This window comes from Pseudoalteromonas sp. L23 (assembly GCF_021728455.1).
Taxonomy (GTDB): domain Bacteria; phylum Pseudomonadota; class Gammaproteobacteria; order Enterobacterales; family Alteromonadaceae; genus Pseudoalteromonas.
In genome coordinates this window covers 1-57,671 of the sequence record NZ_JAKKCW010000017.1, presented here as the reverse complement: position 1 = coordinate 57,671, position 57,671 = coordinate 1, and the positions used below count along the sequence as shown (strand labels likewise).

The following is a 57,671-nucleotide window of genomic DNA, read 5'->3' as shown; positions in this document are numbered from 1 at the left end:
ATTTTCAAGTAATGCCAGTAAAAATAAAGACTTAACCTTTAACCTTGATATGATGGTACGTCCTGAAAGTTACGATTTTGCAGGACTTGAATCGGTGCCACCGCTTTGGCGAGCCGGCAAACCGGCAAGAAGCATCGGGCAAATGAAATTACTGAAAAAATTTGACGGTGAACTTGAAAATGACGTCGCGTGGCTGTTGCTGACTGAGCTTGAAAAGGGCTACTTTCCCACTTTTTATTATAAAGATTGGCACAACGACGTAGATAAAATCTCAGTTTCTTTGTCGTCAGTGAACTTTAAACAGGCATATTGGGCGTTCTTACAATGTCGCGATAACTTGTTGCCATACAGCTTTGAAGACATCGCTTTTACGGTGATGAATTACAAGAAAAATTCCAGCGAACTGACAAAGTCGTCACGCAAACGCTTGGATATGATCGGCGAATATCTTAAAAATGACTCGAAAATTGAGCAAATTTATATTTCGGCCTATAGCGATAGTTATGGCGGCCGTGATACCAACCTGAGGTTGTCAAAGAAACGTGCCGAGGCGATTAAATCATATATGGCGAGCTTAGGGGTTGAAGAGAATAAGATTATGACTGACGGCTTTGGCGAAAAACGCCATATTGATACCAACGACAATGCTATTGGTCGCGGTAAGAACCGTCGAGTCGTGATCCAAATTTCAAGACCTTGATGTTGGGGTTTTGGTTTTGTAGTGGGTTGTTGGTTAGTTGGGTTGTCGGCTTAAAAGCCGACCTACAAGCCGAGACACGGTGCTGATATCGGTTTTATTCTAATACCGTACTACATGACGCTTTTAATGCATTGGCATGGCTTAGCTGATTGTGATAGGTGATGGTAATGGGCTGTGCGGTGTTTATCTCATAAGCCAGTGCTAAATCTAATTCTACGCTTTTACTTTGCCCAGCATTTAGGGTCATAAATTCATTGGCTGTCGGCGCGAGTCGTTTCGCCATGGGTCCTTGATAATTAAGCGACTTACCATTTTGTGTTACCTCTAAAAATTGGCTCCACCAGCCTTCAAAAGGGGTATGCCAAATTAGAAACTTTTCATCATTATGGCCTGCGTTGGTAAAAGTGAAATTAATGGGGTAGGTCATACCTGAGTCGGAACCCTTACTCACACTGCATTGAATGTTACTTTGTGCATTCATCGTTGCCTCTGATTTTGTAGTTGGGGCGGTGTCGTTGCAAGCTTGGAGCAGCATAGCAGCGGTGATCATCATTAGGGGTTTCAACATACTGTTTTTGAGCCTGTTGCCACGCTCATTCCTTTTTTATTTTCAACGTAAATACTTTGCACTATGCTGAGTATTACAGTCGAATAACGAATCGCATACTCTCATGACCAAAAATAATAACAAAGAGTTCAATTCTTTTGCATCGTTTTACCCTTATTATCTCGCGGAGCACAAAAACAAAACCTGTCGTCGCTTGCATTTTATTGGCTCAACCTTAGTGCTCTTGGTTTTGCTCTTTGCTCTTTGCGCTGGTTTTTGCATATTGGTCTTTACTATGGTTGTTGCCAATCGCGGGTTATGGTTTTGCTTGGGTGGGGCATTTCTTTTTTGAAAAAAATAAGCCTGCGACATTTCAATATCCACTGTATAGCTTGATGGGTGACTGGGTCATGTACAAGGACATTATCCGTGGTAAAGTACCTTGGTAAAGGAGACTCAGTAGATAATAAAAATGAATGTAAAACAAAGTGTTATTGCTATGAGCTGTGCCGTTTTACTGGCTGGTTGCCAAAGTGTGTCAGCCACTGGCACACGCACGCTAGCAACTTTTAGTGTAGATAATACTCAGTGCTACGACCGCAAGGCGCAATCTAGTTATTTTGCCGTTGATTCTCATCACCATTTTCAGCCATTTCGGGGAGATGCGGTCCCGTTTGATAAGCTCGTTACTTGGGCAGAGCGTGTGGGGGTGGTGTTTATCAATGTTTATGGCATTGGTCAAACCTACGAGCGAAAGTCCGATTGCTTTGGTGAGCGTGGGTGCTACAGCCAGTTGATTTCACCCAGCATTCAAAATGACTTTAAAAATGCGAGCAATTATCTTAAATATGGCGCAGATAACGTGCATATAACCTTGTCTATGACCTTTGCTGACTTACACAAACCAGAGACTATTTTGCCAAAAATGGCACTACTTGAAGGCGAGTTTGGTGACTTATTTCGTTGGATGGGAGAAGTGAATTTAGTTAAAGCAGCGCATTTTGGTAATGGGCATCAAGCGGTAGAAAAAGAGACTATCGCCAAGTGGCAGCCATTTATGGCTGTGCTAAAAGAAAAGCGTATTCCGCTTGCTCTGCACGCTGACTTAGGCGATAACAACACGCCACTTAAATACTTACCTTTGCTTGAGGAAGTGCTAAAGCGCTACCCAGAAAACGATATTATTTGGATGCACATGGGAGTATCAAAAGAGCTAAGCCAAATTGATCCGGAGCTACACATAAACACCATGGAGCGGTTATTCTCCCAATATAAAAACCTAAAGGCCGATCTGTCATGGCGGATTTTGTACGACTATTATTTTGGTGACCCGAAAATTCAGGGGCAGTATGTTGAATTTATTAATGCCCATGCTGAGCGTTTTTTGCCAGGCAGTGACTTCGTCGCTAGTAAAAATAAACGCTTTTTCGATTATTTAGAAGAAGTCGATATCAATAGCCGAATTCTCGCCGAACTTGATGACAATGCTTTTCGCCAGATCGCCTTAGGTCAAAACTACTTTTCGCTATTAGATTTACCTTATCGCGCGCCAGAGATTTGTATTATACCAATTGTATTAAGTAAATGAGCTATTTTGAAGCGGGGAAATAGCTTTAGTAGCAAGGCAAAAATTTTGCTATTTAGTTGTTCTAAATGAGAAATTTTTAACGAAGCTAATATGATATTTCACTCTTCAAATTGATTGGAGAATTAATTCAATTGGTATTACAGCGTCTCCTTGAGCATGGATAGCACATCGTTTACGTCTAGCTTCATCACTTTGTCGGTGTTTGCGAGCAATTGATCCGCGAGGTCTTTTTTATGGTGATGGAGCTCGACAATTTGCTCTTCAATCGTGCCTTTGGCAATTAAGCGATAAATAGTAACGGGGCGTGTTTGTCCCATTCTATGTGCGCGGTCTGACGCTTGCTCTTCAACCGCAGGATTCCACCAAGGATCCATGTGAATAACATAATCTGCAGCGGTAAGGTTCAAACCAGAGCCTCCGGCTTTGAGGCTAATTAAAAATACCTCGCCTTCACCTTTTTGAAAGGCATTCACGGCCTTCTGACGTGCTTTGCTTGGGGTGCTGCCATCTAAATATTGAAACCTGATCCCGCGTTTTTCCAAGCGAGCTTTGATAAGTTGCAAATGGCCTACAAACTGACTGAATATAAGTGCCTTGTGATTGTTCTCTTGCAGCTCGGTCAGAAGCTCATCCAATGCCGCTAATTTCGAGCTGGTTATCTGACTTTCTGCCATTAACAGTTTTGGATGACAACAGGCTTGGCGCAAGCGGGTTAGCGCTGCCAGCATTTTAAAGCGTTGTTCATTGGCACTGTCTTGCTGTGTTGACTGTGAAATTTCGTCAATGGCATTTTGGCGCAGCGCTTCGTAAAAGGTTTGTTCTTCTTGGCTCAATTGAATTGGTACATTGATCTCAGTGCGTGGTGGCAATTCAGTTAATACCTGATGCTTCATACGGCGCAGAATAAAAGGCTGGATCAGGTGTTTTAGGCCTTTACGGGCACGGTGTGCTGCGAGCTTATCTTCATTGGCGTTTTCAATGGGAGCGGAAAACTTTTCGCTAAAGCGTTTGAGGTTACCGAGCAACCCTGGGTTTACAAAACGAAAGAGTGACCAAAGCTCGGTGAGGTTATTTTCTATTGGGGTCCCTGTGGTGATCAGCTTAAATTTGCCTTTGAGCGCGCACGCGGCTTGAGTACGTTTTGCTAAAGGATTTTTTAGCGCTTGGGCTTCATCGGCGACAATGGTTTCAAAAGCGATAGGCTTTAAGATATCAACTTCGCGCTGTAGTAGACCATAACTTAATATCACACAATCCAGTGGTTGCAAGTTGCTCAGCATCTCAGCTCTAGCATCAGAATGTGGATAGTCAGAAAAGAGTTTCACCGACAAGGTTGGAGCGAACTTTTGGATTTCTTGTTGCCAGTTGAAGCAGACCGATGTTGGCGCGATGACAAGCGTCGGGCCGACATTGGCACGGGCCAATATCATCGCCAGCGCTTGGATGGTTTTACCCAATCCCATATCATCGGCAAGGCATGCACCTGCACCCCAATGGGCAAGTCGCATTGCCCAGTCAAATCCCGCCTGCTGGTAGTCGCGCAGCTCGGCTTGTAATGTTGAAGGAAGCGTTGGAGTCAATGCGACGGCTTGCTGCATTTTTTCGTTTTGTTCTTCCCAAGCCGGCAAGGTTTTCATCCGCATTCCTGTGGTGGCTTCAGCAATTAAAGGCGCGGCTAACGGGTGAAACTTTCCGCCCTCGGTCGCGTTATTGAGCTGGTCAAGTTGCGCTTTTAAGTCACTTGAAAGCGCGAGTACTTGCTCACCGTCCAGCGCAATAAAGCGGCCATTGCTGGTGGCAACCATTTTTAGAAGCTGTTTAAGTTCGATAACTTGGTCATTACTTACTTGTAGCTCGCCGGTCATGTCGAACCATTCATTTTTCTTGCTCATGGCAAGTTGCAAATGTTGGCTTTCGAGCTTGCTACTGAGCTTAACCTTTTTGCCTTTAGGCCATCTGAGCTTGAGTGCCATAGGGCAAGGCTCTTGATTAATCACCAGCTCAAGTTCTTGCAGCACCTCTAGCGCTTCATCCATTTCGGCTAAACTTAAGCGATTATCCGTCATCTCCAAAAATAGCGGACAGTGCGTATCTAACTCATCCAATCTTTGCTGCTCAAGTAACAAGTTTCGGGTGGTGGATAAGCGCTTACCATCAATTTCGGCGCTGACAGTAGCAATACCGTATCCTGGATGAAAAATCGGCCCTTTTTCGCCAAAGGGCATGACCACACAGTGAAAATCGAGGCCTTGATGATAAGGTTGAATGTTAATAACAAGCGCCGATTGCGCCTCGATACTATCCAGCCCAGTATCTATATCAGCTAAATCAGACTGTACATTAAGATAAGGTGCGATGGCTTTAATACTCGATAGCACCTTTTGTTTTGCACTGGTAGGCACGGTTAATCCAGACTCGCCAATAATCTCAGCGACCTGTATATGTGACTGGTTAAACACAATAAACTCGTAGTGATGCTCAGCTTGCTGAGTAAATGAGTAGGTTTGCGGTTGACCAAAATAGCTGGGTAAATTAGGAATAGAGAGTAGCAGATCGTCGCCATGTTGACGGATGTGTAACTCGGGAGATTTCTCGGCAATGGTAATGGCTTGTTTTAAGTCTTCTTCATGGTATAGGTTGGTGGCGCCGACTGCGGCTTTTAACGCTGGAATTCCAGCAAGGGTGTAGTCCGCACGACCATTGTAGCCATAACCTGACTGTGGTGCGATGGCGTCGATCAGCTTTTTATCAGATTGGCTGATATAACTAAATTGCTCAGGGTGTTGTTTCAGTTGTTTGCAGGAAATTGGCTTACCTTTTCCCCAGCCTGTTTTACCCCGCTTTTGCTCGCGTGCTAAAAACTCAATATCAAAGCGACCTTGCCTAATTTGCCAAATCAGGCGAAATTGTTCGTCAACTTCTTGGCTGGTATTTGCGTTCGGGTTGAGCGCAATAAGCTTGTCCAGTGCCAGATCCCACGCCGTCTTTTTGGCAACAAGGTGACTAACATTAAGCTCGGGATTAAACGCAAGCGGATATTGCTCACCGTGCATTGCCAGCATCAACTGCTTTGCAAGCCCAGCAAAAAGAGGTAAAGAGAGGCGCTCAAAAATTGCGATGCAGTCGTCGAGACTGGCAAGCGCTTTGGCATCTAAGCTCTGATTACACCAGAAGTGTGCAAAGCAGTCGAGCAAGCGACCTAAGGAATAGTCAAAAACATGAGATTTCTTCAGACTTGAATAATTTAAATGGGCGCTGCTGTAGGTACTGTTTTGCGACAAGCTCTCTGCGCAGTATAACAGCACGTTATTGGCAAAGAAGTTATTATAAGGCGCTTTGCTGTCTTGGCTTTCAAACTCAAGCTGTTGAGAGAGGGTGTCAAATAATGCGGCATCATGGCTATTGGCTTGCTGCAATAACGCCAACTTATGAAACAAACCCAGTGTTCTACCTAGGTACTGCTTTTTACGTTTGGTGATTTTGTCTTTGGCTTTTAATGCTTGTTCAAAACAAACGATAATATCGTCGTGTTGTTGTAAAAAAGCAATGCTTGCCATAATTTGTGCACTATAAGCGGTTTGGATATTGGCTACCAACGCCTGAGCCTTATCCAATTGCAGGGTATAGATTTGATACTCTGCTAATAAACAGGTCAGTAGCGGGTTTTGTGTCTTTGCTTGAACCTGTGTGAGTATTTCAAGTGCATAACTGATGCTGTGACCACCTTGTAGTAAGGTATAGAGCAAAGTTGCAAAAGCTTGATATTGCAAGTCATCAGCAAGCGCCGAAAATCCTTCAACTGAAAAAGGATAAAAATACAGTGGTAATAGCACTTGATTGGTCTTATGACACACCGCCTGTGGGTCTTTCGCCAGTTCTAAATGATTGCGGGCTTTTGGTAGTTGGTTGATAAATAAAAAGTCTCGAATGAGTCGCTGTTCATCGGCAAATTGGCGTTCCCATTCATAAGCATTCAATACAGGGATAAACTCTTCAGCAGCGTTAAGGATTGCTAAAAACTGGCCGTCAGCCATGACTCGATGGCTTAAACTGGTCGCGAGTTTTAGATTTATTTGCACTCCATCTTCGTTAAAAGTCACTAACCCGTCTGAGCGCCACTTCATAATTTGGCTATGACTTACACCTTGTTCAAAGTCATTTTCGGGGATGATATCTTTTGCCACGAGTGCTTGAACTAGGCGTTTGAGTTTGATTGCTGAAACTGGTTTATAGACGACCGCCAGCACACTCAACAGCGTTTGCTCGTGCACAGGTAGGTTATGCACTTGATTGATTAGCGCTGTGATTTCTTTGTTAATTGCTGGTGGAAAGTCAAAATTCATCGTTTGGTTATAGTATTCAATTTAAGACACTGAAAACTACCATAATATAGGTTGAACTGCCATGAGGATAAGCTCAGTCAAAGTTCATTTTTCGGTTATGGTGATTCATTCAATACACTGAAAACTAGTACTATATTTAGTCTGAACTGCCATGAGGATAAGCAACAAGAAAGAAAGGGAGGTGAGGGAGGCGATGCCTCCCTTTTGGTTAGCCTAGCATGTTATACAGTAATGCAGAAACCGCCAGCAAGCCGACGAATAGTACAAAGTAAGTGCCAATGTGGCTTTTGTATTTTTGTAGTGCCGGTACTTTAAACACGGCAATGGTTGGCATGATAAACAAGATCATCGCAATAATCGGGCCTGAGATAGCCCCCATCATATCCAAAATACTTGGGTTTAATACGGCGCACACCCAAATAGCAACAAACATAAATACCACGCCTAGCTTGTCAGCAAGCTTGTAGCTCATACTCGTTTGCTTGGTTGCAAGGCCGTTAAAGCTTTCGCGTGCACCAAGGAAGTGGCCTAGGAAAGACGAAGTAATCGCGATAAATGCCACAAGAGGGCCAAGCATTTCAATAAATGGATTGTTATACACGTTAGCTAAATAGGATAAAACAGAGACGTTCGCCGATTTTGCTTCTTCCATTTGCTCTGGTGTTAGAGAGAATACGCAGGAGAACACGAATAGCAAAACAAACACTATCAACATAATGGAGGTCGTACGAAGGATCGCTTCTGATTTTTGAACTGCCTCACTTTTGTAGTGACGACGCTGCACGTTAGCAAAGCTAGATATAGCGGCTGCATGGCTAAATGAAAATACTACGATAGGAACGGATAGCCAAAGCAACTCGGTTAAGCTCGCAACGTCAGGCGTGCTTATCACTGGCATTTGCCAGTTAGGCACTAAATAGAGTGACAAAAACAGTAATACCCCAACCAGCGGGTAAACCAAAATAGCAAAAGCACGCAGTAGCAGCTTTTCGCCGCCTAGCATAATGGCAATCATCCCGGCAACGAGCAAACCGGAGAGTAAAATACGAGATGGCGATTCAAAGCCAAGTTGATTGACAATAAAGCTGTCGACGGTATTGGTTAGGCCAACACCATAGATAAGCAAAATAGGAAAAATAGAGAAAAAGTAAAGTAAGGAAATTAAACGGCCAGCACCTGCGCCAAAGTGCTCTTCTACTACATCCGTAAAATCGGCATTTTTTTGCTTTGATGAAAGGACGAACCGGGCCAATCCTCGGTGTGCTAAATAGGTCATAGGGAAGGCAAGCACTGTCATGATAACGAGTGGCCAAAAACCACCAATACCTATGTTAATTGGCAAGAATAAGATACCTGCGCCGACCGCAGTGCCAAATAAACTTAATACCCAATGTGTGTCGTGTTGGGTCCAGCGCCCGTCGCTGATGGTATTCATCTCCATCATCGCTTCAGAGGAATTACTCATATACTTGTTGTCCTGGATTTAGAATTATAATCGGGCGCATCATATAAAAAATGACGAAGTGTTGCATGTATAAACCGTCTACTCCGAGGAGTTATGCGGTGAAATACGTTTGTTTGACTAAAACTTGCTCAAGGTATGGTGGGTTCTTAACCGGTTATTGTAAATCTAAGTCTGCAAATGTTCTTAATTGTTACCACTGGCAATGAATTGCTAGCCGACTTATAAATAAATTTTTATTCTAGTTTGCAAAGAGAATTAAAATAACCAAGTGGAAAAGTATGTTCAAGCTAAACTCTCTATTGCTCGCTTCAACTTTGTTGGGAAGCTTCGCTGCTAATGCAACGATTGTCGAATTTCAAACTTCTCATGGTAGCTTTCAGGTCAATTTATTTGATGAAAGTACGCCTAAAACCGTGGAAAACTTTTTGAAATACGTAGATAACGGGCGTTATTCTGATACGGTAATTCACCGCGTTATTCCAGATTTTGTTGTGCAAGGTGGTGGCTTCAAATATGAAGGAGACGTGCCTCTTGATGCCATCGCTACTTACGATGCTGTAAAAAATGAACCTAAATGGTCTAACGTAAAAGGCACTATTGCAATGGCAAAGGTAGCAAATAGACCTGATAGTGCGACAAGCCAATGGTTCTTTAACTTGGTAGACAACAGTAAAAATTTGGACGTTGACAATGGTGGCTTCACGGTCTTTGGTCAGGTGACTGACAGTGGCATGGATATAATAGAAGCGATAGCTAAAATTCCTCGTTGTGGTAATGTGCCATTAGTTAACTTCACTGATGAACAGTGTAAAGATAGCAATAGTGAGCCGGGTGCAGCTAACTTTGTAACCATAAACGCAATTACTGTACTAGATGATGATCCCAAATCAGCTCAAGGCTTAAGCCCAAAAGCAAATACCTTGATTGATCAAGTGCCTGATAAGCCTTCAACTGACTCTGATTCATCTGGCGGTTCAATGTTTGCCGGCCTTATGTTGCTAGCAGGTATTGTCGGATTTAGACGTAGATTTCATAGGTAACCAAGTTACTTTGGTTGCAGATGCTAACGATAGCATCACAGTCCCTAGTTAACCTGATCTCAGGTTAATAACTTGGAAGCGCACTTCGGTGCGCTTATTTCTTTATTATTAAGTTATTCGTCTTCGCCAAACAGTGCAATCGCTTTTGTCGTCAAACTATACTGGTCACGGCCATCCACTTGGATAAGCCCTTCATTGAGGTGAGTAGTCACAACGTCTTCGAGTAGTTGTTGATCTACGTATGGGAGTGAAAAAGTGTGGTGATTGATATCGCACGATTCTGGAAAGCTTGCTTTCAGCTTAGACAGCAACATTATCGAATACATATTCTGTAAACGTTCCATAGCCGACCCTTTTATTATTCCAATTTTTGCGAGAACAATCCTAACAGTAAAATTGCGGGTTTGTCTATTTTTTGTGCTGGTTTATGAGGGGCAAAGATCCGCTGTGCTTGAGAAAATAAAAAGGGCCAATTTGGCCCTTCACAGTCTAATCTTATACGGCTTCAGCCGCTTTCTTCGCGAGGTATTCGTCGTACGTACCATGGAAGTCGGTGATCTTACCGTCTTTAATTTCCCAAATACGCGTTGCGAGTGATGAGACAAATTGGCGGTCGTGCGATACGAAGAATAACGTACCTTCGTATTGTTCAAGTGCCAAGTTGAGAGACTCGATTGATTCCATATCCATGTGGTTCGTTGGTTCGTCCATTAGTAGGATATTTGGCTTATGCATCATGATTTTACCAAATAGCATACGGCCTTGTTCACCACCTGAGATCACCTTAACTGACTTTTTGATGTCGTTTTGAGAGAACAGCATACGGCCAAGGAAGCCGCGTACGACTTGCTCGTCATCGCCTGGCTGTTGCCACTGTTCCATCCATTGGAAAAGATCCAGATCTTTTTCAAATTCGTCAGCATGGTCTTGCGCATAGTAACCAATATTGGCGTTTTCTGACCATTTATACTCACCTGCTTGCGGCGCTTTACGGCCTGCTAAGGTGTTGAGTAGTGTCGTTTTACCGGCACCATTTTCACCGATGATGGCAACTTTCTCGCCGACTTCAACAAGGCCATTTAGGTCAGAGAATAGGGTGTCGTCATAACCTTGTGATAGTGAGATAAGCTCAAGTGCGTTACGGAATAGCGGCTTTTCCTGCTCAAAGCGAATAAATGGATTTTGACGACTTGATGCTTTAACTTCTTCCAGTTGGATCTTGTCAATTTGCTTAGCACGAGATGTCGCTTGCTTCGCTTTTGAGGCGTTTGCAGAGAAGCGCGAAACGAACTGCTGTAGCTCAGCGATTTGCGCCTTTTTCTTAGCATTGTCTGACAACAGGCGCTCGCGAGCTTGCGTCGCAGCAAACATGTATTCATCATAATTACCTGAGTAAATACGCAGATCGCCATAGTCGATATCCGCCATGTGTGTACACACTGAGTTTAAGAAGTGGCGGTCGTGCGAGATGATGATCATAGTACAATCACGCTGATTCAATACGTCTTCCAACCACTTGATAGTATAGATATCCAAGTTGTTGGTTGGTTCGTCTAAGAGCATGATATCTGGCTCTGCAAATAATACCTGTGCAAGTAGTACACGCAATTTCCAGCCAGGAGCAACTTCTGACATCAAGCCATAATGTTGCTCGGTTGGAATACCCACACCGAGGAGTAATTCACCCGCTTTTGCTTCTGCGGAATAGCCATCCATTTCAGCAAATTGCGTTTCAAGGTCGGCAACACGCATGCCGTCTTCTTCGCTCATTTCTGGTAATGAGTAAATGCGATCGCGCTCTTGCTTGATTTCCCACAGCTCTTTATGACCCATGATCACTGTGTCTACAACCGTATATTGCTCGTAGGCAAATTGATCCTGATTTAGCTTAGCGATGCGCTCGTTTGGATCGTAGTTTACGTTACCTGCACTTGGCTCTAGCTCTTTGCTTAGGATTTTCATAAAGGTGGATTTACCGCAGCCGTTAGCGCCTATTAGGCCATAGCGGTTGCCGTCACCAAACTTAACGGAAATATTCTCAAACAGTGGTTTTGCACCAAACTGCATAGTGATGTTGTTACACGAAAGCATAAATTTGACTCATTACTGACAATTGCGGCGATCCTATCATTTATGGGTGACAAATGATGTAAAAAGTTTGGCTAACTCACACATTACTTTTGCAGCTGATATAGCAAAGACCTAGGCGTTGAAAACTTATCGCCATAAGATGTTTTGTTTACGATTTTATTAAATTTTATTTACCAATTGGGTGGTTGAATGTTAGCCTGTTTTAATGCGAAAGGATGGTATAAAAAACTAACTCTGGTGAACAAGGATGAAAATAGTTGAAGAAAAACATAATTGGTTGATTGACCAACAAATCGATGAGCTGGAAGTCTTACCACCCCATACCACAACCGCTCATTTACCGTCAGAAATTAGAACGCAACTAAAGCCTCATGCCAGTGATTGGATAGTATTGCAACAAAGACATAATTGGCGCCATGTTAAGCGTGACGAATTTACTCGTGTTTTTATAAAGATCAAAAAGGGCTTACAAAGTGTAAGGTCTGGCAGTGCTGCCGGTTCTAGAGAGCAGCTAATCATCGTTAAACGCAAGTCTTATTTCAAAGCAGAGATTAGAAACAATGCCTTTACAAGCAGTGGTGGGGTTGATCCTAATCAGCCCATTGGCGCAAGCCAATTAGACCCGTTAACACCGGTTGAACAGGTATTGGCCTCGATTAACGTCGATAAATCACCTGAGGTGGCTGAAAAGCGCATATTGGTGTCGCTGGAAGGGGAGTTGGCGGTGAGTTTTGTGATCCTAGGTGCTAATACTCCCACATTGTCCAGAGCTTCTGAAGGGACAACACAAACGCCTTTGATATTCGGCAAGTTGAGTGAAGATGGTCGCTATAGTCTAAAAGCAAAAATCTTGGGTGTGCCGGAGCAGGTGCTTTTTAACAATGTGCCCTATGCAGACCTACTTGATATAGAAAAAGTAAAAGCACTTAAGATTGGCGCTGAGGGTGGAGTGCAGCTGATTAAACACAGAGTGTCAGGTGAGGGTAATGTACACCTATATTTTATTAGCGAGCCACCGAGTATCGGGATCTTCTTTGATGGTACAGGCAACAACAAGTACAACGATATTTTGGACCCATTTGATGATAAAGAGCCGACGAATATCGCTAAGCTCCATGAGTTGTATGAAATGGATGATAAATTTCATTTTAAACATTATGTCGAAGGCGTAGGCACTAAGGCAGGAGAAGATAATAGTACAATTGATTTAGCCGTTGCCTACTCATTTGATGAAAGGTTGATAGAAGTCATAGATGTAATCGAGACGTTCATTAAGAGTAAAAGCTCAATTAGTCTTTGTAGCACGGTATTACTTGATTGCTTTGGCTTTAGTCGAGGCGCTGCGGCAGCAAGAGCACTTACTAATTTAGTCAATAAAATGAGGGAGAACCAGGATGCTAGACTAGCCGATAAAGAAGTGGTATTTCGCTTTGTTGGGATTTTCGATACCGTCGCGTCTATTGGAGGGGATGGAGATAATGATCATGGTGAGCTGTATGCGAAAGATGAGTTAGACGATGCGGTTAGACTCGATCTTAATCAAGCCAGTGCAGGGGCTGTATATCACTTAACGGCTTGGGATGAGCGGCGTGATAAATTCCCACTAAGCTCATTAAAAAATAAGGATGGTAGTTTGTTTGCTAACCATAAGGAAGTCTACTTGCCAGGTGTTCATTCTGATATTGGAGGCGGGTATGCCCCTATCAGTATTGATATTGAGTATCCTTTAAAGCGCATTCGTGGTATTCCCGGAAATCCAGAGCATGAAGCAAAAGTGCAACAAGCGAAATTAGCAATTGAACATAAATATCAGTGGCCTGGCATTAATGTGGATATGGTCTACCGCTTTAAAAGGCTAAGGTATGGTGCTAGTCGCTCGGGAAGAGATAAGGATTTTTACACCACATACCGGCCTGTTTGGAGACGTAAAATAGATAATACCCTTGCCCATTATGGACTGCACCAAATGTATAACGAGGCGATTCAACATGGCGTTCCGCTAAAAGAAATGGCGCGTCTTCAAAGTATCTACCCTTATGAACTTAGCAACAAGGTCGCAACTTTGGTACCTAAAGCTCTTAAAGCTGGGCCAGCAAGCCAAGCTTGGCAGAAACTATACGAGCATTATATCCATATTAGTTCTAGGTATTCGGGATTTACAGATAAATTGGCTCACGGTGAGGAAACAAAAGCAAAGTACGTGACTGAAAATGGACAAAGGGAAATGTTTTACAATAATGCAAAAGCGCTACCGCAGGTACAAATTTGGAAAGCATTTAAAAATGGAAATAAATCAATTTGGAGAAAAGGATGAACAATAAGTTCTATACCGTTTTATTGGCAGCAATACTGCTTTGCAGTTGCTCTTCAAGTACAGAATTGGATAAGTTGCGGATTGGTGTATCTTCTTACGAAAATAGTGACCTTATGGTTAGATTAGTGTTTGATGATAAGTTTTCTCCACCAGCAGGCTCAATAGGTTGTTGTTGGGGTAATGCTAATGCAAATAGTACGTTTTGGGGAGCTGAAATCCCGCATAAAGTGAAAGCGCAGTGGTGGGATTATAAACAAGGAAGGCATTACAACGCTGAGTTCAGTGTACAACGTGATAAAGCATACAAAATCGCAAAAAACCTGCCTAGTATTACCTTCCGCACGGGAGAGGTAAAGGAAGATCTTGTCCCTCAGATTATCTTTGGTTTTGGTGAAAAGGGTGAAGTAAAAATGTGGATTTCTAATGCACCGTTTGATGGCGTCGAAGGACGAATTTTAGAAGAAATTGGTTCGGCACAAGCGACTTGGGAACCCTTTGAATTAACCGATGAAATGTTTAATTAGATAAGTGCCCACAATCCAAAGTTAATATCTAAAACAAATGAGACTAGGGATGTTCGAATTGGAGAAAAGGATGTTCAATAAGCTCTCTACTGTTTTACTGGCATTAATACTGCTTTGCAGTTGCTCTTCACATACCGAGCTAGCACAGTTGGATATAGGTATTTCAGCTTATGAAAATAGTGACTTGATGGTCAAAATAGTGTTTGATGATAAATTTTCTCCACCTGCAGGAGCGATAGGCTGTTGTTGGGGAAATGCTCAGAAAAAAGGATCGTTTTGGGGTGCTGAAATCCCACATAAAGTGGATGTTGAATGGCGAGACTACAAGCAAGCAAAACTCTACAGAGCTTCATTCAAAGTTCAGCGGAAGAAAGCCTACCATATAATTGACGAATTGACTCCTGTTACATTTGCATCAGGACGTGTTGATGATGATGTGAATCCATTCATCATTTTTGGGTTTGGTGAAAAGGGTGAAGTAAAAATGTGGATTTCTAATGCACCGTTTGATGGCGTGGAAGGACGCATTTTAGAAGAAATTGGTTCGGCACAAGCGACTTGGGAACCCTTTGAATTAACCGATGAAATGTTTCGCTAAAAAAGTGAAAACTAGGCGTTTTATCTTGGTACTTTCTGCATGGTTGTTTACATCGGTTTATCGAATTCCACCGAAATAAATTGCTATTTGGCGCTATCTTGGGTCACATTACTGACCGCAATTAAAATAATATAACATTTAGGATTGGAATATGCGTGTTAAAGCTATCTCCGCGGCCATGGTGTTGGCCTTTTCTCAGTACGTTGCTGCCGATGAAGGCATGTGGCAACCACATCAACTACCTGAACTTGAATCTATTTTAAAGTCTAAAGGACTAGAGATTGATGCTAAGTCAATTTCAAAACTCACTGAGTTCCCGATGAATGCGGTGATTAGCTTAGGTGGCTGTACGGCGTCATTTGTCTCTCCTAAAGGTCTGGTTGTGACAAACCATCACTGTGCATACGGCTCTATTCAATACAATTCAACAACAGATAACAATATTCTTGAGAATGGCTTTTTAGCAAAACAGCCAAGTGAAGACTTGCCGGCGGCACCGGGCTCACGCGTTTATGTGACAAAAGAAGTGTCGAACGTAACGGATAAAGTTAATGCTGGGACGGACTCACTGACCGGTAAAGCACGTTTTGATGCCATTGACAGTAAGCGCAAACAGCTTGTTGCCGAGTGTGAGCAAGATGAAAGCTATCGCTGTAATGTTTATACCTTTCATGGTGGATTGGAATATTACCTCATTAAATCGCTAGAGATAAAAGACGTCCGTCTGGCATACACGCCAGCGATGGGCGTGGGCAAATATGGCGGCGATATAGATAACTGGATGTGGCCTCGTCACACTGGCGACTTTGCTTTTTACCGTGCATATGTGGGTAAAGATGGTAAACCCGCTGAGTTTTCTAAAGATAACGTACCCTACAACCCAGAGTCATTCTTGAGTGTGAGTGCAAAAGGCGTGCAAGAGGGCGACTTTGTAATGGTGACGGGTTATCCGGGTCGTACCAACCGTTATCGCATTGCTTCTGAAGTAGATTATGTGTTTAACACGGTTTACCCCATGGTACGTAAACATAACTCAAAGTATGTGGCACTAATTGAAGAAAATGCACCAGAAGGGTCGCAAGCTCGTATCGCCTATGAAAGCACCATTGCAGGTTACAACAACTACATCAAAAACTTTGGCTCTATGATTGAAAGCTTCAAAAAAGGCAGTATGTATAGCCGCAAGCAGCAATTTGAGCGCGATCTTAGCACTTGGATCAATGCCGATGCAGACCGTAAAGCAAAGTATGGCGCCGTGCTAAACGAATTGAGCGAGTTGGTTGCTCAATCTCAAGCTCATTATGAGCGTGATATGATGGTTGGCTATATCCACCGTTCGCAAATGATGTCTACTGCGCGTAAGCTTTATCGCTTGGCGGTTGAAAAACAAAAGCCTGATGCTGAGCGTGAGAGTGGTTATCAAGAACGTGATATGCCAAAAATCAAAGCGGGGCTTCAGCGTATGACGCGCCGCTATGATGAAACAGTTGATAAAGCGATTATGCTTTACTTCATGGAGCTTTATGCAGCCTTGCCAAAAGAAGCGCGTTTAACTGAAGTCGATAAGCAGCTTCAACTCGAAAGCGGCTTCAATAAAGCAAAACACCAAGCGCTGCTAGATGAGATGTATGCTAACTCTAAGCTTGCTGATGAAAAAGCCCGTCTTTGGATGTTAGATTTAGAGCTTGAGCAGTTAAATCAAAGCTCTGATCCATTCATTAAATATGCAAAAGCGATTTTTGCAGTGATGAAGCAAATCGAAGATGAAGAAAAAGAATTGACTGGTAAGCAGCAATCTGCACGTCCAGCTTTGATGGAAGCCATTATTGCTTACAACAAGTCGCAAAATAAGCCAGTTTACGCAGATGCTAATAGCACACTCCGTGTCACATACGGTACGGTAGGTGGCTACTCACCGCAAGATGGCTTAGTGGCAACGCCATTTACTTCGCTTGAAGGGTTACTGGCTAAAAATACCGATGTTGAACCATTTAACGCGCCGAAAAAGCAACAGCAGTTGATCCGCGAAAAAGTATATGGTCAATATACAGGTGGCATGAATACCGTACCGGTGAATTTCCTTTCTAACGTGGATACCACAGGTGGTAACTCAGGTTCGCCTACCTTAAACGGGAAAGCGGAGTTAGTAGGTTTACTGTTTGACGGTGTATATGAAAGCATTATTGGTGACTGGGATTACGATAAAAACCTAAACCGCTCAATTCATGTTGATTCGCGTTACATGTTATGGGTAATGGACAAGGTTGATAATGCACAAAACCTGTTAGATGAAATGAAGATAGTAAAGTAGGTCGACCTTTAGGTCGACAATCCCCCCAACGTTTAAAGGGCAGTCTTTGGGTTTAAAGGGTACCCTTTAGGTTTAAACGTTAGTCGGCCTAAAGGCCGACTAACGGGTGATATCAATTTTTCGAAAATTAATGCCGGCCATGAGGCCGACATTATTATGTTACTTTGCCATTAACTGGCGGATATACTTCACCGGAGCACTACCAAAGCTTAAGAACTCTTCGTGGAATGTCTTTAAGTCAAATTCCTTTCCAAGCTTTTGTTTTTGCGTTTCACGGAAGTCGTAAATTTCGCGATAACCAGAGTAATAGCTGGTTAATTGTACTTGGCTCAAGGTTGCACGGCGCCATTTACCTTCGGCTTCTGCACGCTCTTGGAAAGCCCCATTCATCAGCAGATCTAAGCCTTCTTCTTTGCTTATTCCTTTTACTTGGATACCGTAATCTAGGATAGTGTTACAGATCACACGTAGATTCCACTTGTAGTACATTAACCACATTTCAGGCTCAAAGTTACCATAGCCTTCTTCTAGCATCATGCGCTCAGTGTATACTGCCCATCCTTCAATCATCGCGCCATTGCTTAAGATACTCTTCACCAAAGACGGAGATTCGTTAGAGTAAACCAACTGAGTGTAATGGCCTGGCACGGCTTCATGAATATTTAGGATCTGCAGGATCCAATGGTTGTATTCACGTAGATACGATTCAGCTTGCTCGTCGCTCATTGAGTCCAGCGGAGACACGTTATAATAGGTGTTCTCCTTTTTGTCGTATGGGCCCGGAGCACTGATTGAAGCGCCAGCAAAGCCGCGCATATATTCAGGCGTTTCGCGAACAACTAGCGGCTTTTCAGGGTCTAGCGTGATGAGATCCTTTTCCATCACAAACTTTTCAAGCTCTGGAATTTGCGCCTTGATTTCGCTCACAAAGTTTTCACGCTTTACGTGTTTGACTGAAAGGTGCTTGATAAGCGTGGCAATCGCATCAATGTCAGATTTTGGGCGTGGCTTGTCAGCAAAATACGTTGGCCAGAGTTGATCAACAATCTTAACCATTTCATTAGTAACACGGGCTTTGTCGGCCATTGCCTTTTCATACATTTGCTTGGCGGTGTAGCCAGACTGAATATCAAAGGCAAATTTTTCTTCGTACAGCTTCTCACCAATTCTAAATGAGCGCGCATTACCGTTTTCGCTTAACTCTTTTTCAAGGTTGCTAAGGTAAGATACATATCCATTGATGGCAGATTTCGCGGCAGCGAAGCGCTGCTTGAATAGGGCTTTTTCCTCGGCTGTTAATAATGAAGTCGCGAGTTTATCAAGCAACTCGTCGTTTAATACACTAAATGCGCCTTGGTTTTGTGCAATCGCAAGCTGAGTATATTCGAGCGTTGGATTGTTAATATTGTTTTGTGCTGCTTCATAATACGCTGGCACATATTGAAGACGTGCTAAAACGAGCTTGAGCTTTTCGTCATCCGTTTTAAAGCGGCTATTGAGTATCGTCGCAAAGCCATAAGAAACATTGTAGTTTGACGGATTCCACTGCCAGCTTTTGAAGGTTTCAATATGCCAGATATCGCGTTTTAGGCGATTTTCAATCAAGTGATAATCGATTTTTTGACTATTGCTTAAGTTAGCAAGGTCGAACTGTTGTAACTTAGCCAGTTGCGCCTGAGAGAAGGCAACACTTGCATCACGAGTCGCTTGGGTTGGTACAGTGATAATATCGTCGTACTTGCCAAAGCCTGCCCAGAGCGACGCTTCTGGGTACTGTTTCCATAAGTCATTGATAAACTGCTGAGAAAAGTCAGCGAATTGTGCATTTGTTGCTACTGTTTGCTGTGAAGCTGAAGGCGTCGTCTCGACAGACGAAGGAGAAAGTGAGCAGCCAGTCAGGCCCATTGCCATGGCTAGCGCCATGCACAAGGCAGTCTTTTTCATTATTGTGTCCTATTTAATGGTTTTCGCTATCATAACAAGATTTTGCTTTATTTGCTTTGTCTGGCTCATCCAACCACACCGCACCGTTAGCCTCTTTGGCAACGATGTCATCGGGGTTGTAGATAGGGCATGATTTCATCGACAAACAGCCACAGCCAATGCAACCATCGACATAGTCTCTTAAACGTTGCATGTAAGCGATTTTTTCGTCCAGCTTTGCTTGCCAGGCTGTAGAAAGTTTGGCCCAGTCCGCTTTAGTTGGTGTTCTTGAGTCGGGCAGAGTATCAAGGGTTTCTTTTATCTCCCCTAGGGTTATCCCCATTTTTTGGCCAGCTTTAATAATGGCAATTCGACGCAACACATCCTTTTTATAACGGCGTTGATTACCGTTATTACGCCAACTACGAATAAGCCCTTTGTTCTCATAGAAATGCAGAGCAGACACCGCAACGTCAGCTCTTTGGGCAACCTTACCGACACTGAGGTTGGGCTCGTCTCTTAATAATTTTTCAGTTTTCATAAATTAGTACTTTACCTTAACTTAAGGTGAGGTTTTAAGGTAGCACCCAATTTATTATTAGTGCAACTGGAATTGAAGATTATGAAAACAGTCGTTATTTACTCAAGCTCAAACCCCAATGGAAATACCTACCAATCTGCAAAGGCACTAGCAGAAGAAAAAAGAGCTGAGCTCATCTATTTAGACCGTTATAAAATTGGTGAGTATTGCTACAAACACTCTCACAGTGATGATGACTTTGTTAACCTTTTTAGATGGGTACTTGGTTTTGAGCACATCATTTTTGCATCCCCCGTTTATTGGTATGCAGTGACACCCAGAATGAAGGCATTTATCGACAGAATAACCGACTTTATGGACATAGAAGCGTTAAAGCCGGAGCTTAGAACGCTACGTGAAAAGCAGTTTTCGATTTTATCAACCTCATGCCAAGAGAAAGCACCGGCACCATTTACTGAGATGCTGGTGGGAACCTTTGAATATTTGGGTATGAAATTACAAGAGCAGCGTCATGTTCATTACCCTTATGCTGATTAATCGCTGTGGATTTTGTTGGGTGGGGTTGTGTGGCGATGGCTTTTAAAGATCGCTGCGTAAAGCAGCTCCTACTCCGAAGTAAAACCAGTCTGGTAGGAGACGGTTTACCCGCCGAGCAGTTTGTGACTGGCGCGCTAACCCCCCCTTGCTGCCCGACATTTCTCAGCGGAAGTACGCACTTCCGCCTATGCGAATAGGTGCAAGGTCACACCTTGAATTCATTGACCATTTGCGAGAGTCGTTGTGACATTTCGCTTAATTGCTGGCTCGACGCTTTGGTGTGTTCAGCGCCAAGGGCGGTTTGGTTTGCCACTGTTGCGATACCACTGATGTTGTCAGTCATGTCATTAAGATCTTCGGATTGCTTTTCACTCCAAGTGGCGATATTAACGTTAATATCATGCACGGTTGCGATGGAGAGGTTGATTTGCTCTAGTGCGTGCTTACATTCTTGGCTCACTTTGAGGCTTTGTTCGGATGCTGCACGGCAGCTCTCCATTTCTTCAACGGTTGTGGCGACGCCATTGTGCAGTTTATCAATGATCGCTTGAATGTCATCGGTAGATTGTTGCGTACGCTGGGCCAGTGTTCTTACCTCATCGGCCACCACGGCAAAACCACGACCTTGTTCTCCTGCTCTCGCAGCCTCTATGGCCGCATTCAATGCTAATAAGTTAGTTTGATCTGCCACTTTTTTAATAACATCAAGTACTGCACCAATCTCGGTTGATGAGCGTTGTAGTTCGAGCACAGCTTGTTGCGCTGAGTCGACGCTACGAGAGGCATGCGCTATGACAGCCACATTTTCGTCTACATGCGTCAGCCCTTGGGTCGTCAGTGTGGTTGTCTCTGTCACTTTATCAAGCGCACGCTTTGACTCATTATTGACAGCTTGTGCCACTTGATTAAGCGATTGCATGCGGTTTTGCAGCGATTCTGTTTCACTGTTTTGTTGTCCAATACCAGCTTGGATCTGCTCGGTAATACAGGATAATTCCTCTGCTTGGGAAGCCAAAGAATGGGTGTTTTCGTTGATATCATGCAGTACATCACGAAAATGCGAGTTCATTTTATTAAATGCGATAGCCATTTGGGCAAGCTCGTCTTTTCCGTGGCTTTTCAGTGCAATGGTGAGGTCTTTTTGCGCTGAAATAAGTCCCATAGTGCGGGTGAGCTTATCCAGTGGCTTGGTAATATTTTTGCTGATCAAGCTAGAGAGAAAAATAAGTAATATCGTATAGCCGAGCGTTTCAGCAGTCATCAACATGAGGCGGTCATAAAATTGCTCTTCAACGTCTTGAAGGTAAATGCCTGTTCCAATTGCCCAGTTATAGTGCCCTAAGTTAGCAATATAAGAGAGCTTGCCCTCAAGCTCCTTTGTCCCCGGTTTTGGCCATTGATATTGGGCAAAGCCTTGTTGATTTTGATTCGCAATGACGACGAACTGGCTGAATGCTTCGCGAATAAAGCGTTCATGATGGTGAGTCATTGAGGTGCCATTGAGCAGTGGCTTAATGGGGTGTGTTACCATATTCCCATCTAGGTCAAATAAGAAGAAGTAACCTGCATCACCATAGCGTGCGGCATCAATGAGCTTTTTTATTTTTTCTTGTCTTTGTTGTGGGGTGAGCGAGGCCTCGGTGGCAACCATATTAAGTTGTGCAATTGTGGTTTCCATTAAGTTTTTTGCATTAATACGTCTTTCTTGCGTTAAGCTGTCTCGTAAAACGAGTGCTGATGAGAGTTGCACAAGGGTAATGATCACGACAGACAAAAGCAGACTGAGTCTGAGTTTATTGGGCACTTTCATCAAACCTAAGAGTTTATTCAGCTGCTTCATGAGTTCCTCTAGTAACAAAGAATTAGTTAAAATGACAGCGATGTCAGTTGGCGAGGATCATACTTAGAACGAACCAAAAATAAATAGTATGAATGAAAGATGAATGAGGCGTTAAGCCGTGCAGACGGCTATCTAATTGATAGTTAATTAAAATGTTAATATTCACGTTTTGTAAATGATTGTGAATGAGAACTATTTCTAATAAGTGTGTTTAAGTATTTTGTCTTAGGGAAGGGAGAAAGTTAGAGGTAGATTAAGAAAATTTGATATAGATCATTGCAGATATCGCTTGAATCGAATAGCGACTTTGTTATACTCGCTGCGAATTTTCAGTTTAGACTGAAAGTTCTGAACTAATCAATTCTATCAAGATAAAAACATCAGGATAATCTGTGCCACTGTTAAGCTATGCTCGACAAACTGCTACTACTAACGACACAACCTATCAAGGTTGTGCGATGACGCGTGCGCAGTTATTCGGTCGTATTTTCAGTGTGCTAAGCGCATTGATGATGTTTAACGCGGCATTATTATTCACTGGCATGCTAGGTGATGTAGCTGAATTAGAAGCACTTTTTGCAGATAATTCACTACCTGACTCTGTTTTGGTGATGCTCGGAGAGTTTTGGGCTCAGCCTATCTTGTCATTACAATTATTGATAGGTCTTTATTGGTTAGTTTTCCATACTATTTTGCCTACACGCGCTGGCGTTGTCCTGCGTAAAACGGCATTCGCCTCTACTGAGGCTATTCAACCTCAACCGGTGCCTAGCGCACATGGTTGTCGTGCTCCTCCTTTTTGATACCGCTGTCTGTTTGCGTAATCGCAATATTTGAGTCCAGGGCGTTTGATTTACGCGATTTGGATCAGCAGTCAGCAATTCAGTTTCAATTACATTAATCGGCTACTTACAGTCCTTTTAGGGAGAATTGTAAGCTTAGCAAATGTGATTGTCCGTTTACTGTATCGATTATTTGGTAAATGGTTAGTGACTGGTATCAAAGGAGCATTTCCCTTCACTAATGCATTTTCCCTGATGGATACAGTGCAATTCGAGCTTGTGCAGCATAGCTTGCACAAATAGATACTCAGCGTGCTTGAAGTTCGAGCCGCAGCTTATCGTTGAAGGGTAATCAATTGAATAAACGTAGTGTTGTGAATTATGCGTTCGCTTCATTGGGGCTTATGCTCACCGGCTGTAGTGGTGGCATTTTAGATCCCAAGGGGCAAATTGGCATGGATGAGAAGGCCTTGATCATCATTGCCACTGTACTGATGTTACTCGTTGTAGTACCAGTTATTATTCTTACCTTATATTTTGCGTGGAAGTACCGAGACGGTCGTGACCACGAGATCTATGCACCTAAATGGGCTCACTCTAACAAAATAGAAGCCGTGGTTTGGACCATTCCGATTGTGATTATTATTGTACTTGGGGTTATCACTTGGCGCTCTACACAATCACTTGATCCGTACAAGCCGTTGGAAGGTAAGGGTGAACACCTCACTGTTCAGGTGGTATCGCTAAACTGGAAGTGGTTATTTATCTATCCTGAGCAAGGCATTGCTACAGTGAATGAGTTGGTGTTTCCAGCGAATGTACCAGTGGAGTACAAAATCACTTCCGAAAGCACCATGAACTCTTTTTTCATTCCACAGCTTGGTAGCCAAATCTACTCGATGGCTGGGATGGAAACACAGCTTCACCTGATTGCCAACGAGCCGGGGACGTTCAAAGGCTTTTCTGCTAATTACAGTGGAGCGGGCTTTACGGGTATGAAGTTCGATGCCATTGCGACCAAAGATCAAGCAAGTTTTGATAACTGGGTTGCCGATGTCAAAGCAAACGGCGACGCTTTAACCGCAGGTCGTTATGCGAAGCTGGCTGAGCCTTCGGAATATCACCCCGTTGAATATTTTGGTTCGGTAGAGCAGGGCTTATTCCACACCATAGTTATGAAATACATGCAGGGCCATGGCGAAATGAGTTATTACGCCAAGCCAGAGCATGCTGCGCATCCACATCACGGCAAGGCTGAGGAGTAATTATGTCGTTGTTTGGTAAATTATCCATAGAGGCAATCCCTTATCACGAACCCATCATTATGGTGACGTTAGCTGTGGTGGCGGTTGTTGGTCTAATTGTGGCGGCAATGGTCACAAAACACAAAAAATGGGGCGTGCTGTGGCACGATTGGATTACTTCAATCGATCATAAACGCCTAGGCGTGATGTACATTATCTTGGCATTAATTATGTTAATGCGTGGTTTTGCCGACGCCATCATGATGCGTACACAGTTGGCGATGGCCACAAGCGGCGCTGCCGGTTACTTACCTCCTGAGCACTATGACCAGATCTTCACTGCACACGGGGTGATCATGATCATCTTTATGGCGATGCCATTTATGATTGGTTTGATGAATATCATCTTGCCACTGCAAATTGGTGCTAGAGATGTTGCTTTTCCGTTTTTGAATAACCTCAGTTTTTGGTTGACGGCGGGCGGGGCAATTCTGATCAACTTGTCCTTGGCATTTGGTGAGTTTGCAAAAACCGGTTGGGTGGCGTATCCGCCATTGTCGGAGTTGTCGTTTAGTCCCGGCGTCGGGGTGGATTACTATATTTGGGCACTGCAAATATCCGGGCTTGGGACATTGCTCACTGCCGTGAATTTCTTGGTAACCGTATTTAAGATGCGTGCACCTGGCATGACGCTAATGAAAATGCCTATTTTTACTTGGACTTGTACTTGGGCAAATATCCTAGTTGCTGCGTCTTTCCCAATTCTTACTGCGGTGCTGGCGATGCTAACGCTTGACCGTTATATGGATTTCCACTTCTTCACCAATGAAGCCGGTGGTAATGCCATGATGTATATCAATCTGTTCTGGGCATGGGGTCACCCTGAAGTTTATATTTTGATTTTGCCTGCGTTTGGGATTTTCTCAGAAATTATTTCAACCTTTACAGGCAAACGCCTGTTTGGCTATAAGTCGATGGTGTATGCCAGCGGTGCGATTTCTATTTTGGGCTTCATTGTTTGGCTACATCACTTCTTTACTATGGGTTCAAGCGCCAATGTTAATGCTTTCTTTGGGGTCATGACGATGGTCATTGCGGTCCCGACGGGGGTAAAACTCTTTAACTGGTTATTTACCATGTATCGCGGTCGTTTGCGGATCACGGTGCCGGTCCTTTGGACGTTAGGGTTTATGGTGACCTTTACCGTAGGTGGGATGACTGGCGTACTGCTTGCAATTCCTGGCGCGGATTATGTGCTGCACAACAGTCTTTTCCTAATTGCACATTTCCATAACACCATTATCGGTGGGGCAGTGTTTGGTTATCTAGCGGGTTTTGCTTACTGGTTCCCTAAAGTTATGGGTTACAAGCTTGATGAGCGTTGGGGGAAAGCCTCATTCTGGTGCTGGCTGGTTGGCTTTTTTGTGGCCTTTATGCCGCTTTATGTGCTCGGCTTCTTGGGCATGACACGTCGTCTTAATCATACCAACACGCCAGCGTGGAACATTTGGCTATACATCGCCTGTATTGGTGCCTTTATCATTATGTTTGGGATAATTTTCCAAGTGGTACAGCTAGTGGTGAGCTACAAAAACCGCGAGCAATTGCAAGACACCACAGGCGATCCGTGGAATGGGCATACTCTGGAATGGTCAACGGACTCTCCTCCGCAGTACTACAATTTCGCGAAAACCCCTGTAGTTGACGATATTGACGCTTGGACAGAAATGAAAGAGCAGGGACAGGCATATCAAAAGCCTGCACATTATCAGCCTATTCACATGCCAAAAAATACCCCGGCTGGAGTGCTTATCAGCGCGTCATTGACCATGTTTTGCTTTGCCATGATTTGGCATATTTGGTGGTTAGCGGCGGTGGGTTTTGTCAGTGCTATCGCGGTATTTATTAAGCGTTGTTACACCAGCGACGTTGATTATTATGTTCAGGTTGACGAGATTGAGCAGATTGAGTCTGCCCACCTTTCTCGCGCATTACAGGAGGGTTAATTCATGAGTGCAATTACTCCCGCTACGCTGCATGCGTTAGAAGATGCTCACGAGCATGCAGATCATGACACAGGTTCAAATACCGTATTCGGTTTTTGGCTATATCTGATGACGGACTGTTTGTTGTTTGCTTCGTTCTTTGCAACTTATGCCGTGTTGTACATGAACACGGCAGGCGGGGTGTCTGGCAAAGACATATTCGAGCTGGGTTTTGTTGCGGTTGAAACCGCGGCCCTACTGTTAAGTAGTATTACCTTTGGGTTTGCCATGATAGCGGCAAACAAACAGAAAAAGTCGCAAACCTTATCTTGGCTTGCGGTGACATTTGCCTTTGGTGCGGTGTTTATTGGTATGGAAGTGTATGAATTCCATCACTTAATAGTACATGGTCATGGACCGCAGCATAGTGCTTTTCTGACTTCTTTCTTCTCATTGGTGGGTCTGCACGGCATGCACGTGACGGCAGGCTTGATTTGGATGACTGTGATGATGATTGAAGTGACACGTCGTGGTCTTAAGCCACAAACGGTAACGCGTTTGAGCTGCTTAAGCTTGTTCTGGCACTTTTTAGATATCGTGTGGATCTGTGTATTTACCGTTGTTTATTTAATGGGGGCAATGTAATGAGCCATAGTGAATCTAAAGCGTTAGCACAGATGGATGTTCATGAGCATGAACACGACAGCCACGGTAGTGTGAAGTCGTATCTAATTGGTTTTGTACTATCCGTTATTTTGACAGCCATTCCTTTTGCTGCCGTGATGAGTGGAAGCTTGTCATCTAGCACGACATTTTGGACGTTAGTGACAACGGCGTTAGTGCAAATTTGGGTGCACCTGAAGTACTTTTTACACCTGAACTTTGTTACGGAAGAAGGCAAGGCAAGCACGCTTTCCTTTATCTTTAGTGCGTTGATTATTGTGATGGTAGTGGGGCTGTCGGTCTGGATCATCTACGAATCGAACGCCATGATGATGTATTAACAGGAGAGTACTCATGCTGCGTCGTTATTTTCAGGTGACAAAACCTGGGATCATTATGGGAAACTTGATTTCAGTCGCAGGAGGCTTTTTATTGGCCTCTCGAGGTGAAGTTGATTGGCTGCTATTTGCCTTGACTCTACTGGGGCTATCTTTAGTCGTTGCGTCAGGTTGTGTAGTTAACAATGTCATCGACAGGGATATCGATGCGGCAATGGCCCGTACTAAAACTCGCGTGACAGTAACTGGGGAAATTTCCTCAGTCGCTGCACTGTCACATAGTCTGGTACTCGGATTATCTGGCTTTGGGCTCTTAGCCTATTTCACCAATTGGATTGCGCTGGGTTTTGCCGCATTTGGGTTTTTTATTTATGTCGGTGTTTACAGCTTATACATGAAACGAAACTCAGTGTATGGCACGGTGGTTGGTAGCCTGTCAGGGGCAGTGCCTCCTGTGGTTGGTTACTGCGCAGTAAGCGGGGTGTTTGACTCTGGCGCTGCCATTTTATTATTGATGTTTTGTCTTTGGCAAATGCCGCACTCTTATGCCATTGCGATTTTCCGTTTTGAAGATTACCGGGCCGCGAATATTCCGGTGTTGCCAGTCGCGCAAGGTATTGAAAAGGCCAAGCATCACATTGTTTTGTATATCGCTATTTATGCACTGGTGGTGATGTTACTGCCGCTTAGCGGTTATACCGGCATAGCATTTATGGCGGTGGCCTGTACAACCAGTTTTTGGTGGTTATTGATGGCGCTAAAAGGATACCAAAGAGACTTAGATTTACATGGTTGGGCGAGGCAAGTATTTGCATTCTCAATAGCCAATATCACAGTCCTAAGTATCGCGATGGCGATTGATAATCACAGCACAGTTTCTGCGATGCTGTACTGATCGCAGATTATCCCAAAGTAACTAAAATCCAAAGGCCCACGGGGCCTTTTTTCGTTCTTATCTTATTTGTTTTACGTCGCTTGCTTTTTACCCATTTTATCTCCATATCCAGCTTATTGAGTAGATGAGAAGATAATAATGGATATAGGGATCACAGAAGTATTGTTGTTATTTACGGCGATCTTTATCGCGTCCTTTTTACTTTTTAAGGTCGTGCTATGGGCCAAAAAAATGCCAAAAGGCGCTTATCTATTTTTGGCTTTAATGCCGCTCATCTCTATTTTTCCTATTCCACCACCCGTTTTTAAAAATGTCGCTAAAGCCAAACAAGAACAACGTAAAAAAGCACCCAAATCAGAACCATAATCTCACAGGAAAATAGTTTAATGTCAGCTTCAATATTTATTGTTAACCTTACTTATGTTACCGAAATTGAACTGGTAGAGCCGCTGCTCGCCCCTCACATTGCGTTTTTAGATCGCTTCTATGCCAATGGTACTTTTATCGCCTCTGGCAGAAAAATCCCACGAACTGGTGGGGTGATTTTGGCAAAGGCGAGTAGTAAAACTGAGCTACTTGATATTGTTCGTCAAGATCCCTTTTATGTCGCCGAAGTGGCTCGGTATGACATTATCGAGTTTGTGCCAAGCAAGTTTGCATCTTGCTTTACAGAAGTGGAGAAATACCTTAATTCTTGAGTGCCCGCTTGGCCACGTCCGTATCGTGGCAGGTATAGGCCGTTGAAATAATCCCTTCGCTCAATAGAAACAGGCGCTCGACAGCGGCATCATCAGCGTCGTTGAACGATTGTTTGAGTAACGCTTTTACCGCAAGTTTGTGCCGCTGGCATAGTTGATTTATTGGATTGGTAAGCTCACCAAATTCTGCCGCCGTGTTGATAAAGTAACAACCACGGAAATCGCCCAGCACTGCCACTTTGTTATTAATCCACTGATCTAGCGCTGAAAATAGCTGCTCTGTGAGCTGTTCATTCGTTCGAGCATTTTCGAGGCAACGAGATAACCAAGATATAAATAGGTGATGCCGCTGCTCAAGTGTTGCAAGCACCAGTGCCTCTTTACTCTCAAAATGGTTGTACAGGGTTTTTTTAGCAATGCCAGATGACTTTAATACTTCGTTAATGCCAATGGCATGAATGCCATGTTGATAGAACAGGTCCATTGCGCAATCGATCAGTTGTTGTCTTTTTGTACTCATCAGTCAGCCATGTTTATTACCGTGATTATAGGTTGACAGAAGTAGACCAACTTGTCTACCATTTGCGGAGTAGACAAGTTGGTCTACTTTTTGGAAAGGGAAAGAATACAATGAGAGAAATACAACTTGCTTTAATTGCTGGAGCGGGGGCGTTTATCGCAATTGCAATATTGGCGTTTAGTCAAACGATAAGTGCTGAGCATATTTTTTTAATGGCACCTTTGGGCGCAACGGCAGTGCTGGTATTTGGTGTGCCCGAAAGTCCACTAGCGCAGCCTAAAAACGTCATCTTTGGACATATCATTACCGCAACAATCGGGATTATTTTTGCGCAGTATATCGGTGTTAACGAATTCACTTTGGCATTAGCAACGGGGCTTGGCGTATTTAGTATGTTAGTAACAAAAACCACCCACCCACCGGCTGGCGCAAATCCAATACTGATCATGTTGGCACTGGAGGGATGGAGCTTTTTATTTACGCCTGTGATTATTGGTGCAGTGGTACTCGTACTGGTTGGTAAAGCAACGTTAGCGGCTAAAACAAAGCTAACTACAATAACAGCTGCTTGATATGTTGATGTGCAGGCCTTATTCGCCTGCCTTCTCAAATATTGAGTCGCACAATCTGTTAGCTAGGTATTAGATTAGTTCATTGAAATTAATAAAAAATAAATAGCGATGACAAAATTTCATTAAGCGCGTTTTTGGGTTTCGTGCTAGCATGGCTGCAACGGAATTACTTTGTCTGATTGACCAATTGATAGCATTACATCTCTTTAGTCGGCTGTTTTATGGGGTACGTGGTGCCAAATGTACGAAAGAAGGCCTCCACCTTAAGTCGAAATCTGCTGACAGTTTCATCCCCTTTAGCGCTATGACAGTTCCACCAGCACCTCAGCGTGGTTGGCTTGCTCAAAAAGTCCTGATCAAACAGGGTCACGAGACCTATGTGTTAAGTGTTAAAAATCAAGGTGCAGATGAGTTAGTGCAACAATTGCAACGACTGTGGATTTTACACCATGGCAAGCACTTGCAAGTCAAAGTTCGTAAAATTGAGCAGTTATTAACGCGTCGATATCTTAGTCATCATAATCAAAGTTTAGTGCGTCATGTTTGCGGTGCCTTATGGTCCAGCTGGCAGCACCTAGATGACAATATCGTACCAAGTTCGTTAAAGCCTCAAGTAGCAACGGTACGAGAAATTGCAGTTTGGAATGAGCGTGATATTGCTGAGTTTCAGTCTGCTTTTGTCGAACACTACTTGGCAAAAGACGCTAACTTTTTTGACAGCATTGAATCAAATCCCCTTACGCTAGCTCAGCGTAAGGCTTGTGTGATCCAGGATGACAGGCAATTACTGCTTGCTGGCGCAGGCACGGGTAAGACAAGCGTTATCAAGGCCAAAGTTGGGTATCTCTTGCATCGTAAATTAGCTCAGGCGAATGAGCTGTTGTTGCTTGCGTATGGTAATGATGCCGCGACGGAGATGCGTCAGCGCTGTCGGCCTCTCTGTAATACCTTAAATTGCTCTACCTTTCATTCGCTTGGCATGCAGATCATCGAAGCGGTTACCGGGGAAAAGCCGACAATTTCAAATCTAGCAACGGATAAAAAACTATTTAAACAATTTATTGCAGACACCGTGCAGTCGTTGCGACAAGAAAGCCACTTTGAGCGAGATTTTGCACTATTTCTGAAAAGTTCGAGCACACAGCAAGCGTCACAGGCAATAGACCTGATAAGTCAGGTATTACCATTGATGAAGCATGCTCAAATAATGGGGGAGGTTGAGCAACTGCTGACGCAATTTAGCAATCAAATGAGTGTGATCATGCCAGTTCTTGCGGAATATCAGCTGTATTTAAGCAATGAATCTAGCATCGATTTCGATGACATGCTGGAGCGGGCTATTTATTACGTAGAGTCTGGTCAGTTTATTTCACCGTGGAAGTTCATTTTGGTCGACGAATTTCAAGACATCTCCCGTGTGCGGGCAAAGCTCATTCAGGTGCTGCTAGATAAAAAAGCCGGCTCGCAATTGTTCGCCGTTGGTGATGATTGGCAGGCTATTTATCGCTTTAGTGGTGGCGATATGCGCCTAACTACCGAGTTTACTCGGTATTTTGGTAAGTCAACGACCACATATTTGGATAAAACATTCCGTTATCCTCAAACCATTTTAGACACGGCGAGTGAGTTTATTTGCCGCAATCCAGAACAAATAACCAAGCATATCACTTCTCATACCGCAGGCGTGGCAGGGCAGGGGGTGGTGAAAGTTATGGTGGATGACGAATTGTCGCAGGCGCAACAACTGCTCAATCATATTGAGCAGCGCAACGAAGGGAAAACTTCCGTTGCCTTACTGGCAAGAAATCACAGAGCATTACCTGATAAATCAAAGATTGCGCAGTGGCGGCAGCTCTATCCAGAGCTTATTATTTCACATAACACCTTTCACGGTGCCAAAGGGTCTGAAGCAGACTTTACGATAGTATTTGGTCTCAAGCATAGAAACTTTCCGTCACAGGTAAAAACGCCAGCATTTGTCGATGCGCTTTTACCAGCACAAGGGGTATTTCCTGACGCAGAAGAGCGACGCTTATTCTATGTGGCGTTAACTAGAGCGAAGAAACAATGCTTTTTATTAGCACCAAATGATACACCTTCCTACTTTTTAGAGGAAATCGCATAATTATTAATCCCTGTTGATGGACTTGATCTTTTTGCGCCAGGCACTCATACAATTACTTGTTGAATTAAAAAATAAGCGAGGAAAGGATGAGTACGGATCTACTAAAAGACGCGTTGAAAAGATTAAACCATATAGTCGAAAAAACAGGAGTTAACGAGTCTACCTATCAAGCGTTAGCCCAGCCTCAAAGAACGCTGTCGAGCAACATTTCAATTCGTCGTGACAACGGTAAGCTTGATTATTTTAAGGCGTATCGTTGTCAATACAATGATTTGCTAGGCCCAACAAAAGGCGGAATACGCTTCCATCAAGAATCTGATATGAGTGAGGTGCAAGCTTTAGCCCTTTGGATGACACTAAAGTGTGCAGCGGTTGGCGTGCCATTTGGTGGAGGTAAAGGTGCCGTAACCGTTGATCCTAAATCACTAAGTCCCATGGAGCTTGAGCGCCTTGCTCGAGCATACATCAGAGCTAATGCTGATTTTATTGGACCCGATCAAGATATTCCTGCTCCGGATGTGTACACCAATGCTAGGATTATGGGCTGGATGATGGACGAATACGAGAAAATCGTCCGTAAAAAAAGTCCAGCCGTGATCACTGGTAAACCGCTTATTTTTGGAGGGAGTGAAGGGCGAGAGTCCGCCACGGGTCGCGGTGCATTTTTAATGATAGAGCGGCTTAGTGAAAAAAATAATTGGAATAAAGCGGAACAAACGGTAGCTATTCAAGGCTTTGGTAACGGTGGCTATCACTGTGCAAGGCTATTGCAGCAAGCGGGTTATAAAGTCGTTGCAGTAAGCGATTCAAAAGGCGGGATTTACTGTAAAGATGGCTTAGATATAGAAAGCATTTATCAAGAAAAGCAACGCAATAAGGCGCTTAAAGCCGTGTACTGTGATGATTCAGTATGTGAAAGCGTTGAACATAAAGTGCTGAGTAATGAAGAGCTGCTTGCGCTGGATGTGGACATTTTGGTGCCCGCAGCACTATCCGGCGCAATCACCCGAGATAACGCCAAAGCAGTATCAGCAAAATATATTGTCGAAATTGCCAATGGACCCATTGAGGCGGACGCCGACGAAATCTTGCATGAACAGGGCGTGATAGTTATCCCTGATATTTTAGCTAATGCCGGCGGCGTCATCGTAAGCTATTTTGAGTGGTGTCAGAATCGCCAAGGAGAGGCTTGGGACGAGCAAACTGTGCAAGATAAATTGGCGCAATATTTATCGAATGCATTTGAAGCAGCGTGGCAGCTGCGAAGTGATGAAGGGCTTGAAATGCGAGATGCCGTATACAAACTGGCATTAAAACGTATTGAGAGCGCCTTGGAAGCCCACGGGACACAATCTTACTTTGAAAATCGTGAGTAGTTTTTTAGATTGTGTCGATAAATTTATTTTGCTGTACTGTTTTCTGGTGAGTCCACATAATCGCGCTTTTGTTTGGGGGCCGGTGATACACGAACCTGCTTAGGTGTTTTCACTTAACGATTCGTGTCGACAGCGACCCTCTTATTCCGCTACTCAAGGGGCAATTCGTATGCGCGGTTGGATCATTTACAAAGACTCTGCCAGTTTGTTAAAACCTGAAATTTATGAAATAGATAGATTGATGGCGGTGGCAAAGGAAGAAGGTATTGATCTTCAAGTTTACTCACCTGATCAATTCGATCTATTGGTAACTAGAGAAGATGAAGAAAGTATTCTAATCGATGGTCAGCCGGTTGCGTTACCTGACTTTGTACTGCCGCGTATGGGTGCAGGCACGACTTACTTTACGCTTGCGATTATTCGTCACCTTGAACGTTTAGGCGTACATTGTTTTAACTCTTCGCAGTCTATCGAAACCGTAAAAGATAAGCTGTACGCGCAGCAGATCCTTGCAGAGCAAAACTTACCAACACCAAAAACCATGTTGGTTAAGTTCCCTGTAAATATTGAACTGGTAGAGAAGCAAATTGGTTTCCCAGTCGTGATTAAAACGCTGTCAGGCTCGCAGGGCAGCGGCGTATTTTTGTCTAAATCACGCGGTGAATTTGATGATTTGATGCAACTTATTGAAGCAACAAATCCAAAAGCAAATATCATTTTGCAGCGTTTTGTGAAGTCGAGTCATGGTCGAGACTTACGTGTATTGACCATTGGCGGCCGTGCTGTAGCGTGTATGGAGCGCAATTCTGGCGGTAAGAACTTTAAGGCCAACGTGAGTTTAGGTGCAAAAGGTAGCCCACACCCGATCACCCCTGAAATCGAATGGCTAGCAACACAAACTGCTAATATCCTGAATCTGGATGTCGCTGGCATCGACTTATTATTCGATGAAGAGCATTTTAAAATTTGTGAAGCAAACTCAAGTCCAGGTTTTGAGGGGCTTGAACAGGCTGTAGACATTGATGTGGCGAGAGAGATTTTACACTTTATACGCATTCGCTTAGGGATCTTTAACCGCACTGGTCAACCAAAGAAGAGCAGTAACGGTACTAAAGCGAGCAAAGAAAAAGCAGCGGAATAATAGCGCTGAGTAATAACGAAAAAGGAGCTAGGTCAAGCTCCTTTTTTGTGCGTGAAGGGCTCAAGCGCGCCTCGTAGTGCGTCGAGCTGAATAGGCTTGGACAGGAAGTTATTCATGCCAGCTTCATAACAGGCTTCCTTATCCGACTCTGAAGTATTGGCGGTCAACGCAATAATGTGCGGCCCTTGGCGTTTCTCTTTTGACAGCCTACGAATACTGCGAGTGGCTTCGAAGCCATCCATAATCGGCATGACGCAATCCATAAACACAATATCAAAGGTTTTGTCTTGGCATGATTTTACGGCTTGCTCTCCGTTATAGACTTTGTCGATGTGAGTTGCACCAAACTGATTCAGTAACTTTTCCATCACCAGTACGTTGATTTGATTATCATCTACAAGCAGGATATTACATTCTGATAAGGAAATATGCTGCTCTTCAGTCTTTTGTTCTTGTACGTCGTCGGCCTCGTCTGCAAACTCTATTGGGAAGGTAACGACAAAGGTACTTCCTTTACCCAACTCACTTTCTACCTGTACTTCGCCTTGCAACAAATTACAGAGCTCAAATACGATTGAAAGGCCAAGGCCAGTACCACCAAAATGCCGACTTACACTGGCATTGCCTTGGCTAAATGGCTGAAAAAGATGTACTTGATTGGTCTTAGCAATCCCTATGCCTGTGTCTGAGACACTTAATTGTAGAACCGGTGAAGTTTCACTTCCCAGCACGTCGGCATAAATATCGATACTACCCGTTGGTGTAAATTTGATGGCGTTACTCACGAGGTTTGCAATAATTTGTTTAACTCGCGTCGGATCTGAATAGAGCCAATTTGTACCTTTTTTATGAATATGGAAGTTAATTGAAAGCCCTTTTTCGCGACAGGCTGGACTGTACAGGCCTACAACTTGTTCGACTAACTGATGAAGATCAAACGGAGTATTGTCTAGCTTCAGGTTATTACTATTTAGCTTACTGAAGTCTAATACGTCGTTTATTAATGTGATCAACATATCTGCACTGTTGACTGCAACGCTCAGGTTGCTCTTGATTTCTTTTATGTCGGTTTCTTTTCTGCACGCTTGAAGCATACCGACTAAACCGTTCAGCGGGGTTCTTAATTCATGGCTGATTTTGGCGATAAATTCACTCCGAGTTTTAAGAAGTTGCTCCGCTTCTTCGCGCTTTTGCTCCAATGCAATACGCATTTTGACTTGTTCATCTATATCTTGAATGGCACCAAAAACCCGAACGCATTCGCTATTTTCATATTCACCTTGACCGTGAGAGGCGACCCACTTTTCGTTGCCGTTGGCATCAATAATAATGGATTCTATGTCCCATTTGGTTTTGGAGGTGATGGCGTCGTCTATGGCTTGTTTAATGTTTCCTTGATGTACGCCGGGTTTATAGAAGCTGATGGCATTGTCGAGTGTTGGTGTAAAGTTATCATCAACGCCATGAATGAGTCGCGTTTGTTGGCTCCAATACACTTTGTTCTTTTTAAAATCGACTTCCCATGAGCCAATATCAGCAAGACGGCTCATCGCTGCTAATGCTTGTGATCGGTGTTGTATCTTTTTTAACGCCTTTTGCCGAGAAATTTCAACACCAATCCATTGACCTAATAAACTTACGTAATCTAAGTGTTCCTGACTGAACGCCTGGGCTTTGGCACTAGATGCGGAAAAGTTGACGGTACCATAGCGTTTACCATCAACAATAATCGGCGCACCAATGTAGCTCTCTAGGCCAAAGTTTGCGTAGCAAGGGTGAGTGGCAATTTCGCTGATACCAGCGTGATGAAAAGACAGTGCGCTGTCAGCTTGTAAAGTGTGCCAGCAATAGGTGTTCGCCAGTTCAAAATCCGTACCTGCTAACAAAGAATTATCTGGAGTGATCACATGCCTTACTGTGTATATATCAGCTTGAATTTCACTGACGATTGCAATATCAAGCTCAAATACATCAAGGCCAAGTGTCAGCAGCGCCGTCACCTTTTCTTCAAATGTGGTGTCTTGGTTTGTGGTGATGAGGTGTAATCGTTTTAAAATACTCACAAATTTCACATTGGCAGTACAAGGCAGTTAATCACTTAACTTTAACCGCTCTTTGCTAACTTGCCAACATTAAATCGTTTGAATCTGTCGAGATAATTTCCGTTTTTCAAAGGATTATGAATAAAATAGGCGACGCGGGATTTATCACAATTTTTTAAGGCAAGTCTATGAGATACGTAGGTCTACTTTTTTTATTAATGACAACGGTCGTAAATGCACAAACACTTCGTGTTGCTACCTTTAATGTCAGTATGGAAGCAACGAACTATCAACAAAAAGGGAAAGCACTGGACTCTCAAAAGCTCAGTAAACTGCTACAGAATGGTCAACATCAACAAATCAAGAATATTGCAGAAATCATTCAGCGTGTTCGTCCAGATGTGATTCTACTCAATGAATTTGATTACATCGATGAACCAAATAAAGGTGTACAGGCATTTGTAAATAACTATCTAGCACAACCTCAAGCGGATCAGCAGCCGATATCGTACCCTTATTTTTATATTGCGCCAGTCAATACTGGATTACCAACACCGTTTGATTTAGATAATGACGGCAAGCAATCTAACTATGGCGGTGATGCCCAAGGGTTTGGTTTATATGAGGGGCAATATGGGATGGTTGTGCTGTCAAAGTACCCGATTAAAAAAGAGCAGGCCCGAACTCTGCAGACCTTTCTTTGGAAAGATATGCCAGACCATAAGGTCACAACAGACCCTGTGACGAAACAGCCTTGGTATAGTGAGCAAGAGTGGCAAAATTTGAGACTAAGCTCAAAATCTCACTGGGATCTGCCAATTGAAGTGAACGGTAAATTATTTCACCTGCTGGCGATGCATCCAACGCCTCCAGTTTTTGATGGTGAAGAGGATAGAAATGGCAACAGAAATCACGATGAGATCCGCTTAATGGCCGATTATATCGACCCTAAACGTAGCCAGTACATTTATGATGATAGTGGCGTTAAAGGTGGCCTTAAAAATGATACACGGTTTGTCATTGTCGGTGATTTAAATGCTGCCGATACAGGGGATAAACATAGACCTGGTGTGATAGAACAATTATTAGATAATCCTAGAGTATTCTCGGACTTAGCGCCAACGAGTAGAGGCGGAAGTGAACATAGCAAGGAAAGTGCGAGTCGCAGTTATACCGCACATTGGGGGGCACGCGTAGATTACGTATTACCATCCAAGTTCGGCTTTCGAGTACTTAGCAGCGGGGTTTTCTGGCCAAGCAAAGAAGATGAATTATTCCGTTTAGTGGAAAGTCGTCATGCCAGCTCCGATCACCGCCTAGTTTGGGTGGACGTGGAAGTTAAGTGAGCTCAGTGATTGGTCAACCGTGTCGCTTACTACAAATTTAAACAATGACTAACGGAACTAAACCGAAATAACCTCTAAGCTTGCGCTTAATGAATAGGAGAGTGTGATGAAAAGAATTCTATTAAGTATTGGTTTAGCGGTTTGGTTATCCGGGTGTGCTCATCATGATGATGTGCGTCCATCGTCTGATGGTGTGCATAATATTATGTTATTTTCCGACAGCCGGGATGCGGGTAGTAAAGAAGCATTAAAGCAGGCTAGGCACTATTGCAAACAAGCTGATATGGTCGCGTATGTTGTGAATCTAGATATCATTTATAACAGCGATACGCCTGAGAGTACTTATATCACGCAAAAAGGCGTAGCTAATGCCGTTGAGGCTGCCGGTATGGCGATGTGGATTTTTGGTCGAAATAGTGTCGATGATGCAGGGGCTGCAATGACCATAGGTGGAGGAATAGCCGATGGTGCGCTCGGTAAGCCTTATGATGTGCGATTAAATTTCAAATGTGGATGAATGATTAGTCAGCACGTCTAACGTCGCAACATGCTTCAATCTTCATCCTTTTTTGGATTGTTTTGAGGCGTGTTGTTTTTGGACGTTACCTTATCTTTGTCAAAAGGTGCCGTTTGCTCGTCTATTTTCTTTTTCATTTCAAATTTGGCGGAATATTTTAACAACGCAATATTGCTCCAAATCACCCCTAACACGCCAGCAATGATCAAGACCACTTGCCATGTTTCTAATTGATTGCCCATTCTAGCTCCTCAAAAAAGTCCTATTTTTTAAATTTGTCCTGAAATAGGTGAGCATTTTAGCGCGACTGTTGATATTATTCACCACCTAGTCATTTCGCGATAATTATGCTGCATATATTTACATTCTGAGGATAATAGCGCATTCATGGAACAAGTGTTAATTTGGCCTGCTCAGTATCCCATGCTGTTAAAGGGGTTAATCGAACAAAACGGTGCTTACATTCTAGATGCCATAGAGGCATGGCCGAATTGCCAACAAATGAAAGATGAGCAGGGCGTAACGACCACTGTTCTACCTCCTTTATTTTACCTCGCTTGGTTACGACCGCTAGAGCCGTTCGAAGCCTGTTATTTTCAGCATATTGATGACTATGACGATAAACAGCGTCAATACGTTAATAGCGTAATTCAACACATTGAGGAAAATGATACTGATCAGGATGAGCTAATAAAAACACTCATTCAGCGTCTTGGCCAGTACTCTAATATTCAAGCTCAGGTGCAAGAGCAAAGCTTATCGTTTGTAGAGTTGCTCTGTGACAAACATTATGAAAAAACGCTGATATGGCTACTGGAGAAAGGGCTTAAGTTTAGCGCGAAAGAAATTGTTTCTCTGTGGTGCAACAGCTCGGAGGCAACACATGCGGCACTATTGACTCATATTGATACTTGTCTGCTTGACCGAGCAGCCACGGCTAAACTAGCAACAGATAGTTTGCTGGATGGACAGCAGACTTTTGAGCTGCTTTGCACTATGTGTGACAAAGATGAAGTAACGGGTCTTTTGGAACAAGCGCTATTGTTCCAGCTAACCCAACAACAGGTGAAGCAATCAGCGATTATCACCTTAGTCACGCAGGGCGCGACAGGAACTGCGAGAGATAGCAGTGGGCGCTCAGCTATTATGTTAGCGGTTGAAAATGGCTTTGTGAGCGCGGTTGAAACCATGTTGCCGCACCATAAAGTAAATGAATTGGACGAATCGGGCAGGAACTTAATGCACTATGCGGCGGCATCGAACTCTGCAGCTATGATCGAAATGATTTTTGAACATGGTGATGACCCGACGCTTGCGGATATTCATGGCGACACCCCTTACCGTGTGGCTATGAAAAATCAGGCGCTTACTTCTAAGCAAACATTTGAGCAGCACGGTATTATCGAGCTTTCTAATGAGGCAAAGTATCAAAAAATAAAAACTGTCCATATTCTTTATGCCTTTGCTGCTATTTTGCTACCACTGCAGTTATTTTTATTCTTTACTGATGAGGTGGATGAAAAAACCATCGCAACACTTGTCACTACGGCAGCTTCTATCGCAATTTTTGTTTTTGCGAGGCGTAAACGCAGCAACCCTCTATACCCAAACAGCTCAACGCCTTGGTCACTGATCGGGGTAAATGCGTTAGCATGGCTTAGTATTGGTGTGCAGATATTGTTTTCAGTATTGGTGTTGATAGCCGTACTATCGTTGCAGTAGCTTACAGTGACGAACTAAGCTGACGGATTGATGCTAAAAAGCGCAGTTACTTCATTGAAGACTGCGCTTTTTTAATGGAGTTATGCGAGCGAGATTATGGCTCTTTATGCTCGTGCGCTGCCTTTTCGTCAGCAAGGTCTTCTTTTAACTTGCGGATCTTCAACCCTAACTCTTGGCCTCTGTGTCTTGCATAGTAAGTGCAACCAATAAACATGGACGTTGCAAAGCCAATCTCAAGCAGGACTAACAATAGCTCGTCTGGAGATGTCCACAAAAGGGTAAAGCCGTGGATAAAATAAAACATTACGACAAAGTTTGCCCACGCATAAGTGTATGGCTTATCTTGTAAAATACCTTTAAGCGGGAGTAATAAAGGTAAAACGTACACCACAAAGACAAAGCCCAAGCTGTAACCTTCTCTTGGTGCAAGCACAAAGAGCCACAGTGGCATCAGGATCAAAAGACCAAAATACCCGACTAGCGCAAAGCGTTGAAAGCGTCTAGTGATGGGCTTTTTTGCAATTTCATTCATGTTAACTTTTCCGCGACGCGTAGCAGTCGACTCGCTGCTGCACGACAAATTTTGATTTCTGTTTGAGTGAGTGAAACATTGTTTTGGCTGCCCGCAACATGTGTTGCACCGTAAGGCGTTCCGCCCATTTCGGTCGCCAAAAGCTCTGGAACATCATAGGGGATACCTAACAACATCATGCCGTGGTGTAATAACGGTAAGGAGAGGTTGAGTAGGGTAGCCTCGTTGCCACCGTGCATACTGCTTGAAGACGAAAATACGCAGGCTGGTTTATCGATGAGCGTGCCTTTAAGCCACAAATCGCTGGTGGTTTCCCAAAACGCTTTCGCTTGGGCTGCCATCATGCCAAAGCGTGTTGGAGTACCGAACGCTAACCCGTCGCATGCTACTAAGTCTTGCTTTGTTACGATCACATCATGGTCTTGGCGCTTCTCAAATACGCGCACTATGGCTTCACCACCTTGTGACACTATGGTGTCTGCAAATTCGTGCGCCATATTCGCCACAGAGCCATGACTGGAGTGGTATAAAATAAGAATTTTACTCATTACAGGATATTAAGCACCGACTCTGGAGGCCTGCCAATCGCCGCCTTATCACCTTTAACAACGATAGGACGCTCAATCAGTTTAGGGTTTTCAAGCATGGCAGTGCGCAGTGTCGCTTCATCCGACTCTTTCGATAGTCCAAGCTCTTTGTAGAGCGTTTCTTTGCTACGTACAAGCTGATGAGCAGAACTAAATCCAAGTTTAGAAAGTAAATTAGCCAAAGTGTCACTATCGATTGGCGTCTTTAGGTATTCAATAACGGTAGGATTAACGCCATTGGACTCTAGTAAAGCTAGGGTTTCACGTGATTTTGAACAACGCGGGTTGTGATAGATTTCTACTGACATGATTTCGCTCTAATTCGTAATGTAAACGGATCATAGCTTAATGTAGAGATGACGAAAAGCGATGTGCAAGAAAATTGGCTTAAATACGTTTCTACTATCGCTGTAAGCAATCGCCAAGCATCACAGCTTAGCGATTTCTTTTTGCATATTACGGTATTGGCTAAGTAGCGCTTTTAATCTGGTACGCTTGATATCTTCGTTATCTTCGACATGATTGAGTGCACGCTGGACTTCGTCTGCTGCTTTATTAAATGCACCATACTGGGCATAGACACTCGCTTTTGACTCATGGTAAGCCGCCTTGTTTTCTTGGGCTTCATAGGCTTGTGTGAGTAAATCACGGGCGAGAATATGATCCGGTTTCTCAAGCAAAAAGATCTTAAGCAATTGCTCGGCAACTTCATACTGTTTTGCTTTTATTGCGGCATTGGCATAGTTTAGCGTGATAACTTGGTTATTGGGTCTGAGTTGATGTTGAGCTTGAAGCATCTCAACCGCTTTGCCAGAATGCTCTGTCGCAATTAAATAATCGGTATACACATCAAGATAAAACAGGTTATTCGGATCTTTTTCTAACAACTCATCCAATAGTTTGCCAGCTTCCTCGTATTTTTTTTGATCGAGTAACGTAATTGCTAATCCGTATTGTAGGGCGCGCTTGTCGAGCTCTGCTGAGCGCTTTAAAGAGTTTCTGAAAAAGGCTTCTCCTGCATCTTCTGAATAATAGTATCGTGCAAGCACACGGCTTTTAGCTAACGCGTAGGAAAGGCTTGAGGGATAATGCTTTTTCTCGAATTGTTGTGCCCTAAGCCTAACGTCCGATACTCGACTGTCAGGTAACGGGTGCGTAAGCAAAAATGCAGGGGGCTTATTTTTAAAACGAATTTGATCCGAGAGCTTAGTTAAAAACTCACTGGCCGCATAGGGGTCAAAGCCGGCTTTATGTAGTGTATTCATACCAAATCGGTCGGCTTCTTGCTCGGCTTTTCGGCTATGCGTTAGTTGGTTCAATGAAGACTGGGTCTGGCTTGCGGATAAAATGGCGATACCCGCATCTGGGGCAACAACGGTTGCCAAAATACCAGTAATAAGCCCCGCTATGGTCAAGGCGCTGTTGTCTTTTGCGTTTTGTACGCGGCGTGCTAAATGACGTTGGGTAACGTGCGCAATTTCGTGGCCAATAACGGATGCTAATTGACTCTCATTATCGGATTGCGCAATGAGTCCGGTATGTACACCAACATGGCCTCCATAAAAAGCGAAGGCATTAATATCTTTGTTATTTATCCAAAAAAAGGTAAATGGAAAGCGTACGTCATTAGCATTAGCGACGAGGCGATTGCCTAGGCTGGTTAAGTACTCTTCAAGTACCGGATCGCCAACCACAGGGGAGCGAGAGCGCAGCTGCATCATCATGACTTCGCCGATCGCTTGTTCTTTTTCAATAGGTAGTACTTGGAGAGCTGAAGTGCCTAAATCTGGTAGTTTCAGTTCTGTTTGTGCAATAGCGCTGCTTGATGCAGCGAGCGCAAATGTTAAAACGATTGAGTTTAATAGGGGTTTTAACCGCATTTTAATCCCTTTTAAGGTCTTCTCCGAGCATGATCCTAGCTAAGTCGACTTCATCATTGCATGCTCGAGCATCTTTTTCACAAAGTTGGTAAAAATCTTTTATTGAGACCCCAGCAACACTCGTGATGTTCAATTCTTTTTGCAAAAACGTCACTGTCATATGCAGCACTTTGTGCGCATGAAGTATTAAAGCTTTGTCAGCTATATCACCGCGTTCAAAGTAAAACGCAATGAATTTATGGAGCTGGTTGATGCGCAGTAAGTTTTTCATCGTATGCGGATCCCATACTCGAAACTCCAAAAAACGATTGTCTTTAACATAGGCATCAATCTTGGTGCCTTTGGCTATTGGGTAAGCCCAAAGCTCAAAACCTCTGTCAGTAAATGCTTGATGTAACGCGATTTGAGGTTTATTGTCACAGTGAATTATGCCACTGTCATCTTCATAACCACCTAATAGTTCTATATTCCAATTTCGCTTATCTAGCAAACGCTTTACCGCATTGTCAAAGCCGTGATGGAGCAGACCTTCACATTCACTTACCGCTGAGGCGACAAGGTGATAAAAAGGCGGAAGTTCTCCCCAATTAATTTGCTTTTTGTACCAATTTATTTCTTTTAGTGTTGGATTGGCTGGCAATCGGGCCTTATTATTAACGCCTGGCATTAAGATTCCCAAGAAGTAGAGTATGCTATTAAGAATAAACCATCAACGCCTTGAGGGCTACCGCATTGAGTGATTTGTGTGGAGACAAGACGACAAAATTTGTACATGATCTACGAGAATTTACCTGTCCTGCATTATTTGTTCAGTTTAAGTGGCGGTTAAAGCGCCATGACTATACTCTAGGCAAACTAAAATTGCTGATGAGTCAGGATCAGAGCTTGTTAGATATCAAAAAGTATTTGGATGGTAACTCGGTGAGTTACCAAATTATTGAAATTGAAAGCGGTGAAGTGTGTTTGGAGATCATGGATGTTTGAGTTAGTAAAAGCGTGGTACATCAAAAAGTTTTCAGATCCACATTCCGTCACGCTATTGTTGATGCTAGTTGCCACAGTTGCTTTGCTGTACTTTTTTGGCAGTTATGTCATGCCGGTACTGGTCGCAATTGTGATCGCCTATTTACTTGAATGGCCAGTGAATAAGCTCACCCGAGTGACTGGCAGTAGGATGTTATCAGCAGTAGTCGTAATGGCGGTATTTGTGGGCGTCGCTTTGGGGCTGGTATTTGGTATCGTTCCTGTTCTGTGGCAACAGTTAAGTAACTTGCTCCAAGAAAGTCCAACCATGGTAGAAGAGGGTAAGGACTTCCTTTTACATTTACCTGAATACTACCCGACGCTGATCTCTACAACTCAGGTACAGGCAATTGTGAGCTCTGTGGAAAGTAAATTGCTAGAGCTTGGCGAAGTTATTGTCTCAGCCTCATTAACCTCATTAAAAGACGTTGTCGCATGGATGATTTATTTGGTCTTAGTGCCACTGCTTGCTTTTTTCATGTTGAAAGACAAGTCAGAACTTACATCTGGAGTGTCAAAAATTATACCTAAGGACAGAAAGCTTATTTCACAAGTGTGGCATGAGATGGACCAACAAATCATGAATTATATTCGTGGTAAAGTTTTTGAGATTGTCATCGTTGGTGTAGTGAGCTTTGTGACCTTTTCTATTTTGGATTTACGCTATGCCGCATTACTGGGGACATTGGTTGGACTTTCTGTACTTATCCCATTTATTGGTGCTGCACTCGTTACCTTACCCGTTGCCGCAGTAGCTTTGTTTCAATTTGGTCTAGCGCCAGAATTTTGGACCATTCTCATCGCGTACGGCATTATTCAAGCATTAGATGGTAATGTTTTAGTGCCGTTATTGTTTTCAGAAGCTGTGGATCTCAACCCTGTTTATATCATTGTTGCAGTGTTATTTTTTGGTGGTTTATGGGGATTTTGGGGGGTATTCTTTGCTATTCCACTTGCATCTCTGGTCAAGGCGCTGATCAATGCATGGTCGAGTAAGAGTGAAGAACTATTGGTGAAATAGTGAAGTTTTTTTGATGTTAGTCGGCTCATGAGCCGACTATAAATAAGTAGTTATTGTGTGACTCTACCCGTGCTTTCACGAACCACCATGCTCGGTGTGAACACATGTGAGACTTCTTTATCATTTTTTCGATGTCCCCGTGTTTTAGAAAACAATAGACGCGCAGCATGTTCAGAAATAATGTTGTTAGCCTGATGTGCAGTCGTAAGCTTTGGCCAAGTTTGACGGGAGAATGGAGAGTCCTCAAAGCCACTGATAGACAATTGACCCGGGATCTCTATATTCATCAGCCGCGCAGCAAATAAAGCCCCAGCTGCAACCTCATCGTTACCACCTAAAATCGCAGTGATTTGGTTTGGATTGCCATCGGCCAGCAGTGCTTTAGCGCCTTTTACTCCAGATTCAAATGAGTACGTGCCGTGATAGAGCAGTGTATCATCTTGTTTTATATCGTGTGCTTTTAGGGCATCTCGATATCCAGCTAGTCGCTCTGCAGTTGATTTATGCTCTTCATCACCAAGTACAAAAGCAATTTTTTTATGCCCAAGTTGGATCAGATGCTCGGTAATTTCATAGGCAGCAGCGTAGTCGTCAACAAAGATACAGTTATTTGCGCTACTTTCCGCTTCTTGCGCTCGGCCTGAAAGTAGACGCACGTAATGAATGCCCAGCTCATCTAGCATATCAATAATGGCTTGTTGCTCGGATAGAGGAGGAGTCAAGACTAAACCTGCAAGACGTGAGCGTTTGATCATAGTGACGAATTCTTCGGCCATATTTTCCGAATTGGATTCACAGGGGTGGATGACGAGCTCATACCCTTCATCTCTACAGCGAGATAACACCCCGTTTTGCATATCAATGACATAATACGCATTGGGATTGTCGTAGACCAAGCCAATTGCAAATGAAGAAGTACCAGCTAAGTTTCTTGCAGCAATATTAGGCTGATAATTAAGCTCTTTGACAGCCTGCATTACTTGATCGTAGGTTTTTTTTCTAACCGAAGGTTCTTTATTGATTACCCGCGATACGGTTTTCATAGATACGCCAGCTAGCTTGGCAACATCATTAATAGTGACTTTCATGTAGTTGTTCTTCTATTTACAGGTCTGTATCGATCATTATTAAGCACAGAGGAATAGTAGCGCTTTATGTATGCAGAAGCTAGCGCCCAATTTCTGTGATATTTAGCCGCTAAGGCGACCATCGGCTTAATAAAAGGATCATCTGTTTTTCTTAGTCTATCTAATAAGTACAGAATTTAGCACTACAATTCGCAGAAATAAATGAATGATACCGGTGTCAAAAATTTTATTTTAGGTTATTATTCGCAATGTAAAATTGAAAAGAAGCAATTTGACAGCGTTGTCATTTTGACATAATGTGCTTGTTTAATAATGTTTCTTTGTTGTTACTACCTGAAAAGTAAGGTAACTAACAATCACTTACGTCTTAGGGGAATATGTAATGGGTGGTCGTGTAGATTTGGATAGTTGGCAAAAGCTCAGTAGTTCTGCGCAGCGAGTAGAGCAGCAGCATTTAAAAACGATGTTTGCAAACGATGCACAAAGATTTGAAAAGTTCTCTCGTCAAATCCCTGGTGTGTTGTTCGACTTTTCCAAGCAACGCATTGACGACCAAACATTCTCTGAGATGATGCAGCTCGCAAAAGAGAGTGATATTGCGCTTTGGCGAGAAAAGATGTTCTCAGGTGAAAAAATAAATATCACTGAGGACCGAGCGGTTTTACATACAGCACTGCGTAACCGAGCTAATACACCTATTTATGTGAATGGTGTAAACGTTACTGAACAAGTCAATGCAGAATTAGAAAAACTACAAGCATTTAGTAACCGAGTTCGTTCAGGTGAGTGGCAAGGGTATACAGGCAAAGCTGTAAAAGATGTGGTTGCGATTGGCGTTGGTGGGTCTAACTTAGGTCCGCAAATGGTAACTGATGCGCTTGCTACGTATGCAGATGACACGCTAAACGTGCATTATGTCTCGAATGTTGACGGTGTACAGATTGCTTCAGTACTAAAAGGTTTAGACGCAGAAACAACCCTATTTGTCGTGTCATCAAAAACCTTCACAACCTCTGAAACCATGACCAATGCAAAGACTGCCGTTGAGTGGTTTTTGAATGCTGCAAATGATAGAGCGGCAATCGCCAAGCATTTTGTTGCGGTGAGCACCAACCTTGAGAAGACCAGAGCGTTTGGTATTAGCGATGACAACGTGTTTACGATGTGGGACTGGGTTGGCGGTCGTTTCTCGCTTTGGAGCGCGATAGGATTACCAATCGCACTTTATTTAGGCTTCGATAAGTTTGTCGAAGTACTTGAAGGTGCGTTTGAAATTGATGAGCACTTTAAAACGGCAAACAACGAAGACAATATTCCACTGTTGATGGCGTTACTCAGTGTTTGGAATACCAGCTTCTTGGGGTATCAAGCACAAGCGATTTTGCCTTATGATCAGGCGCTTCATATGCTGCCTGCGTATTTACAACAAGGTGAAATGGAAAGTAACGGTAAGCATATTACTTTTGCAGGAGAGCAGGTAAACTATACGACTGTGCCAATTATTTGGGGCATGACAGGGATAAATGGCCAGCATGCTTTTTATCAGTGTTTACACCAAGGTAATGTGATTGTACCGGCTGATTTTATCGCTTCAATTGAACCGCAAAACAAAGTAGGCCAGCATCACGATATTTTATTGTCTAACTTCTTCGCGCAAACGGAAGCAATGATGGCGGGTGTAGATGCACAGCAGGTTCGTGAAGATTTAACGGCTAAAGGTAAGTCGGATGCGGAAATCGACAAGTTGATCCCGCATAAAATACACCAAGGTAACCGTCCAACCTCTTCATTTATCTTAGATAAGGTAGATGCAAAAGCTGTGGGCCGACTAATTGCCTTGTATGAACACAAAATTTTCTGCCAAGGCATTATTTTGGATGTGTGTTCATTTGACCAGTGGGGTGTTGAGCTTGGTAAAGGGCTTGCTTCAAATATTGAAGCCGAGCTAACGCAAGAAGGCGTTACTAACCCGCATGATAGCTCAACGGCGGGTCTAATCGCTTATTACAAGCAAAAGAGAACAAATTAATACTTCGAGTGGAACTGGAAGTAAACAGAATACCTTTGAACGGGTAGCGCTGGAGTACTTAGAACCTGTATTTTTGTGAGAGGAAATACAGGTTTCTAAGACTCATTTATACCAACTTACTTAATCCCTCAAATTGAGCAGGTCTTAAGTCGAATTGATATTACTAGCGCATTGCAATCGAAATCATCACCCGTTACACAATGAGTTTGGTAGGCTTTGGAGTGGCTCCAAATCGAATAAACACTGCGTGCTTGTAGTGCACGCCTAACCTAATGAGAGTGAATTATGCTTAATCCTTTTGACATCGTAATTTTTGGTGGGGGAGGCGATTTAGCACTTCGCAAACTCCTACCAGCCTTGTATCGTGCATATCAAGAAGGTAACTTACCTGAAGGCACTCGCATCTTACCGACCGTTCGTGAACAAAACAAACAACAAGAATTTATCGAAACGGCACATATCGCATTACAAACTCACCTTGGCAAAGGCGAATACAACAAGAAAGATTGGTCCGCATTTGAACAGTTTTTAGTGCCTGTGGTAGTCAACGTTACAGAAGAAGATGAACACTGGGATACGCTAAAGAATATTTTGGCTGATGGGGAAGATAAGTCTCGTGTCTTCTACTTGTCACTTCCTCCAGCGGTTTATGGTCGTTGTTGTGAGTTATTATCAATCAAAGGGCTAATCACAGAGCAATCACGTGTAGTTGTTGAAAAGCCTATTGGTTACTGCGGTAAATCTGCAGAAGAAATTAATGCCAAAATCGGTGAGTTCTTCTCGGAAGAGCAAGTATTCCGTATCGATCATTACTTAGGTAAAGAAACGGTTCAAAACCTGATGGCGCTTAGGTTCTCAAACGCACTGTTCGAGAATTTATGGGATGCTAAAGCCATAGATAATATTCAGATCAGTATCTCTGAAACGGTAGGTCTTGAAAGCCGAGCTGGCTTCTACGACAAAGCGGGCGCGCTTCGTGATATGGTGCAAAATCACTTATTGCAACTACTTTGCTTGGTTGCGATGGAGTCACCACATAAACTTAATGCCAACAGTATTCGCACTGAAAAGCTTAAAGTATTAGAAGCGCTTAGACCGCTAATTGACTCAGATGTAGATAATAATGTTGTGCGTGGTCAATATGTACCAGGCGACCTTGAAGGTAAGCTGGTACCTGGTTACCTAGAAGAGCTGGGCGAAGGGTCGAGTAAAACAGAAACATTTGTTGCTATTCGTGCTCACATTGATAACTGGCGTTGGTCTGGTGTGCCTTTCTATTTAAGAACAGGCAAGCGTATGAAAAAGCGTTGTGCTGAAATTGTGGTTGAGTACAAGCCTGTTTCTCACAACGTCTATGGTGATGCGGCGGGTCCAATTCAGCCAAACCGCTTGGTGATAAGATTACAGCCTGAAGAAAGTATTCAATTAACGCTAATGTCTAAGCGTCTAGATAACCTTGAAATGCAACTAGAGCCAGTGACGCTAAATATCTCATTGAGTGAAAAGTATAACAATGGCTATCATTCAGATGCATATAAGCGCTTAATGCTAGACGCAGCTGCAAATAACCCTGCTTTATTTATTCACCGTGACGAAGTACGCCAAGCGTGGCAGTGGGTTGATCCAATCATTGAGCGTTGGCAGAGTAAAGGGACTCCGTCACTTTATCGTGCTGGCTCTTGGGGTCCTGAAGATGCCGATGAACTGCTTGAAGAAAACAAACATGTTTGGTTCAATGCGGGAGAGCAAGCGTAATGGCACAGTTAACAGAAAGAAACTTCAACTCGAAAGACGAAATGACAGCAGCGCTTGCAGAGCTACTTCAAACTGGGCTCAGTCAAGGTATTGAGCAAGACGGTGAAGCGGTGTTGCTAGTGTCTGGCGGTTCATCACCGGCTCCAGCGTATCGTTACCTTTCAGGTGTTGAGCTAGGCTGGGACAAAATTACGGTTGCTATGGTTGATGAACGTTGGGTCGAACCGGATCACGAAAAGTCTAACGAAGCATTTATTAAGTCGACATTGCTGAAAGACAAAGCGGCAAATGCTCGATTTGTGACAATGAAGAATGCGGCAGAGTCAGCAGAAGAGGGCGCTGATCTATGTGAGTCTGCTTATGCGGCGTTGAAAAAGCCGTTTGATGTCACTATTTTAGGAATGGGGCCGGATGGTCATACCGCCAGTTTATTCCCAAGTGCAAATGGCCTAGAACACGCATTAACGACCACAAACACCGTGTGCGCAATTAATGCTCATCAAAGCGAAGTGACAGGTGAGATCACCGAGCGCATGAGTTTGTCTTTGGCAGGAATAGCTAATTCTAAGGCGGCTGTTTTATTGATCTCTGGTGATGAAAAAAAAGCGGTGTATGAAGCGGCAAAACAACCCGGCTCAGAGTATGAAGTACCACTGCGTGCAGTATTAAATCATCCTGATATTAATTTGACCGTATTCTGGTGCCCGTAACCCGAGTGCATCGACTAAAAATAGTAAAATGCAAGGCTGGCGTGATAGCTGGCCTTACCTTGATTACTTGAGTCAATTGATTGAATATCTCTAGACATTCAGCTCGAAGCGACAACACTTCTTACTTCTTACTTCTTACTTCTTACTTCTTACTTCTTACTTCTTACTTCTTACTTCTTACTTCTTACTTCTTACTTCTTACTTCTTACTTCTTACTTCTTACTTCTTACTTCTTACTTCTTACGAATAAAAGCAATAAATTTTACTGATTCAATATACGATCATTAGAAAATCAATAAGTCCCGTAATAAGGTATTCAAATTTGTGCAAAAGATAGTGATAGCTAACTCGCTAATCTTAGATTTTATAAGCCTTTGTCATAAAAAATTCTCTTAAAAGAACTAGACAGTACTTACAGATAAACCTATAATGACAGCGTTGTCATTGATATTGATTCTCATCTTTAGCTTCTGCCCAAGCTTGATGAGGGAATTGAATACACATCCCCTTGTGTGTATTCAGATAATTAAAATGTCCCTTTATTAAGACAATTCCATCTTAAAACCCTACAGCAGCAAAATTTTTTGTGCTATTCTCCAATCGTTTTTGTAACAAACCATATCTTGGTCATATTTAAATTTATATTTATCAATAAGATATATATCTATATGAATATTTTTTGAATAACAGGCAAAAAAAATTGTAGCGAATATGTAATTTAGGGTGTATGGTTTGTTATTAGATGACAGCGTTGTCATCATCACTGGGCAGAAGTGATTTAAAAAACCAACAAAATGATTCAAGGGGAATCCTGTGTTAGCTAATAATTTCAAAAAAAGCTTACTTGCAGTTAACGTCAGCATCGCACTAGGTGCGGGCTTTTCAGGCGTTGTAGTTGCAGAAGAAAGTCAAAGCCAAAATCAAGTACAAGAAAACGTAGAAGTCATTGAAGTTCGTGGCTTGCGAGCATCAAACAAAGAAAATATTAATACAAAAAGATTCGCGACTGCAGTTGTTGACGCAGTGAGCGCTGAAGATATCGGTAAGTTTCCTGACTCAGACGTGGGTCAAGCGTTAGGGCGTATTCCAGGTATTAGCGTTGGACGAGCTTTTGGTCAAGGTAGCTCTGTATCCATTAGGGGTACCGATCCTTCTATGACGTTGACTACGTTAAACGGCCAGAATGTGGCTTCAACCGGCTGGTATGATCAAATGAATTTAGACCGTTCATTTAATTATTCGATGTTACCGTCACAGCTGATTGGCGGAATTGAAGTTTATAAAGCGACACAGGCGAACCTGGTTGAAGGTGGTATCGGTGGTACAGTAATCGTAAAAACACGCAAGCCTCTTGACTTAGAATCTAATACATCGTTTCTTTCGCTAAAAGGTGAATATGGTACCCTAAACGAGGAGATATCTCCTGAAGTTTCTGGGCTATACAGTTGGAAAAACAAAGATGAAACTTTTGGTGTACTTGTAGCCGCTGCATACATCGATCGTGAATATCTTCGTCAAGGCACCGAAGCCGATCTTGATTGGGGTGGAAACTCATCAGTACAACCTTCAAGCTTTTTACAAGATCAAGAGCGCACAGCTATAGATGTAACGCTTCAATATCGTCCAACAGAACAACTTGAATTGGGTATTCACGCACTTTCATTAGAGCTCGGCGCTGACAGCACTGGTGCTAATATGTACTTTGGTACTGATAATAACTGGGGCGCTTGGACACCGGAAGAATCAGTATGTAAAACGTACAATGCTGCTGGCGTCTGTACATATAGCGATACGCCAAAAGATAGAGGAAGCAACGTATTTTTCCAAAATTGGGCTCGCCAAGGAGAAATGACTTCAGACACTCTAGAATTTAACTGGAAGTACCAGTCTGATACTTATGAAATCTCAGGTGTTCTTGGTCACTCGAAAGCGGAAGGTGGTACAGACATGAGTGCTAACTTTGGTTTTGGTTGGTGGGGAAATGCTTATGTTGATGGAAATGGACTAAAGCAAACGTCCGATGCTAACTTCGACCAAGTAAACTGGTGGGGAGTCGTAGATGCAACTGGTAAACAAATAAAACTTGATGGTGCTGATCTTGGCTTTACCGTTGAACAGCTACCTGCATATGGTACAACGTCTACTTGGACAGGTATAAAGGGTCCAAATAAAGATGAGGAAGTGTATGGTCAAGTTGATTTTGATTACTACGTTGACTTTGGCGCGATCAACAAACTTGAGTTTGGGGTAAGATATACTGAACATGAATTTGAGAAAAAGCTATATACGGCTGTATACGACCAGTCAAAAATAACAGCCCCTGCAGATGGTGAAAATGCAGGAGGTTTTGCCAACTATTTTAGTGTTCAGGATTTATATAGCGGTACAATGCCAATTGGCTATGATGGTTGGACTATTCCTCGTGCAAACCGAGATGCAATGATTAATGCTACATTGTCTCTAATCGATCAGTTTGCTTATAACCGTTCGGGCTACGGAAAAATAGAAGAAGACAATCTGTCATTGTATGCTATGGCGTCTTTTGAGGGCGAAGGTTTCCGGGGTAACTTCGGGCTAAGATATGTCAGTACAGATGTGACTTCAAAAGGTCATATCATCGATAATAGCCCAGCTGATATTCTTGCAAATAACAATGGTTGGAGCGAAGCTCCAGTAGGTGTTGATGGTGATTACAATGATGTGTTGCCAAGTGCTAATATTACCTTTGACCTATCTGAAGACTTAATTCTTCGCGTTTCAGCTGGTCAAGCTATTACTCGTCCAAACTACGACAACTTACTACTTTCAAAAGTAACTGGTTATCCTGATGACCGTATTGGTAATGAGGAGATTACTTACGGTAATCCTGACCTGAAACCAATGAAATCATCTCAAGCCGATGTTAGTTTAGAGTATTATTATGGTGAAGATGGCCTATTTGCCGTAACTTACTTTATAAAGGATGTGAGTAATTTTATTGTTGCGACGACTGATTTTAATCAACAAATTGGTGTAATTAATAATGACCTTACTACACCAGCTGATGATTGGACCGTAAATCGCTATAAAAATGCAGGTGGCGGCGAGATTGATGGCGTTGAATTCCAGTGGAATCATGCTTGGGATAATGGGTTTGGTATAAACGCTAACTACACATACACAGATGCAGGTGCACCAGCAGAGGTTTATACTGATAATCTATCCCGTTTTACCGAGTCATCAGAGCATATGCTAAATCTAGTTGGCTATTGGGAAAATGATGAATTCTCGGCGAGAGCAGCGTATAACTGGAGATCTGAATACATGATTCGTGAATATGGTAACTATTACGGAAACCGTATGCACGATGACTTTGGTACACTTGATTTAACTTTCGGTTGGCAAGTTACAGACTACGCAGCGTTGACATTTGAAGTCGTAAATGTTACCGAGGAAGATGATGTTCAGTATGGTGCGGCAGAGGTTGGTGCTGATGTTAAGCCTGCGCTTCAGGATGGTTTCCCAACATGGTCTTTCCGTGGCGAAGCAACTTATAGATTAGGTGTTAATTTTAACTTCTAATTATAAATTGTGTAAGCTATAGCCCAGTTTTTACTGGGCTTTTTTATTTCAAGAGGGCGAGATGAATATAACCAAGATCGCAATTGTTGGTGGGGGCACAGCTGGTTGGCTAGCAGCTAATCATCTCGGCTTAGCGCTTTCTTCAAATAGCAATGTCGAGATTACAGTAATTGAATCTTTAGATATACCAAGTATTGGTGTTGGAGAAGGTACAGTTCCTTACATAGTTAAAAGCCTAAAAAAATTTGGTATTTCTGAAGCGGAGCTTTTGGGGAGCTGTGATGCTACCTTCAAGCAGGGGATAAGATTTGTTTCGTGGCTTGATGAAAAAGTTCATGGAGCACATAACTTTTATTATCACCCATTTGAAGCGCCATATCCTGAAGGACTGGATATAACTAATATATGGTTAAATTTAGGGAAAAAAATACCGTTTGATTACGTTGGGATACAATCAAGGGTCTGTGAATCGGGGCTTGCACCTAAACTAAAAACCGATGGCAACTATCAAGGTGTGCTACCATACGCATATCATTTCGATGCAGCAAAATTCGCAAAATTGCTCAAACGTAATGCCCTAGATAGATTTAATGTCAGAGTTTTAAATGGAACAGTTGATGAATCTAAACTAGATCAAACAGGACATATTGAATCTCTTTGCATGACAAATGGAGACATACTGCATTTTGACTTTTACGTAGATTGCACTGGTTTTTCAGCGAAGCTAATAAGCTCAGTTTCTAATGACAGTTTTCAGGATAAAAGTGAGCAGTTGTTGGTAGATACAGCGCTAGTACAGCAGATAGAAAGAGATGATCCAAGCAGCTTGAATCCTTACACAACGGCAACCGCACATAAAGCTGGCTGGATGTGGGAAATCCCCCTTACTTCCCGTACTGGAACTGGTTTTGTTTATGCGTCTAAATATATGTCACATAAAGAGGCTTTAGAAACGTATGCAAGAATGCTGAATGTTGACTCTGTGAATCCTAGAAAAATAGAAATGAGAGTGGGCTATAGGAATCAAAGCTGGAGTAAAAATTGTGTAGCGCTAGGACTAGCGCAGGGGTTTGTCGAGCCTTTGGAAGCAACATCTATTTTACTAACAGACTTTTCTGCGGAATTCTTGTCGAAGAATTTCCCACTTTCTAGAGCTGAGATATCGGTATTCAGTGACCACTATAATGATGCAGTGAACTGCGCATGGGAAAGTACAATCGATTTCATCCAGTTGCATTATATCCTTTCTGACAGGGTTGATAGTGACTTTTGGGTAGAGTATCGAAGCGAGGTAAAGCTCTCAGACTCTCTAGAGCGGAAGCTTGCAAAATTTAGGCTACGTTCGCCCCAACAAATGGATTTTTGGAGTCGCTTTGAGCTATTTAATGAAAAGAACTTTTTATATGTTCTGTATGGAATGAAATTTAACACTCACCCGCAAACGACGTCTCAAGCAGAGTTTGATATTGGGCTTAAATTATTAGATAAGAACAATGAGCAACTAAGGCGAGCTAAAGGAGCTCTTTTAGATCATGGAGAGTGGCTTAAACAATTGAAGCAATATATGTCATCGTAATGATAAAGCAGACAATTCAAATGTATGAAAGATCTGTAATGCTTAAATAAATATTTAACTTCCAATTTGCCCCGAAAACCGCTAGCCTTAGGGGCAATAAATAAAGTAACAAATACGTAAAATAATGGAGCAGTATTATGGCGGAACAACAAGTGCAGCCTTTACACAACGAAAAGCACGCGAATATCAAAGTAAAAAATGGCGTGAACGTTGATTTCCTTAAAACTCAGCACTTAATGCCTGTAGTAGCGCATGAGTTTGCGCGTGTAGCGACAGAATTCCCAATGGCGTTTGTTAAAAACACTGAGTCAGGTCAATTCCAAGCGGTTGCTATGTTTGGTCTTCAGCCTGGTGAAAACCTATTTGTTGATGGTGATAAGTGGACTGGCAGCTTTGTGCCAATGGCCGCTGCACGTTACCCATTTGGTTTGGTTAAGCACCCAGAGCAAGATCAGTTTGGTATTGTGATTGACGAAGCAAGCCCGCTAGTTGGTGAAGAAGAAGGCAATGCGCTTTTCGAAGGCGGTAAAGAAACTGAATACCTAGGTCGTCGTAAAGAAGCGTTGGTAAGCTATGTTGAGTTTGCTCGCGTAACTGAAGCGTTTACTCAGTATCTTGCTGACAAAGAGCTTCTAGTTCAACAAACGCTAACGGTAGAAATCCGTGGTGAGAAAAAAGACATCAACGGTATCTACCTTGTGGATGAGCGTAAGCTAAACGAATTAGGTGACGAAGATTTCCTAGAGCTACGTAAACGTGGCTATTTAGCACCGATCTTCGCATTCTTAACTTCTACACATCAAGTAGCGCGCCTTGCTCGCATGAAGGCACAGCGCGAAGCGAGCTAATCGCTTTTAGATATAGAATGATTCGATAAAAGCGCTTCCAGAGGAAGCGCTTTTTTTGTGCATGCTATTTTATAAGTGCTACACCAATTTGCTCCTTCAAATTGAGCAAGTATTAAGACAAATTAGTATTACTTAGCGTTTGGAATAGGACAGTATGATCCGCCACGAGGGATCCAGACCGAGCGTGTTTCCCAACGGCAGTTATACGCTACTCGGCGTTCTTCTTGTTGGGTGGAAAAAGTATCATGTTGATGAAAGTAGCTTCCTCCAGGCACCTGATAGTTTGGGATCGGATGAGGAATAGTCCAACCTCCGGGGCAGCTTTGTGTCGCGAGTACGGTTTTAGTTTCCCATAAAGTGTAGGGACCGTAAGGTTCACCGTACATTAATTTGTAGTGGCAAGTCTTATAACTCACATCAACGAGCTCTGTACGGTAGTCACATACCCACACACGTCGCTCATCCCAGTAGCCACCGCAGTCAACATTGTTTACTTGGGTGATGAGATGGACGCTCCCAAATCGGCGTCAATGCGCCAAACTGATAGTTGCAAACACAGTTATTAGGAGAGTCCATCATGAATAACGTTAGCACGCTTTCAATTGATCTAGCAAAAAATGTATTCCAACTTTTATCGTTTGATAAGCAAGGTAATAAATGTTTTTCCAGAAGGTTAGATAGAGCAAAGCTCTTGCAAACATTGACCCAATTACCTGCTTGTAATGTTGTTATG

49 protein-coding genes and 1 pseudogene (1 of these 50 running past the window's edge) are annotated in these 57,671 nt (G+C 43.1%); 32 read left to right on the top strand and 18 right to left on the bottom strand.

The features are described 5' to 3' along the window. Window positions 1–700, top strand: the 3' portion of a protein-coding gene (locus L3V43_RS20535; RefSeq protein ID WP_237117308.1) for an OmpA family protein. Its footprint begins 206 nt before the window's first position; the window shows 700 of its 906 coding nt (coding positions 207–906); its start codon lies off the left edge, out of view; it ends in the stop codon at window positions 698–700. A gap of 94 nt (window positions 701–794) precedes the next feature. On the opposite strand, the gene L3V43_RS20530 is transcribed toward L3V43_RS20535, so the two are convergent. Further along, window positions 795–1,268 carry a hypothetical protein gene (locus L3V43_RS20530; protein WP_029215860.1) on the bottom strand — a complete coding sequence of 158 codons (474 nt, stop codon included), beginning with the start codon at window positions 1,266–1,268 and terminating at the stop codon, window positions 795–797. A gap of 103 nt (window positions 1,269–1,371) precedes the next feature. Here L3V43_RS20530 and L3V43_RS20525 point away from each other — a divergent pair. Further along, window positions 1,372–1,696 (top strand): annotated as a pseudogene (locus L3V43_RS20525) (DUF962 domain-containing protein). A gap of 23 nt (window positions 1,697–1,719) precedes the next feature. After that, window positions 1,720–2,835, top strand: coding sequence for an amidohydrolase family protein (locus L3V43_RS20520; protein WP_237117309.1), 1,116 nt, complete (start codon window positions 1,720–1,722; stop codon window positions 2,833–2,835). Window positions 2,836–2,972: 137 nt separating this feature from the next. Here L3V43_RS20520 and L3V43_RS20515 read toward each other — a convergent pair whose 3' ends face one another. Both L3V43_RS20515 and L3V43_RS20510 read right to left on the bottom strand, forming a co-directional pair. Continuing rightward, entirely contained in the window at window positions 2,973–7,178 is a 4,206-nt protein-coding gene (locus L3V43_RS20515) for a DEAD/DEAH box helicase (protein ID WP_237117310.1), read from the bottom strand. 208 nt (window positions 7,179–7,386) lie between these two features. After that, window positions 7,387–8,643, bottom strand: coding sequence for an aromatic amino acid transport family protein (locus L3V43_RS20510; protein ID WP_010606473.1), 1,257 nt, complete (start codon window positions 8,641–8,643; stop codon window positions 7,387–7,389). A 278-nt stretch (window positions 8,644–8,921) separates the two neighbouring features. On the opposite strand from L3V43_RS20510, the gene L3V43_RS20505 reads away from it, so the two are divergent. Continuing rightward, a complete protein-coding gene (locus L3V43_RS20505) occupies window positions 8,922–9,683 on the top strand; it encodes a peptidylprolyl isomerase (protein WP_102056545.1) in 762 nt (253 codons plus the stop codon). Between the two features lie 113 nt (window positions 9,684–9,796). Here the strand turns inward: L3V43_RS20505 and L3V43_RS20500 are convergent, their stop codons facing one another. Beyond that, window positions 9,797–10,027: a hypothetical protein gene (locus L3V43_RS20500; RefSeq protein WP_045965390.1), complete on the bottom strand. Its 231-nt coding sequence runs from the start codon at window positions 10,025–10,027 to the stop codon at window positions 9,797–9,799. Between the two features lie 151 nt (window positions 10,028–10,178). Then, window positions 10,179–11,774 (bottom strand): ABC-F family ATPase, encoded by a 1,596-nt coding sequence (locus L3V43_RS20495; RefSeq protein ID WP_010375453.1) that lies wholly within the window; start codon window positions 11,772–11,774, stop codon window positions 10,179–10,181. Window positions 11,775–12,021: 247 nt separating this feature from the next. On the opposite strand from L3V43_RS20495, the gene L3V43_RS20490 reads away from it, so the two are divergent. The 4 genes from L3V43_RS20490 (at window position 12,022) to L3V43_RS20475 (ending at window position 17,521) form a co-directional block, all read left to right on the top strand. Beyond that, complete coding sequence (locus L3V43_RS20490; protein ID WP_235368025.1) at window positions 12,022–14,088, top strand: DUF2235 domain-containing protein; 2,067 nt, start codon at window positions 12,022–12,024, stop codon at window positions 14,086–14,088. Beyond that, on the top strand, window positions 14,085–14,612 hold the full coding sequence (locus tag L3V43_RS20485) for a hypothetical protein (protein WP_102056548.1): 528 nt from the start codon (window positions 14,085–14,087) through the stop codon (window positions 14,610–14,612). The genes L3V43_RS20490 and L3V43_RS20485 overlap by 4 nt, the downstream gene beginning before the upstream one ends. Before the next feature lie 70 nt (window positions 14,613–14,682). Beyond that, window positions 14,683–15,210 carry a hypothetical protein gene (locus tag L3V43_RS20480; protein WP_102056549.1) on the top strand — a complete coding sequence of 176 codons (528 nt, stop codon included), beginning with the start codon at window positions 14,683–14,685 and terminating at the stop codon, window positions 15,208–15,210. A 151-nt stretch (window positions 15,211–15,361) separates the two neighbouring features. Continuing rightward, complete coding sequence (locus tag L3V43_RS20475; RefSeq protein WP_235368024.1) at window positions 15,362–17,521, top strand: S46 family peptidase; 2,160 nt, start codon at window positions 15,362–15,364, stop codon at window positions 17,519–17,521. A gap of 159 nt (window positions 17,522–17,680) precedes the next feature. Here the strand turns inward: L3V43_RS20475 and L3V43_RS20470 are convergent, their stop codons facing one another. Beyond that, window positions 17,681–19,465 (bottom strand): DUF885 domain-containing protein, encoded by a 1,785-nt coding sequence (locus tag L3V43_RS20470; protein WP_010606482.1) that lies wholly within the window; start codon window positions 19,463–19,465, stop codon window positions 17,681–17,683. 13 nt (window positions 19,466–19,478) lie between these two features. After that, entirely contained in the window at window positions 19,479–19,985 is a 507-nt protein-coding gene (gene soxR / locus L3V43_RS20465; protein WP_010375466.1) for a redox-sensitive transcriptional activator SoxR, read from the bottom strand. A gap of 81 nt (window positions 19,986–20,066) precedes the next feature. Between soxR and L3V43_RS20460 the strand changes: the two genes are divergently transcribed. Further along, window positions 20,067–20,522, top strand: a complete 456-nt coding sequence (locus L3V43_RS20460; protein ID WP_010375468.1) for an NAD(P)H-dependent oxidoreductase — start codon at window positions 20,067–20,069, stop codon at window positions 20,520–20,522. A 205-nt stretch (window positions 20,523–20,727) separates the two neighbouring features. Here L3V43_RS20460 and L3V43_RS20455 read toward each other — a convergent pair whose 3' ends face one another. Beyond that, on the bottom strand, window positions 20,728–22,362 hold the full coding sequence (locus tag L3V43_RS20455; RefSeq protein WP_237117311.1) for a methyl-accepting chemotaxis protein: 1,635 nt from the start codon (window positions 22,360–22,362) through the stop codon (window positions 20,728–20,730). A gap of 392 nt (window positions 22,363–22,754) precedes the next feature. On the opposite strand from L3V43_RS20455, the gene L3V43_RS20450 reads away from it, so the two are divergent. The 8 genes from L3V43_RS20450 (at window position 22,755) to L3V43_RS20415 (ending at window position 28,967) form a co-directional block, all read left to right on the top strand. After that, entirely contained in the window at window positions 22,755–23,165 is a 411-nt protein-coding gene (locus tag L3V43_RS20450; protein WP_235368022.1) for a hypothetical protein, read from the top strand. Window positions 23,166–23,500: 335 nt separating this feature from the next. Then, complete coding sequence (cyoA, locus tag L3V43_RS20445) at window positions 23,501–24,409, top strand: ubiquinol oxidase subunit II (RefSeq protein WP_237117312.1); 909 nt, start codon at window positions 23,501–23,503, stop codon at window positions 24,407–24,409. A gap of 2 nt (window positions 24,410–24,411) precedes the next feature. Further along, a complete protein-coding gene (cyoB, locus tag L3V43_RS20440) occupies window positions 24,412–26,394 on the top strand; it encodes a cytochrome o ubiquinol oxidase subunit I (RefSeq protein WP_237117313.1) in 1,983 nt (660 codons plus the stop codon). A 3-nt stretch (window positions 26,395–26,397) separates the two neighbouring features. Continuing rightward, a complete protein-coding gene (cyoC, locus tag L3V43_RS20435; RefSeq protein WP_010606488.1) occupies window positions 26,398–27,018 on the top strand; it encodes a cytochrome o ubiquinol oxidase subunit III in 621 nt (206 codons plus the stop codon). Then, window positions 27,018–27,377: a cytochrome o ubiquinol oxidase subunit IV gene (gene cyoD / locus L3V43_RS20430; protein WP_102056556.1), complete on the top strand. Its 360-nt coding sequence runs from the start codon at window positions 27,018–27,020 to the stop codon at window positions 27,375–27,377. The genes cyoC and cyoD overlap by 1 nt, the downstream gene beginning before the upstream one ends. A gap of 13 nt (window positions 27,378–27,390) precedes the next feature. Next, complete coding sequence (gene cyoE, locus L3V43_RS20425; protein ID WP_102056557.1) at window positions 27,391–28,269, top strand: heme o synthase; 879 nt, start codon at window positions 27,391–27,393, stop codon at window positions 28,267–28,269. A gap of 138 nt (window positions 28,270–28,407) precedes the next feature. Then, entirely contained in the window at window positions 28,408–28,635 is a 228-nt protein-coding gene (locus L3V43_RS20420) for a hypothetical protein (RefSeq protein WP_237117314.1), read from the top strand. 20 nt (window positions 28,636–28,655) lie between these two features. Further along, a complete protein-coding gene (locus tag L3V43_RS20415; RefSeq protein ID WP_010606492.1) occupies window positions 28,656–28,967 on the top strand; it encodes a YciI family protein in 312 nt (103 codons plus the stop codon). Here the strand turns inward: L3V43_RS20415 and L3V43_RS20410 are convergent. Next, on the bottom strand, window positions 28,957–29,487 hold the full coding sequence (locus L3V43_RS20410; RefSeq protein ID WP_237117315.1) for a TetR/AcrR family transcriptional regulator: 531 nt from the start codon (window positions 29,485–29,487) through the stop codon (window positions 28,957–28,959). The two genes, L3V43_RS20415 and L3V43_RS20410, sit on opposite strands and share 11 nt — an antisense overlap. 110 nt (window positions 29,488–29,597) lie before the next feature. Between L3V43_RS20410 and L3V43_RS20405 the strand changes: the two genes are divergently transcribed. The 4 genes from L3V43_RS20405 to L3V43_RS20390 all read left to right on the top strand — a co-directional run bounded on the left by L3V43_RS20405 (window position 29,598) and on the right by L3V43_RS20390 (window position 34,701). Beyond that, window positions 29,598–30,059 (top strand): HPP family protein, encoded by a 462-nt coding sequence (locus L3V43_RS20405; protein ID WP_010375489.1) that lies wholly within the window; start codon window positions 29,598–29,600, stop codon window positions 30,057–30,059. Window positions 30,060–30,210: 151 nt separating this feature from the next. Continuing rightward, window positions 30,211–32,184: a UvrD-helicase domain-containing protein gene (locus L3V43_RS20400; RefSeq protein WP_237117316.1), complete on the top strand. Its 1,974-nt coding sequence runs from the start codon at window positions 30,211–30,213 to the stop codon at window positions 32,182–32,184. 86 nt (window positions 32,185–32,270) lie between these two features. Continuing rightward, window positions 32,271–33,560 carry a Glu/Leu/Phe/Val dehydrogenase gene (locus L3V43_RS20395; protein WP_235368016.1) on the top strand — a complete coding sequence of 430 codons (1,290 nt, stop codon included), beginning with the start codon at window positions 32,271–32,273 and terminating at the stop codon, window positions 33,558–33,560. A gap of 169 nt (window positions 33,561–33,729) precedes the next feature. Next, window positions 33,730–34,701: a RimK family alpha-L-glutamate ligase gene (locus tag L3V43_RS20390; RefSeq protein WP_102056561.1), complete on the top strand. Its 972-nt coding sequence runs from the start codon at window positions 33,730–33,732 to the stop codon at window positions 34,699–34,701. Window positions 34,702–34,733: 32 nt separating this feature from the next. Here the strand turns inward: L3V43_RS20390 and L3V43_RS20385 are convergent, their stop codons facing one another. Then, complete coding sequence (locus L3V43_RS20385; protein ID WP_237117317.1) at window positions 34,734–36,764, bottom strand: ATP-binding protein; 2,031 nt, start codon at window positions 36,762–36,764, stop codon at window positions 34,734–34,736. A gap of 167 nt (window positions 36,765–36,931) precedes the next feature. Between L3V43_RS20385 and L3V43_RS20380 the strand changes: the two genes are divergently transcribed. Together L3V43_RS20380 and L3V43_RS20375 are read left to right on the top strand one after the other, a co-directional pair. Then, window positions 36,932–38,089, top strand: coding sequence for an endonuclease/exonuclease/phosphatase family protein (locus tag L3V43_RS20380; protein WP_237117318.1), 1,158 nt, complete (start codon window positions 36,932–36,934; stop codon window positions 38,087–38,089). 106 nt (window positions 38,090–38,195) lie between these two features. Beyond that, window positions 38,196–38,606 carry a hypothetical protein gene (locus tag L3V43_RS20375; protein ID WP_237117319.1) on the top strand — a complete coding sequence of 137 codons (411 nt, stop codon included), beginning with the start codon at window positions 38,196–38,198 and terminating at the stop codon, window positions 38,604–38,606. Window positions 38,607–38,641: 35 nt separating this feature from the next. Here the strand turns inward: L3V43_RS20375 and L3V43_RS20370 are convergent, their stop codons facing one another. Continuing rightward, the gene (locus L3V43_RS20370) at window positions 38,642–38,848 is read right to left on the bottom strand and encodes a DUF2897 family protein (protein WP_010606500.1); all 207 of its coding nucleotides are present in this window, start codon (window positions 38,846–38,848) and stop codon (window positions 38,642–38,644) included. Window positions 38,849–38,993: 145 nt separating this feature from the next. Here L3V43_RS20370 and L3V43_RS20365 point away from each other — a divergent pair, with 145 nt between their 5' ends. Then, entirely contained in the window at window positions 38,994–40,328 is a 1,335-nt protein-coding gene (locus L3V43_RS20365) for an ankyrin repeat domain-containing protein (RefSeq protein ID WP_237117320.1), read from the top strand. 94 nt (window positions 40,329–40,422) lie between these two features. On the opposite strand, the gene L3V43_RS20360 is transcribed toward L3V43_RS20365, so the two are convergent. From L3V43_RS20360 to L3V43_RS20340, 5 genes are all read right to left on the bottom strand, one after another. After that, window positions 40,423–40,860: a DUF2069 domain-containing protein gene (locus tag L3V43_RS20360; protein ID WP_102056565.1), complete on the bottom strand. Its 438-nt coding sequence runs from the start codon at window positions 40,858–40,860 to the stop codon at window positions 40,423–40,425. Continuing rightward, window positions 40,857–41,408, bottom strand: coding sequence for an NAD(P)H:quinone oxidoreductase (gene wrbA, locus L3V43_RS20355; protein WP_102056566.1), 552 nt, complete (start codon window positions 41,406–41,408; stop codon window positions 40,857–40,859). The genes L3V43_RS20360 and wrbA overlap by 4 nt, the downstream gene beginning before the upstream one ends. After that, window positions 41,408–41,755, bottom strand: coding sequence for an arsenate reductase (glutaredoxin) (arsC, locus tag L3V43_RS20350; protein ID WP_010606504.1), 348 nt, complete (start codon window positions 41,753–41,755; stop codon window positions 41,408–41,410). Before arsC ends, wrbA begins: the two co-directional genes overlap by 1 nt. A 120-nt stretch (window positions 41,756–41,875) precedes the next feature. Next, window positions 41,876–43,327 (bottom strand): M48 family metalloprotease, encoded by a 1,452-nt coding sequence (locus L3V43_RS20345; RefSeq protein WP_237117321.1) that lies wholly within the window; start codon window positions 43,325–43,327, stop codon window positions 41,876–41,878. 1 nt (window position 43,328) lies between these two features. Next, window positions 43,329–43,994, bottom strand: coding sequence for a hypothetical protein (locus L3V43_RS20340; RefSeq protein ID WP_010606506.1), 666 nt, complete (start codon window positions 43,992–43,994; stop codon window positions 43,329–43,331). Between the two features lie 65 nt (window positions 43,995–44,059). Here L3V43_RS20340 and L3V43_RS20335 point away from each other — a divergent pair, with 65 nt between their 5' ends. Next, window positions 44,060–44,311, top strand: a complete 252-nt coding sequence (locus tag L3V43_RS20335) for a hypothetical protein (RefSeq protein WP_010375515.1) — start codon at window positions 44,060–44,062, stop codon at window positions 44,309–44,311. Next, complete coding sequence (locus L3V43_RS20330; protein WP_010606507.1) at window positions 44,304–45,371, top strand: AI-2E family transporter; 1,068 nt, start codon at window positions 44,304–44,306, stop codon at window positions 45,369–45,371. The genes L3V43_RS20335 and L3V43_RS20330 overlap by 8 nt, the downstream gene beginning before the upstream one ends. A gap of 50 nt (window positions 45,372–45,421) precedes the next feature. On the opposite strand, the gene L3V43_RS20325 is transcribed toward L3V43_RS20330, so the two are convergent. Then, window positions 45,422–46,459 (bottom strand): LacI family DNA-binding transcriptional regulator, encoded by a 1,038-nt coding sequence (locus L3V43_RS20325; protein WP_174170951.1) that lies wholly within the window; start codon window positions 46,457–46,459, stop codon window positions 45,422–45,424. Between the two features lie 382 nt (window positions 46,460–46,841). Here L3V43_RS20325 and pgi point away from each other — a divergent pair, with 382 nt between their 5' ends. From pgi to L3V43_RS20295, 6 genes are all read left to right on the top strand, one after another. Beyond that, complete coding sequence (gene pgi, locus L3V43_RS20320; RefSeq protein WP_237117322.1) at window positions 46,842–48,488, top strand: glucose-6-phosphate isomerase; 1,647 nt, start codon at window positions 46,842–46,844, stop codon at window positions 48,486–48,488. A gap of 285 nt (window positions 48,489–48,773) precedes the next feature. After that, window positions 48,774–50,243 carry a glucose-6-phosphate dehydrogenase gene (gene zwf / locus L3V43_RS20315; RefSeq protein ID WP_102056571.1) on the top strand — a complete coding sequence of 490 codons (1,470 nt, stop codon included), beginning with the start codon at window positions 48,774–48,776 and terminating at the stop codon, window positions 50,241–50,243. Next, window positions 50,243–50,953, top strand: a complete 711-nt coding sequence (gene pgl / locus L3V43_RS20310) for a 6-phosphogluconolactonase (RefSeq protein ID WP_102056572.1) — start codon at window positions 50,243–50,245, stop codon at window positions 50,951–50,953. The genes zwf and pgl overlap by 1 nt, the downstream gene beginning before the upstream one ends. An 813-nt stretch (window positions 50,954–51,766) precedes the next feature. Next, entirely contained in the window at window positions 51,767–54,514 is a 2,748-nt protein-coding gene (locus L3V43_RS20305; protein WP_045989073.1) for a TonB-dependent receptor, read from the top strand. Between the two features lie 61 nt (window positions 54,515–54,575). Then, a complete protein-coding gene (locus L3V43_RS20300) occupies window positions 54,576–56,090 on the top strand; it encodes a tryptophan halogenase family protein (RefSeq protein WP_102056574.1) in 1,515 nt (504 codons plus the stop codon). A 137-nt stretch (window positions 56,091–56,227) separates the two neighbouring features. Next, window positions 56,228–56,938 (top strand): SapC family protein, encoded by a 711-nt coding sequence (locus L3V43_RS20295; protein WP_237117323.1) that lies wholly within the window; start codon window positions 56,228–56,230, stop codon window positions 56,936–56,938. A gap of 128 nt (window positions 56,939–57,066) precedes the next feature. On the opposite strand, the gene L3V43_RS20290 is transcribed toward L3V43_RS20295, so the two are convergent. Next, window positions 57,067–57,390: a hypothetical protein gene (locus tag L3V43_RS20290; RefSeq protein ID WP_237117324.1), complete on the bottom strand. Its 324-nt coding sequence runs from the start codon at window positions 57,388–57,390 to the stop codon at window positions 57,067–57,069. Window positions 57,391–57,671: the final 281 nt, after the last annotated feature.

Excerpts from the sequence above, each read along its gene's own strand:
- L3V43_RS20530 (WP_029215860.1), bottom strand. The coding sequence starts at position 1,268 with ATGTTGAAACCCCTAATGATGATCACCGCTGCTATGCTGCTCCAAGCT.
- L3V43_RS20520 (WP_237117309.1), top strand. The coding sequence starts at position 1,720 with ATGAATGTAAAACAAAGTGTTATTGCTATGAGCTGTGCCGTTTTACTG.
- L3V43_RS20515 (WP_237117310.1), bottom strand. The coding sequence starts at position 7,178 with ATGAATTTTGACTTTCCACCAGCAATTAACAAAGAAATCACAGCGCTA.
- L3V43_RS20510 (WP_010606473.1), bottom strand. The coding sequence starts at position 8,643 with ATGAGTAATTCCTCTGAAGCGATGATGGAGATGAATACCATCAGCGAC.
- L3V43_RS20505 (WP_102056545.1), top strand. The coding sequence starts at position 8,922 with ATGTTCAAGCTAAACTCTCTATTGCTCGCTTCAACTTTGTTGGGAAGC.
- L3V43_RS20500 (WP_045965390.1), bottom strand. The coding sequence starts at position 10,027 with ATGGAACGTTTACAGAATATGTATTCGATAATGTTGCTGTCTAAGCTG.
- L3V43_RS20495 (WP_010375453.1), bottom strand. The coding sequence starts at position 11,774 with ATGCTTTCGTGTAACAACATCACTATGCAGTTTGGTGCAAAACCACTG.
- L3V43_RS20490 (WP_235368025.1), top strand. The coding sequence starts at position 12,022 with ATGAAAATAGTTGAAGAAAAACATAATTGGTTGATTGACCAACAAATC.
- L3V43_RS20485 (WP_102056548.1), top strand. The coding sequence starts at position 14,085 with ATGAACAATAAGTTCTATACCGTTTTATTGGCAGCAATACTGCTTTGC.
- L3V43_RS20480 (WP_102056549.1), top strand. The coding sequence starts at position 14,683 with ATGTTCAATAAGCTCTCTACTGTTTTACTGGCATTAATACTGCTTTGC.
- L3V43_RS20475 (WP_235368024.1), top strand. The coding sequence starts at position 15,362 with ATGCGTGTTAAAGCTATCTCCGCGGCCATGGTGTTGGCCTTTTCTCAG.
- L3V43_RS20470 (WP_010606482.1), bottom strand. The coding sequence starts at position 19,465 with ATGAAAAAGACTGCCTTGTGCATGGCGCTAGCCATGGCAATGGGCCTG.
- soxR (WP_010375466.1), bottom strand. The coding sequence starts at position 19,985 with ATGAAAACTGAAAAATTATTAAGAGACGAGCCCAACCTCAGTGTCGGT.
- L3V43_RS20460 (WP_010375468.1), top strand. The coding sequence starts at position 20,067 with ATGAAAACAGTCGTTATTTACTCAAGCTCAAACCCCAATGGAAATACC.
- L3V43_RS20455 (WP_237117311.1), bottom strand. The coding sequence starts at position 22,362 with ATGAAGCAGCTGAATAAACTCTTAGGTTTGATGAAAGTGCCCAATAAA.
- cyoB (WP_237117313.1), top strand. The coding sequence starts at position 24,412 with ATGTCGTTGTTTGGTAAATTATCCATAGAGGCAATCCCTTATCACGAA.
- cyoC (WP_010606488.1), top strand. The coding sequence starts at position 26,398 with ATGAGTGCAATTACTCCCGCTACGCTGCATGCGTTAGAAGATGCTCAC.
- cyoD (WP_102056556.1), top strand. The coding sequence starts at position 27,018 with ATGAGCCATAGTGAATCTAAAGCGTTAGCACAGATGGATGTTCATGAG.
- cyoE (WP_102056557.1), top strand. The coding sequence starts at position 27,391 with ATGCTGCGTCGTTATTTTCAGGTGACAAAACCTGGGATCATTATGGGA.
- L3V43_RS20420 (WP_237117314.1), top strand. The coding sequence starts at position 28,408 with ATGGATATAGGGATCACAGAAGTATTGTTGTTATTTACGGCGATCTTT.
- L3V43_RS20415 (WP_010606492.1), top strand. The coding sequence starts at position 28,656 with ATGTCAGCTTCAATATTTATTGTTAACCTTACTTATGTTACCGAAATT.
- L3V43_RS20410 (WP_237117315.1), bottom strand. The coding sequence starts at position 29,487 with ATGAGTACAAAAAGACAACAACTGATCGATTGCGCAATGGACCTGTTC.
- L3V43_RS20405 (WP_010375489.1), top strand. The coding sequence starts at position 29,598 with ATGAGAGAAATACAACTTGCTTTAATTGCTGGAGCGGGGGCGTTTATC.
- L3V43_RS20400 (WP_237117316.1), top strand. The coding sequence starts at position 30,211 with ATGGCTGCAACGGAATTACTTTGTCTGATTGACCAATTGATAGCATTA.
- L3V43_RS20395 (WP_235368016.1), top strand. The coding sequence starts at position 32,271 with ATGAGTACGGATCTACTAAAAGACGCGTTGAAAAGATTAAACCATATA.
- L3V43_RS20390 (WP_102056561.1), top strand. The coding sequence starts at position 33,730 with ATGCGCGGTTGGATCATTTACAAAGACTCTGCCAGTTTGTTAAAACCT.
- L3V43_RS20380 (WP_237117318.1), top strand. The coding sequence starts at position 36,932 with ATGAGATACGTAGGTCTACTTTTTTTATTAATGACAACGGTCGTAAAT.
- L3V43_RS20375 (WP_237117319.1), top strand. The coding sequence starts at position 38,196 with ATGAAAAGAATTCTATTAAGTATTGGTTTAGCGGTTTGGTTATCCGGG.
- L3V43_RS20370 (WP_010606500.1), bottom strand. The coding sequence starts at position 38,848 with ATGGGCAATCAATTAGAAACATGGCAAGTGGTCTTGATCATTGCTGGC.
- L3V43_RS20365 (WP_237117320.1), top strand. The coding sequence starts at position 38,994 with ATGGAACAAGTGTTAATTTGGCCTGCTCAGTATCCCATGCTGTTAAAG.
- L3V43_RS20360 (WP_102056565.1), bottom strand. The coding sequence starts at position 40,860 with ATGAATGAAATTGCAAAAAAGCCCATCACTAGACGCTTTCAACGCTTT.
- wrbA (WP_102056566.1), bottom strand. The coding sequence starts at position 41,408 with ATGAGTAAAATTCTTATTTTATACCACTCCAGTCATGGCTCTGTGGCG.
- arsC (WP_010606504.1), bottom strand. The coding sequence starts at position 41,755 with ATGTCAGTAGAAATCTATCACAACCCGCGTTGTTCAAAATCACGTGAA.
- L3V43_RS20345 (WP_237117321.1), bottom strand. The coding sequence starts at position 43,327 with ATGCGGTTAAAACCCCTATTAAACTCAATCGTTTTAACATTTGCGCTC.
- L3V43_RS20340 (WP_010606506.1), bottom strand. The coding sequence starts at position 43,994 with ATGCCAGGCGTTAATAATAAGGCCCGATTGCCAGCCAATCCAACACTA.
- L3V43_RS20330 (WP_010606507.1), top strand. The coding sequence starts at position 44,304 with ATGTTTGAGTTAGTAAAAGCGTGGTACATCAAAAAGTTTTCAGATCCA.
- L3V43_RS20325 (WP_174170951.1), bottom strand. The coding sequence starts at position 46,459 with ATGAAAGTCACTATTAATGATGTTGCCAAGCTAGCTGGCGTATCTATG.
- pgi (WP_237117322.1), top strand. The coding sequence starts at position 46,842 with ATGGGTGGTCGTGTAGATTTGGATAGTTGGCAAAAGCTCAGTAGTTCT.
- zwf (WP_102056571.1), top strand. The coding sequence starts at position 48,774 with ATGCTTAATCCTTTTGACATCGTAATTTTTGGTGGGGGAGGCGATTTA.
- pgl (WP_102056572.1), top strand. The coding sequence starts at position 50,243 with ATGGCACAGTTAACAGAAAGAAACTTCAACTCGAAAGACGAAATGACA.
- L3V43_RS20300 (WP_102056574.1), top strand. The coding sequence starts at position 54,576 with ATGAATATAACCAAGATCGCAATTGTTGGTGGGGGCACAGCTGGTTGG.
- L3V43_RS20295 (WP_237117323.1), top strand. The coding sequence starts at position 56,228 with ATGGCGGAACAACAAGTGCAGCCTTTACACAACGAAAAGCACGCGAAT.